This window comes from Paenibacillus sp. VT-400 (genome assembly GCF_001029205.1).
In the GTDB taxonomy this organism is placed as follows: Bacteria; Bacillota; Bacilli; order Paenibacillales; family Paenibacillaceae; genus Paenibacillus; species Paenibacillus amylolyticus.
Genome location: NZ_LELF01000048.1, coordinates 1 through 55,512, shown reverse-complemented (window position 1 = coordinate 55,512; position 55,512 = coordinate 1). Strand labels below are relative to the sequence as shown.

At 45.6% G+C, this 55,512-nt stretch carries 72 protein-coding genes, 1 rRNA gene and 1 other annotated feature (1 of these 74 only partly in view); of the genes, 70 read left to right on the top strand and 3 right to left on the bottom strand.

Annotated features, from left to right (window positions below; genetic code table 11):
* The 3 genes in view from radA to pssA are tightly spaced (at most 45 nt apart) and all read left to right on the top strand, a layout consistent with a single transcriptional unit that may run on beyond the window.
* On the top strand, position 1 holds a 1-nt sliver of the coding sequence (gene radA, locus EL84_RS06340; RefSeq protein WP_036671578.1) for a DNA repair protein RadA. It extends 1,367 nt beyond the left edge of the window; only 1 of the gene's 1,368 nt is visible here; its start codon lies off the left edge, out of view; only part of the stop codon is in view: it crosses the left edge, with 1 base visible at position 1.
* Positions 2–14: 13 nt separating this feature from the next.
* Positions 15–1,091 (top strand): DNA integrity scanning diadenylate cyclase DisA, encoded by a 1,077-nt coding sequence (gene disA / locus EL84_RS06335; protein ID WP_047841130.1) that lies wholly within the window; start codon positions 15–17, stop codon positions 1,089–1,091.
* Positions 1,092–1,136: 45 nt separating this feature from the next.
* Positions 1,137–1,868, top strand: a complete 732-nt coding sequence (gene pssA / locus EL84_RS06330; protein ID WP_017692048.1) for a CDP-diacylglycerol--serine O-phosphatidyltransferase — start codon at positions 1,137–1,139, stop codon at positions 1,866–1,868.
* Positions 1,869–1,994: 126 nt separating this feature from the next.
* Here pssA and EL84_RS06325 read toward each other — a convergent pair whose 3' ends face one another.
* Positions 1,995–2,390, bottom strand: coding sequence for a hypothetical protein (locus EL84_RS06325; RefSeq protein WP_017692049.1), 396 nt, complete (start codon positions 2,388–2,390; stop codon positions 1,995–1,997).
* A gap of 173 nt (positions 2,391–2,563) precedes the next feature.
* Here EL84_RS06325 and EL84_RS06320 point away from each other — a divergent pair, with 173 nt between their 5' ends.
* The 63 genes from EL84_RS06320 to EL84_RS06015 all read left to right on the top strand — a co-directional run bounded on the left by EL84_RS06320 (position 2,564) and on the right by EL84_RS06015 (position 51,143).
* Positions 2,564–3,649, top strand: coding sequence for a PIN/TRAM domain-containing protein (locus tag EL84_RS06320; protein WP_047841132.1), 1,086 nt, complete (start codon positions 2,564–2,566; stop codon positions 3,647–3,649).
* Between the two features lie 82 nt (positions 3,650–3,731).
* Positions 3,732–4,427 carry a 2-C-methyl-D-erythritol 4-phosphate cytidylyltransferase gene (gene ispD / locus EL84_RS06315; protein ID WP_047841129.1) on the top strand — a complete coding sequence of 232 codons (696 nt, stop codon included), beginning with the start codon at positions 3,732–3,734 and terminating at the stop codon, positions 4,425–4,427.
* Positions 4,424–4,900, top strand: a complete 477-nt coding sequence (gene ispF, locus EL84_RS06310; RefSeq protein WP_017692052.1) for a 2-C-methyl-D-erythritol 2,4-cyclodiphosphate synthase — start codon at positions 4,424–4,426, stop codon at positions 4,898–4,900. Before ispD ends, ispF begins: the two co-directional genes overlap by 4 nt.
* Positions 4,901–4,933: 33 nt before the next feature.
* Positions 4,934–6,391 (top strand): glutamate--tRNA ligase, encoded by a 1,458-nt coding sequence (gene gltX / locus EL84_RS06305; RefSeq protein WP_036607153.1) that lies wholly within the window; start codon positions 4,934–4,936, stop codon positions 6,389–6,391.
* A gap of 539 nt (positions 6,392–6,930) precedes the next feature.
* Complete coding sequence (gene cysE / locus EL84_RS06300) at positions 6,931–7,590, top strand: serine O-acetyltransferase (RefSeq protein WP_036607155.1); 660 nt, start codon at positions 6,931–6,933, stop codon at positions 7,588–7,590.
* A gap of 42 nt (positions 7,591–7,632) precedes the next feature.
* Complete coding sequence (gene cysS / locus EL84_RS06295; protein ID WP_047841128.1) at positions 7,633–9,033, top strand: cysteine--tRNA ligase; 1,401 nt, start codon at positions 7,633–7,635, stop codon at positions 9,031–9,033.
* Positions 9,030–9,509, top strand: coding sequence for a Mini-ribonuclease 3 (locus EL84_RS06290; RefSeq protein WP_036607160.1), 480 nt, complete (start codon positions 9,030–9,032; stop codon positions 9,507–9,509). Before cysS ends, EL84_RS06290 begins: the two co-directional genes overlap by 4 nt.
* A 43-nt stretch (positions 9,510–9,552) precedes the next feature.
* Entirely contained in the window at positions 9,553–10,299 is a 747-nt protein-coding gene (gene rlmB, locus EL84_RS06285; RefSeq protein ID WP_017692057.1) for a 23S rRNA (guanosine(2251)-2'-O)-methyltransferase RlmB, read from the top strand.
* Between the two features lie 5 nt (positions 10,300–10,304).
* A complete protein-coding gene (locus tag EL84_RS06280; RefSeq protein WP_036607162.1) occupies positions 10,305–10,826 on the top strand; it encodes an NYN domain-containing protein in 522 nt (173 codons plus the stop codon).
* A gap of 171 nt (positions 10,827–10,997) precedes the next feature.
* The gene (gene sigH / locus EL84_RS06275; protein WP_017692059.1) at positions 10,998–11,642 is read left to right on the top strand and encodes an RNA polymerase sporulation sigma factor SigH; all 645 of its coding nucleotides are present in this window, start codon (positions 10,998–11,000) and stop codon (positions 11,640–11,642) included.
* A 305-nt stretch (positions 11,643–11,947) separates the two neighbouring features.
* Positions 11,948–12,097 (top strand): 50S ribosomal protein L33, encoded by a 150-nt coding sequence (gene rpmG / locus EL84_RS31210; protein ID WP_072735843.1) that lies wholly within the window; start codon positions 11,948–11,950, stop codon positions 12,095–12,097.
* A gap of 17 nt (positions 12,098–12,114) precedes the next feature.
* Positions 12,115–12,306 (top strand): preprotein translocase subunit SecE, encoded by a 192-nt coding sequence (secE, locus tag EL84_RS06270; RefSeq protein WP_017692060.1) that lies wholly within the window; start codon positions 12,115–12,117, stop codon positions 12,304–12,306.
* A 21-nt stretch (positions 12,307–12,327) separates the two neighbouring features.
* Positions 12,328–12,861: a transcription termination/antitermination protein NusG gene (nusG, locus tag EL84_RS06265; RefSeq protein WP_036607165.1), complete on the top strand. Its 534-nt coding sequence runs from the start codon at positions 12,328–12,330 to the stop codon at positions 12,859–12,861.
* A 68-nt stretch (positions 12,862–12,929) separates the two neighbouring features.
* Complete coding sequence (rplK, locus tag EL84_RS06260) at positions 12,930–13,355, top strand: 50S ribosomal protein L11 (protein ID WP_017692062.1); 426 nt, start codon at positions 12,930–12,932, stop codon at positions 13,353–13,355.
* A 94-nt stretch (positions 13,356–13,449) separates the two neighbouring features.
* The gene (rplA, locus tag EL84_RS06255) at positions 13,450–14,142 is read left to right on the top strand and encodes a 50S ribosomal protein L1 (RefSeq protein WP_017692063.1); all 693 of its coding nucleotides are present in this window, start codon (positions 13,450–13,452) and stop codon (positions 14,140–14,142) included.
* A gap of 68 nt (positions 14,143–14,210) precedes the next feature.
* Positions 14,211–14,358 (top strand) — a sequence feature (ribosomal protein L10 leader region).
* A gap of 23 nt (positions 14,359–14,381) precedes the next feature.
* A complete protein-coding gene (rplJ, locus tag EL84_RS06250) occupies positions 14,382–14,885 on the top strand; it encodes a 50S ribosomal protein L10 (protein ID WP_047841127.1) in 504 nt (167 codons plus the stop codon).
* Between the two features lie 72 nt (positions 14,886–14,957).
* Entirely contained in the window at positions 14,958–15,317 is a 360-nt protein-coding gene (rplL, locus tag EL84_RS06245; RefSeq protein ID WP_017692065.1) for a 50S ribosomal protein L7/L12, read from the top strand.
* 96 nt (positions 15,318–15,413) lie between these two features.
* The gene (locus tag EL84_RS06240) at positions 15,414–16,016 is read left to right on the top strand and encodes a class I SAM-dependent methyltransferase (RefSeq protein WP_047841126.1); all 603 of its coding nucleotides are present in this window, start codon (positions 15,414–15,416) and stop codon (positions 16,014–16,016) included.
* 412 nt (positions 16,017–16,428) lie between these two features.
* Entirely contained in the window at positions 16,429–19,974 is a 3,546-nt protein-coding gene (gene rpoB, locus EL84_RS06235) for a DNA-directed RNA polymerase subunit beta (RefSeq protein ID WP_047841125.1), read from the top strand.
* Between the two features lie 113 nt (positions 19,975–20,087).
* On the top strand, positions 20,088–23,702 hold the full coding sequence (gene rpoC / locus EL84_RS06230; RefSeq protein ID WP_047841124.1) for a DNA-directed RNA polymerase subunit beta': 3,615 nt from the start codon (positions 20,088–20,090) through the stop codon (positions 23,700–23,702).
* Between the two features lie 205 nt (positions 23,703–23,907).
* A complete protein-coding gene (locus EL84_RS06225) occupies positions 23,908–24,156 on the top strand; it encodes a ribosomal L7Ae/L30e/S12e/Gadd45 family protein (RefSeq protein WP_047841123.1) in 249 nt (82 codons plus the stop codon).
* 153 nt (positions 24,157–24,309) lie between these two features.
* Positions 24,310–24,732, top strand: a complete 423-nt coding sequence (rpsL, locus tag EL84_RS06220) for a 30S ribosomal protein S12 (RefSeq protein WP_017692070.1) — start codon at positions 24,310–24,312, stop codon at positions 24,730–24,732.
* 87 nt (positions 24,733–24,819) lie between these two features.
* Positions 24,820–25,290 carry a 30S ribosomal protein S7 gene (gene rpsG, locus EL84_RS06215; protein WP_017692071.1) on the top strand — a complete coding sequence of 157 codons (471 nt, stop codon included), beginning with the start codon at positions 24,820–24,822 and terminating at the stop codon, positions 25,288–25,290.
* 49 nt (positions 25,291–25,339) lie between these two features.
* Entirely contained in the window at positions 25,340–27,418 is a 2,079-nt protein-coding gene (fusA, locus tag EL84_RS06210) for an elongation factor G (RefSeq protein WP_047841122.1), read from the top strand.
* Positions 27,419–27,513: 95 nt separating this feature from the next.
* The gene (tuf, locus tag EL84_RS06205) at positions 27,514–28,704 is read left to right on the top strand and encodes an elongation factor Tu (RefSeq protein WP_017692073.1); all 1,191 of its coding nucleotides are present in this window, start codon (positions 27,514–27,516) and stop codon (positions 28,702–28,704) included.
* 436 nt (positions 28,705–29,140) lie between these two features.
* Positions 29,141–29,449: a 30S ribosomal protein S10 gene (rpsJ, locus tag EL84_RS06200; protein ID WP_017692074.1), complete on the top strand. Its 309-nt coding sequence runs from the start codon at positions 29,141–29,143 to the stop codon at positions 29,447–29,449.
* Between the two features lie 46 nt (positions 29,450–29,495).
* Positions 29,496–30,119: a 50S ribosomal protein L3 gene (gene rplC / locus EL84_RS06195; protein ID WP_017692075.1), complete on the top strand. Its 624-nt coding sequence runs from the start codon at positions 29,496–29,498 to the stop codon at positions 30,117–30,119.
* 25 nt (positions 30,120–30,144) lie between these two features.
* Entirely contained in the window at positions 30,145–30,768 is a 624-nt protein-coding gene (gene rplD / locus EL84_RS06190; protein ID WP_017692076.1) for a 50S ribosomal protein L4, read from the top strand.
* Positions 30,768–31,058, top strand: a complete 291-nt coding sequence (rplW, locus tag EL84_RS06185) for a 50S ribosomal protein L23 (RefSeq protein WP_017692077.1) — start codon at positions 30,768–30,770, stop codon at positions 31,056–31,058. Before rplD ends, rplW begins: the two co-directional genes overlap by 1 nt.
* A gap of 30 nt (positions 31,059–31,088) precedes the next feature.
* The gene (rplB, locus tag EL84_RS06180; protein WP_017692078.1) at positions 31,089–31,919 is read left to right on the top strand and encodes a 50S ribosomal protein L2; all 831 of its coding nucleotides are present in this window, start codon (positions 31,089–31,091) and stop codon (positions 31,917–31,919) included.
* Positions 31,920–31,990: 71 nt separating this feature from the next.
* A complete protein-coding gene (gene rpsS, locus EL84_RS06175) occupies positions 31,991–32,269 on the top strand; it encodes a 30S ribosomal protein S19 (protein WP_017692079.1) in 279 nt (92 codons plus the stop codon).
* A gap of 35 nt (positions 32,270–32,304) precedes the next feature.
* Positions 32,305–32,637, top strand: a complete 333-nt coding sequence (rplV, locus tag EL84_RS06170) for a 50S ribosomal protein L22 (protein WP_017692080.1) — start codon at positions 32,305–32,307, stop codon at positions 32,635–32,637.
* A 15-nt stretch (positions 32,638–32,652) separates the two neighbouring features.
* Entirely contained in the window at positions 32,653–33,318 is a 666-nt protein-coding gene (gene rpsC, locus EL84_RS06165; protein WP_036607182.1) for a 30S ribosomal protein S3, read from the top strand.
* A 2-nt stretch (positions 33,319–33,320) separates the two neighbouring features.
* The gene (rplP, locus tag EL84_RS06160; RefSeq protein WP_017692082.1) at positions 33,321–33,755 is read left to right on the top strand and encodes a 50S ribosomal protein L16; all 435 of its coding nucleotides are present in this window, start codon (positions 33,321–33,323) and stop codon (positions 33,753–33,755) included.
* Complete coding sequence (gene rpmC / locus EL84_RS06155; protein WP_017692083.1) at positions 33,745–33,942, top strand: 50S ribosomal protein L29; 198 nt, start codon at positions 33,745–33,747, stop codon at positions 33,940–33,942. Before rplP ends, rpmC begins: the two co-directional genes overlap by 11 nt.
* A 48-nt stretch (positions 33,943–33,990) precedes the next feature.
* Positions 33,991–34,257, top strand: coding sequence for a 30S ribosomal protein S17 (gene rpsQ / locus EL84_RS06150; RefSeq protein ID WP_017692084.1), 267 nt, complete (start codon positions 33,991–33,993; stop codon positions 34,255–34,257).
* 35 nt (positions 34,258–34,292) lie between these two features.
* On the top strand, positions 34,293–34,661 hold the full coding sequence (gene rplN, locus EL84_RS06145; RefSeq protein ID WP_017692085.1) for a 50S ribosomal protein L14: 369 nt from the start codon (positions 34,293–34,295) through the stop codon (positions 34,659–34,661).
* A gap of 39 nt (positions 34,662–34,700) precedes the next feature.
* Entirely contained in the window at positions 34,701–35,054 is a 354-nt protein-coding gene (gene rplX / locus EL84_RS06140) for a 50S ribosomal protein L24 (protein ID WP_017692086.1), read from the top strand.
* 32 nt (positions 35,055–35,086) lie between these two features.
* Positions 35,087–35,629 carry a 50S ribosomal protein L5 gene (gene rplE, locus EL84_RS06135; protein ID WP_047841121.1) on the top strand — a complete coding sequence of 181 codons (543 nt, stop codon included), beginning with the start codon at positions 35,087–35,089 and terminating at the stop codon, positions 35,627–35,629.
* Between the two features lie 73 nt (positions 35,630–35,702).
* Positions 35,703–35,888, top strand: coding sequence for a type Z 30S ribosomal protein S14 (locus tag EL84_RS06130; RefSeq protein ID WP_013312154.1), 186 nt, complete (start codon positions 35,703–35,705; stop codon positions 35,886–35,888).
* A 32-nt stretch (positions 35,889–35,920) separates the two neighbouring features.
* A complete protein-coding gene (gene rpsH, locus EL84_RS06125) occupies positions 35,921–36,319 on the top strand; it encodes a 30S ribosomal protein S8 (RefSeq protein WP_017692088.1) in 399 nt (132 codons plus the stop codon).
* Between the two features lie 30 nt (positions 36,320–36,349).
* Positions 36,350–36,892, top strand: coding sequence for a 50S ribosomal protein L6 (rplF, locus tag EL84_RS06120; RefSeq protein ID WP_017692089.1), 543 nt, complete (start codon positions 36,350–36,352; stop codon positions 36,890–36,892).
* Between the two features lie 117 nt (positions 36,893–37,009).
* On the top strand, positions 37,010–37,378 hold the full coding sequence (gene rplR / locus EL84_RS06115; protein ID WP_017692090.1) for a 50S ribosomal protein L18: 369 nt from the start codon (positions 37,010–37,012) through the stop codon (positions 37,376–37,378).
* 27 nt (positions 37,379–37,405) lie between these two features.
* Positions 37,406–37,903 (top strand): 30S ribosomal protein S5, encoded by a 498-nt coding sequence (gene rpsE / locus EL84_RS06110; protein ID WP_017692091.1) that lies wholly within the window; start codon positions 37,406–37,408, stop codon positions 37,901–37,903.
* Positions 37,904–37,916: 13 nt separating this feature from the next.
* Positions 37,917–38,102: a 50S ribosomal protein L30 gene (gene rpmD, locus EL84_RS06105; protein WP_017692092.1), complete on the top strand. Its 186-nt coding sequence runs from the start codon at positions 37,917–37,919 to the stop codon at positions 38,100–38,102.
* A gap of 43 nt (positions 38,103–38,145) precedes the next feature.
* Entirely contained in the window at positions 38,146–38,586 is a 441-nt protein-coding gene (gene rplO / locus EL84_RS06100; protein ID WP_017692093.1) for a 50S ribosomal protein L15, read from the top strand.
* Positions 38,586–39,884, top strand: a complete 1,299-nt coding sequence (gene secY / locus EL84_RS06095) for a preprotein translocase subunit SecY (protein WP_047841120.1) — start codon at positions 38,586–38,588, stop codon at positions 39,882–39,884. The genes rplO and secY overlap by 1 nt, the downstream gene beginning before the upstream one ends.
* A 90-nt stretch (positions 39,885–39,974) precedes the next feature.
* Complete coding sequence (locus tag EL84_RS06090; protein WP_036607188.1) at positions 39,975–40,619, top strand: adenylate kinase; 645 nt, start codon at positions 39,975–39,977, stop codon at positions 40,617–40,619.
* Positions 40,620–40,622: 3 nt separating this feature from the next.
* Positions 40,623–41,375, top strand: coding sequence for a type I methionyl aminopeptidase (gene map, locus EL84_RS06085; RefSeq protein WP_036607191.1), 753 nt, complete (start codon positions 40,623–40,625; stop codon positions 41,373–41,375).
* A 10-nt stretch (positions 41,376–41,385) separates the two neighbouring features.
* On the top strand, positions 41,386–41,694 hold the full coding sequence (locus EL84_RS06080) for a KOW domain-containing RNA-binding protein (RefSeq protein WP_036607194.1): 309 nt from the start codon (positions 41,386–41,388) through the stop codon (positions 41,692–41,694).
* Positions 41,695–41,697: 3 nt separating this feature from the next.
* Positions 41,698–41,913, top strand: coding sequence for a translation initiation factor IF-1 (gene infA / locus EL84_RS06075; RefSeq protein WP_017692098.1), 216 nt, complete (start codon positions 41,698–41,700; stop codon positions 41,911–41,913).
* A 152-nt stretch (positions 41,914–42,065) separates the two neighbouring features.
* On the top strand, positions 42,066–42,179 hold the full coding sequence (gene rpmJ / locus EL84_RS06070) for a 50S ribosomal protein L36 (RefSeq protein WP_003333770.1): 114 nt from the start codon (positions 42,066–42,068) through the stop codon (positions 42,177–42,179).
* A gap of 20 nt (positions 42,180–42,199) precedes the next feature.
* On the top strand, positions 42,200–42,568 hold the full coding sequence (gene rpsM, locus EL84_RS06065; RefSeq protein WP_036607200.1) for a 30S ribosomal protein S13: 369 nt from the start codon (positions 42,200–42,202) through the stop codon (positions 42,566–42,568).
* 19 nt (positions 42,569–42,587) lie between these two features.
* Positions 42,588–42,983, top strand: coding sequence for a 30S ribosomal protein S11 (rpsK, locus tag EL84_RS06060; RefSeq protein WP_017692100.1), 396 nt, complete (start codon positions 42,588–42,590; stop codon positions 42,981–42,983).
* Between the two features lie 136 nt (positions 42,984–43,119).
* Entirely contained in the window at positions 43,120–44,064 is a 945-nt protein-coding gene (locus EL84_RS06055) for a DNA-directed RNA polymerase subunit alpha (RefSeq protein ID WP_017692101.1), read from the top strand.
* Positions 44,065–44,098: 34 nt separating this feature from the next.
* Positions 44,099–44,464 (top strand): 50S ribosomal protein L17, encoded by a 366-nt coding sequence (gene rplQ, locus EL84_RS06050; RefSeq protein ID WP_017692102.1) that lies wholly within the window; start codon positions 44,099–44,101, stop codon positions 44,462–44,464.
* A 159-nt stretch (positions 44,465–44,623) separates the two neighbouring features.
* Positions 44,624–45,397 (top strand): tRNA pseudouridine(38-40) synthase TruA, encoded by a 774-nt coding sequence (gene truA, locus EL84_RS06045; RefSeq protein ID WP_017692103.1) that lies wholly within the window; start codon positions 44,624–44,626, stop codon positions 45,395–45,397.
* 205 nt (positions 45,398–45,602) lie between these two features.
* Positions 45,603–46,040, top strand: a complete 438-nt coding sequence (gene rplM / locus EL84_RS06040; protein WP_024633564.1) for a 50S ribosomal protein L13 — start codon at positions 45,603–45,605, stop codon at positions 46,038–46,040.
* 19 nt (positions 46,041–46,059) lie between these two features.
* Positions 46,060–46,452 (top strand): 30S ribosomal protein S9, encoded by a 393-nt coding sequence (rpsI, locus tag EL84_RS06035; protein WP_017692105.1) that lies wholly within the window; start codon positions 46,060–46,062, stop codon positions 46,450–46,452.
* An 801-nt stretch (positions 46,453–47,253) separates the two neighbouring features.
* A complete protein-coding gene (locus EL84_RS06030; RefSeq protein WP_047841119.1) occupies positions 47,254–47,946 on the top strand; it encodes a phosphoadenylyl-sulfate reductase in 693 nt (230 codons plus the stop codon).
* A 23-nt stretch (positions 47,947–47,969) separates the two neighbouring features.
* Positions 47,970–49,139: a sulfate adenylyltransferase gene (gene sat / locus EL84_RS06025; RefSeq protein WP_047841118.1), complete on the top strand. Its 1,170-nt coding sequence runs from the start codon at positions 47,970–47,972 to the stop codon at positions 49,137–49,139.
* A gap of 68 nt (positions 49,140–49,207) precedes the next feature.
* Positions 49,208–49,963, top strand: a complete 756-nt coding sequence (cwlD, locus tag EL84_RS06020) for an N-acetylmuramoyl-L-alanine amidase CwlD (RefSeq protein WP_036607212.1) — start codon at positions 49,208–49,210, stop codon at positions 49,961–49,963.
* A gap of 79 nt (positions 49,964–50,042) precedes the next feature.
* Positions 50,043–51,143 (top strand): Mrp/NBP35 family ATP-binding protein, encoded by a 1,101-nt coding sequence (locus EL84_RS06015; protein WP_047841117.1) that lies wholly within the window; start codon positions 50,043–50,045, stop codon positions 51,141–51,143.
* Positions 51,144–51,232: 89 nt separating this feature from the next.
* Here EL84_RS06015 and gerD read toward each other — a convergent pair whose 3' ends face one another.
* Positions 51,233–51,985 (bottom strand): spore germination lipoprotein GerD, encoded by a 753-nt coding sequence (gerD, locus tag EL84_RS06010; RefSeq protein ID WP_047841116.1) that lies wholly within the window; start codon positions 51,983–51,985, stop codon positions 51,233–51,235.
* Positions 51,986–52,110: 125 nt separating this feature from the next.
* Here gerD and EL84_RS06005 point away from each other — a divergent pair, with 125 nt between their 5' ends.
* Positions 52,111–52,743 (top strand): KinB-signaling pathway activation protein, encoded by a 633-nt coding sequence (locus tag EL84_RS06005; RefSeq protein ID WP_047841115.1) that lies wholly within the window; start codon positions 52,111–52,113, stop codon positions 52,741–52,743.
* Positions 52,744–52,841: 98 nt separating this feature from the next.
* Here the strand turns inward: EL84_RS06005 and pdaB are convergent, their stop codons facing one another.
* Positions 52,842–53,618: a polysaccharide deacetylase family sporulation protein PdaB gene (gene pdaB / locus EL84_RS06000; protein WP_036607219.1), complete on the bottom strand. Its 777-nt coding sequence runs from the start codon at positions 53,616–53,618 to the stop codon at positions 52,842–52,844.
* Positions 53,619–53,740: 122 nt separating this feature from the next.
* Between pdaB and EL84_RS05995 the strand changes: the two genes are divergently transcribed.
* The 3 genes from EL84_RS05995 to EL84_RS05985 all read left to right on the top strand — a co-directional run.
* The gene (locus EL84_RS05995; RefSeq protein WP_036607221.1) at positions 53,741–54,358 is read left to right on the top strand and encodes a stage II sporulation protein M; all 618 of its coding nucleotides are present in this window, start codon (positions 53,741–53,743) and stop codon (positions 54,356–54,358) included.
* Between the two features lie 155 nt (positions 54,359–54,513).
* Positions 54,514–54,744, top strand: a complete 231-nt coding sequence (locus EL84_RS05990; protein WP_017692114.1) for a hypothetical protein — start codon at positions 54,514–54,516, stop codon at positions 54,742–54,744.
* A gap of 478 nt (positions 54,745–55,222) precedes the next feature.
* Positions 55,223–55,512 (top strand): 16S ribosomal RNA (locus tag EL84_RS05985); the annotation flags it as partial.

The window sequence follows — 55,512 nt, the reverse complement described above, 5'->3', positions numbered from 1 at the left end:
GGGGGCATAACAAGATGAAAGATATGAGCCAACTGGATAATATGAATGAGTTGTTAAGGCTGATCGCACCAGGTACACCTTTCCGCGAAGGTCTGGAAAATGTGCTGCGCGCCAAGACGGGCGCACTGCTTGTTGTAGGATACAGCCCTGAAGTAATGGAAGTGGTGGATGGGGGATTCTCGATTAACTGTGATTTCTCCCCGAACTATCTGTATGAACTCGCCAAGATGGATGGAGCCATTATTCTTAGCGAGGATTTGAAGCGTATTCTTTACGCCAATACCCAGTTAATCCCGGATTCATCTATCTCTTCATCAGAGACGGGGATTCGTCACCGGACGGCAGAGCGTGTAGCAAAGCAAACGGGTAAATTGGTCGTATCCATATCACAGCGCCGGAATATCATTACCTTGTATCAGGGAACACTTCGTTATTCCCTCAAGGAAATCGGGGTTATTTTGACCAAAGCGAATCAAGCGATTCAAACCCTGGAGAAATACAAAGCGGTATTAACACAGTCCCTTACGAATCTGAGTGCCTCTGAATTTGAGGAACTGGTGACGATTCCTGAAGTGGTTAATGTGATTCAGCGTACCGAAATGGTGATGCGGATCAAAACGGAAATCAAACGGTACATTCATGAACTCGGGAATGAGGGACGACTCATTTCCATGCAAATGGAAGAACTCGTGGGTACAACGGAAGAAGAAGCCTGGTTATTGTATAAAGACTATGCCCGTGACGACAGTGATGACAAAATCCGTGAAATTATCGTGGGACTGAAAAGATTGTCGGACGATGAGTTGCTGGATGCACATCATATTGTCCGTCTGCTCGGCTATCCTTCATCAGCGGCTACTTCAGAGGATTCGGTTGCCCCTCGTGGATTCCGGGTATTAAATAAGATCCCCCGCCTGCCCAATGTTATTATCCATAATCTGGTGGATCAATTCGAACAATTGCCTCATGTTATTATGGCTACAATTGAAGAACTGGACGAAGTGGACGGTATTGGTGAAGTTCGTGCCCGGACCATTAAGGAAGGCCTCAAACGTTTGCAGGAGCAAATGTTTATCGACAGACAGATGTAAGGGTTTGCCTATATAAAGGCTTGAAATGGATGAGGTGAAACAACGATGCTAACCAGATTCATTCCGAATCTCTTTACCCTGGGTAATCTGTTTCTTGGAATGATGGCAATTTTGCTTGCGATTGATGGAAATTACAGTTTGGCTGCCATTATGGTCATTGTAGCGATGCTGCTGGATGGTCTGGATGGCCGAGTGGCACGTGCACTCAATGCCCAAAGTGAATTCGGCAAGGAACTGGATTCCTTGTCTGACATGGTTTCCTTTGGTGCAGCACCAGCCCTGATCATATTTATGGTGTCGTTTCAAGATTCAATGCCGATCCTCGCCTGGATCGCAACAGCGGCTTTTCCGATCTGTGGAGCCATTCGTCTTGCACGGTTTAACGTTCGTCCGGGTATTCCTGGATACTTCACAGGTCTGCCGATACCGGCAGCCGGTGGGGTGCTGGCTACACTGTCCTTGTTCAATAAGGATATTGGCCCGGTTAGTATGATGATTGCTACATTGCTGTTATCGTATCTGATGGTGAGTTCGCTTAAATATCCCAATTTCAAAAAGGTCGGTTTGCCACGAAAGGCAATCTGGATTGCACCATGGGTTGTGTTATTTGCCATAGCCGTAGCCGTTATTTTCCCAGAGCAGTTATCCAAATTGATCTTTATTCCGTTGGTGTTATACGCCCTGTATGGAATGAAGCATAATGTGCGAACAGCGGCCTCACGTAGTCGGGCGAAAAAGCGCAAGGATGAGAAATCTTCCCGTCCTTCCGATCGTTAAGTCGCCTTGGGGACAGACACTATACAAAGAAAGCACGTACTCTCCTGAACTGGAGAATGCGTGCTTTTTGTTTATTCAGATCTATTTACGGTAAAAGAAACCCTTACGGACGACATACATATCTTCTTACGACAGATTAAACATCCCTAACGTTGAACACTTCTGTGATTCGTGATTTACGACCTCTTCCATGTTAATGTCCAGCAGATTGCAGAGAGCCGACATGTAAAACAGGTTCCGCCCTAGTTCAGAGCTGATGACCTCTCTGCAGTTCTCACACAACTCACCTTCCACATGCGTTTCCAGCAGGCCCTTGGTTTGAGCGATATCGCTCTCCGGGGCATATTTCTGCTTGGTGGCGTGCAGCTCGATGCAGCCGCATTCGGTAATGGCTTTGGACACGGCACGGTTAACAGACGCTCCGGCTTGTCCCGTTTTGGACAGTACATCAATCAGGCTGCGATGACGCAACAACAGTTCAGAAACTTGATCCTGGAAAGCCTGTAAACTTAGCGTACTCATTTTGCCACTCACCTCGGGATATGAATTGAATTCATTATATGCCAATAATTTACCTACTTTCAACTGACGATTGCAACATTTCCAAAAAGTTCTTGCGGATGGGATTAGCAATTCAGGAATTGGATCATACTGGATATAAAGATCAAGATACATTGAAGGAGGTGCAGGGACTAATGTGGAAAAAAGGCATTTTAACTTTTACAGGATTGTGCGGTGCATGGTTCGGCTACACGGCATATCATCTGGCAGGAAAATCGGTCCCATGGATGGCTGAGTGGATTCAGTCAGCAGGATTACTGGGAGCTGGTATATCGACGCTGCTGGGAGCTGTAATGTTTATGGCTGTATGTAATATTGGTGGAACATTGATGGCAGACAGGCTGCATAGTGGAATTGATTCATTGGCAAAAGTACCTATGAACGAATTGGCTGCAGGTGCTGCAGGTACAGTTGCAGGATTGCTGGTGGCCTTGTTACTTTACCCTGTTGTGGGATGGATGGGGACGGCAGGAGAAGTGCTGCAAGTAGCGCTGACGGTGATTAGTGCTTATTCCGGTTATACCCTTGCCATGGCGAAGAAAGACGATCTGGGGGCCTTCTGGATGTCTGGACGATGGGGTCATCCCGAGGTGGACGAGGACAGACGGATGGAAGAACATAAAATTCTGGATACCAGTGTTATTATCGATGGGCGTATCGCTGATATATGCAAAACCGGATTTATTGAAGGCACGATCGTAATTCCGGAATTTGTTCTGGAGGAGTTACAGCATATTGCCGATTCATCGGATCTGCTCAAGCGGAACAGAGGACGGCGTGGACTGGACATTTTGAACAAAATTCAGAAGGAACTTGATGTAAAAGTCCTGATCTACGAGGGGGATTTCGAGGAAATCTCCGAGGTGGACAGCAAACTGGTTAAACTGGCTAAAGTGCTTCAGGGTAAAGTGGTCACCAATGACTTTAACCTGAACAAAGTGTGCGAACTCCAGGGTGTATCTGTGTTGAACATTAATGATCTTGCCAATGCGGTTAAGCCGGTTGTTCTGCCAGGTGAGGAGATCATGGTGCAGATCATCAAGGATGGCAAGGAGCATGGTCAAGGTGTAGCCTATCTGGATGATGGCACAATGATCGTTGTGGAAGGCGGACGCGAGTATATCGGCATGATGATGGAAGTGCTCGTGACCAGTGTGTTGCAGACTTCAGCGGGACGAATGATTTTTGCCAAGCCGAAACTGTTGGAAAAAGCCCAATAAAGCGGTATGATGGGTAGTGTATCGTTGAATGATATTGTATATCTTTGGACGATAAACTGACAGACAAGGCAGGGATTGCGGCATGGATAAAGGGTGGGGCGTTGTCATTGTGGCAGCAGGTCGCGGAACCCGGATGGGGACGACCGAGAGCAAACAGTTTCTGTTGCTGCAGGACAAGCCCGTTTTCATACATACGCTTGAGGTATTTGCTGCGCTGGACGAGATCCGCGAGATGGTGCTGGTCACAGGAACCGCAGATGTTGAACGCTGCCAGGATTGGGTAAAAGAATACCAACTGGATTCACGTGTCCGTGTTATCCCCGGAGGGAAAGAGAGACAACATTCTGTCCATAAAGGCCTTGAGGCACTTGGGACGGATTGGGTTCTCGTTCACGACGGGGTACGTCCTTTTGTGAACCATGAGCAGATCAAGGGATGCATGGCGGCCGCCTTATCCGGTGGTGGAGCAGCTGTGCTAGCGGTTCCCGTGAAGGATACGATCAAACAAGTGAATGCGGAAGGAGTCGTTACGGCGACGCCAGACCGCAGCAGTCTGTGGAGCATTCAAACCCCGCAGGCTTTTCGTCTTTCTTCCCTGCTCTCCGCCTACGAATCAGCTGAGCAGGACGGATTTCTGGGAACAGATGATGCCATGCTGGCTGAACGTCAGGGAATGTCGGTCAAGGTTGTGGAAGGCAATTATACCAATATCAAATTAACAACGCCGGAAGATTTGCAATATGCTGCGTTTTTGCTGGGGGGAGAGAAGAAGCGATGATACGTGTAGGACAGGGATTTGATGTACATCAGCTGGTAGAGGGACGCCCGTGTATTATTGGCGGAGTAACGATTCCTTATGAAAAAGGTCTGCTGGGTCACTCGGACGCAGACGTGCTGTTGCACGCGATCAGTGATGCCATTTTGGGTGCACTGGCACTTGGGGATATTGGCAAGCACTTCCCGGATACCGATCCGGAATTCAAAGATGCGGACAGTCTGAAATTGCTGGAGCATGTATGGCAGCTTGTGAAGGATCGCGGGTATAAGCTAGGGAATATCGATTCAACGATTATTGCCCAGAAGCCAAAGATGGCTCCTTATATCCCACAGATGGCTGAGGTTATTGCCAAGGCACTGGAAGCGGATGTAACGCAGGTGAACGTGAAAGCAACAACGACAGAGCAACTGGGATTCCCGGGACGGGGAGAGGGCATTGCCGCTCAATCCGTTGTTTGCCTTGTACGTGTGTGATATCATCAATCAATTAGTGACGGAGGGGATCATATGAGCACGGATATTCGTGTGCGTTACGCGCCGAGCCCAACGGGACACCTGCATATCGGGAATGCCCGTACGGCGTTGTTTAACTATTTATATGCCAAACATAATAACGGTAAATTCATTATTCGTATTGAAGATACGGACGTGAAACGGAATATTGCCGGTGGTGAAGAAAGCCAACTGAAATACCTGAAATGGCTCGGAATTGAGTGGGACGAAAGTATTGACGTGGGCGGAGAATACGGACCATACCGTCAAACGGAACGTCTGGACCTCTATCGTAAATATACGCAGGAATTGCTGGATAAAGGTCTGGCTTACCGTTGCTTCTGCACGGAAGAAGAATTGGAGCAAGAGCGCGAGGAACAGTCAGCACGTGGAGAAACACCGCGTTATTCTGGCAAACACCGTGACCTGACTCCAGAGCAAATTAGTGCGTTTGAAGCGGAAGGCCGCGTAGCGAGTATTCGTTTCCGTGTGCCGGAAGAGCGCACATATACGTTTGATGATATGGTTAAAGGCACAATCTCGTTCAACAGCAAGGAATCCGGTGACTTCGTCATTGTGAAAAAAGACGGCATTCCCACATACAACTATGCCGTTGCTGTGGATGATCACTTGATGAAGATCTCCCACGTCCTGCGTGGGGAAGATCACATCTCGAACACGCCGCGTCAACTGATGATCTATGAAGCGCTTGGCTGGGAGCCACCGCAATTCGGTCATATGACGTTGATCGTGAATGAAAATCACAAGAAGCTGAGTAAACGGGATGAGTCCGTTATCCAGTTTATTGAGCAGTATGATCAGCTCGGCTATTTGCCTGAAGCGATGTTTAACTTCATTTCCTTACTCGGCTGGTCTCCGGAAGGGGAAGAAGAGATCTTCTCGCAAGAGCAACTGATCTCCATTTTTGATACGAAACGTCTGTCCAAGAGCCCGGCGGTATTTGATACCCACAAGCTGGCTCACTTGAACAACCACTATATCAAACATGCTGACCCGGAACGTATTGCCGAAATGGCCATTCCGCATCTGCAAAAGGCTGGACGTATTTCTTCCGAGCTGTCTGCTGAACAAAAAGAATGGGCTTATACTCTGGTACACCTGTACCAAGAGCAGATGAATTCTGCCTCCGATATTGTGGAATTGTCGGAAGTATTCTTCCGTTCCAATCTGGAGCTTGAAAGTGAAGGAGAAGCAGTGCTTGCGGAGGAGCAGGTGCCAACCGTACTGAAGGCATTTGCGGATAAAGTACAGGCGAGCGAAGAGTTTACTCCAAGTAAAATGGCTGCATTGATCAAGGAAGTACAGAAAGAAACCGGCTTTAAGGGCAAACAGCTCTTTATGCCAATTCGTGTAGCCTTGACTGGACAGACGCATGGACGGGATCTGAACCAAACGATCGTACTTCTGGGTCGTGATACGGTGATCGAACGCCTGCTTGCACAAGTAAAATAATCTTAGTCGAGGACATTCCGTTTATTTGGAATCTGAACACAGTCCTACGATGGATGGATTACGTAGGAGGCTGTTGTCAGTCTGAGGCCTTTTCGCTATAATAACAACACAACGAATAATTGATATGATTTATCTAATAGAACAGCAAAGATCGGGAGGAGTAGACTGACCCGGACAGATTCAGAGAGGATGGTCCCGCAGCAAAGAAAGAATTTCTTTGGTTGCGGTGGCTGTGAACCATCCACTGTCCATCAGTCGAAATGCGCCCGTGAGCTGCACAGCCGAATCCGGCCCCGCCTTTGTCGATCATGACAAGGGAAAACGTTAGGATAGGTTGTGACGATTGGTTTCCGTTACCAAACCGCTTGAGGGCTCATTCTATTTAAGAATGGACCGAGCAGAGTGGGACCGCGATAAACGCCTCTGCAGCTAAATGCTGCAGGGGCGTTTTTTTGTTTAGGCGAGTGTGCAGTACACTACCAAGGAACGCGCCGTCCGGTAAGCCGGAGGACGGGAACCTGAACAAGAGGGGAACGAGCATGTTCAAGAAGATCAGATCAGATATCCAGGCGGTGTTTGAAAACGATCCGGCGGCCCGAGGTTGGTTTGAGGTGGTATTCACCTACTCAGGGCTGCATGCGATATGGGCACACCGGATCGCTCATTTTTTATACAAGCGAAGATGGTTCTCGGTTGCCCGGTTCATTTCGCAGGTTAGCCGTTTTATGACAGGAATCGAGATACATCCTGGAGCTACGATCGGAAATCGGTTATTTATTGACCACGGAATGGGCGTCGTTATTGGAGAAACATGTGAGATTGGCGATGATGTCGTTATCTATCAGGGGGTTACCCTGGGCGGAACAGGGAAAGAAAAAGGGAAGAGACATCCCACCATTGGTAATAATGTGGTTATCTCATCCGGAGCCAAGGTGCTCGGTTCATTTAGCGTGGGGGATCAATGTAACATTGGTGCGAACTCCGTTGTGCTTAAGGAGGTCCCTTCCAATAGTACCGTGGTAGGTATACCGGGTAGAATTGTTAAACAGGATGGCCGACGGGTAGATCGCCTCAGTCAGCAATTGCCCGATCCGGTCGTTGACTCCTTGCGCGGTATGCAAAAAGAACTCGAACGATTGCAGGAAGAAGTACGTACACTGCAAAATGCCCGTGAAAATGAGACTGTGCGTGATACGTGATACAATAAATAAAGGCAGTATAGGATGAAAGGATAAGTGACCATGACGCTTCAGATTTATAATACGATGAGTCGTACCAAAGAGAAATTTGTTCCCCAAGAGCCAGGGAAAGTGAAAATGTATGTCTGCGGACCAACGGTATATGACTACATTCATATCGGGAATGCACGCCCGGTTATCTTTTTCGACACGGTTCGTGGATACCTGGAACAGACAGGACATGATGTGAACTATGTGGTGAACTTCACGGATGTGGACGATAAGTTGATTCGCAAAGCAGAACAACTTGGAACAGACGTTCCTCACGTGGCTGAGAAATTTATTGCTGCCTATTATGAAGACATTGAGGGATTGGGTATTCCCAAGGCAAGCAGCAATCCGAGAGTAACGGAAAACATGCCGCTGATCATTGATTTTATCCGTGAGCTGGTTGAAAAAGGATTTGCGTATGAAAATGGCGGTGACGTCTATTATCGCACAGGCAAATTCAGCGAATATGGCAAACTTTCGAAACAAAACCTGCAGGAGCTGCAATTTGGAATCCGTGTGGGTGTGGACGAGCGTAAAGAGCATCCCGAAGATTTTGTGCTCTGGAAGGCTGCCAAACCAGGTGAGATCTATTGGTCCAGTCCTTGGGGCGATGGTCGACCAGGCTGGCATATTGAGTGCTCCGCCATGGCTAGGGAGTACCTTGGGGATACACTGGACATTCACGGGGGTGGACAGGATTTGCAGTTCCCGCACCATGAGTGCGAATGCGCCCAATCCGAGGTATTAACAGGTAAACCACTTGCGAACTACTGGATGCATAATGGATTCATCCGGATTGATAACGAGAAGATGTCGAAATCACTCGGTAATGGTGTTCTGGTTAAAGACTTGCGGAATCAATATAAACGCGAAGCGATTCGTTATTTCATGTTGTCTACCCACTATCGCAATCCATTGAACTTCACGGATGATACGATGGAGCAGGCACAGAACAGTGTGGACCGGATTGCGAATGCGGTAGGTAACCTGAATCATCGTCTGAATGCGGTGACTGTAGATCAGGATATCACAGTAGAGTTTGCGGCAAGACTCGACCAAATTCGTCAGCAGTATCACGAGAAGATGCAGGACGATTTTAATACTCCTGATGCGATCACTGCGATGTTTGAGTGGGCAGGGGAAGCCAACCAACTGTTGCAGCAAGAAGTAGTTAATGCGGCAGACATTCGCGCGCTCCTCCAGTTGTTCAGTGAATTGAATGCTGTGCTGCGCATCTATACTGACGCAGAGCCAGAACTTCTGGATGAGGAAGTAGAACGTCTGATTGAAGAGCGTGTAGAAGCGCGCAAGTCGAAAAACTGGGCAAGAGCGGATGAAATTCGCGATGAATTGTCTGCACGTGGCATTCTGCTTGAAGATACGGCGCAGGGCATGAGATGGCGGCGCAAATGAGCGAGGGACATCCAAATACACCAAAACAACAGGAGCAGGTCACAGAGGGTGGATGGTTCCCATATCCTCCTTCCAGACCTGCGAGGTTGATTCCACCTATTGCACTGGCCTATATTGGTGATGCGGTATATGAGGTAGCTGTTCGTCAATATCTGCTGTCGAAGGCCAACATGCGTCCCAATCATTTGCACCGTAGTGCAACCGGGTTGGTATCAGCGAAAGCACAGAGCCGCATACTTACAACGATTGAGGCTGAACTGACAGAGGAAGAACGGGATATCGTTCGGCAAGGGCGGAATGCCAAGTCGGGTAGTGTGCCCAAAAATGCAGATGTGTTGGAATACAGACATGCCACGGCTTTTGAATGTCTCATTGGTTACCTCTATAGCAGTGGTCATCATGATCGCATGATTGAACTGATCGGGCTTGGCATTGAGCACGCGGAACAACAATCGCCATCGCCGACAAAAAAATAGAAATTTCAACAAAACAACGCATTACAGAGAGGATCGAACAACGATGGAAGAAGAATGGATCGCCGGTAAACACTCCGTGACGGAGGCGCTGCGTTCAGGCCGGACCATTAATAAAATATGGATTGCCGATACAGCACAGAAACATCTGACTCAACCTATTATCTCGGAAGCTAAAAAGCTAGGTATTGTCATTCAACACGTGGACAAGCGTAAGCTGGATCAAACGGTACCAGGCATCCAGCATCAGGGGGTAGTTGCTCAAGCAGCACCTTACGCTTATGTGGAGGTAGAAGACATTCTTGCCGCAGCAAAAGCAAAGAATGAGCATCCTTTCCTGATTCTGCTGGATGAGATTGAAGATCCTCATAACCTGGGGTCAATTTTGCGGACAGCAGATTGCACGGGTGCGCATGGCGTCATTGTACCCAAACGTCGCTCGGCAGCGGTAACCGTGACCGTATCCAAAACATCAGCAGGCGCTGTGGAGTACGTGCCAGTGGCTCGTGTAAGTAATCTTGGTCAGACCATCGATCGCCTCAAAGAGGAAGGTGTATGGGTTGTAGGGACAGATGTCACGGCTCACGAAGGTGTCTTTGGTAATGGAGTCTTTACTGGCCCTGTGGCATTGGTAATCGGAAATGAGAACAAGGGAATGGGACGACTTATTCGTGAGAAATGCGACGTGCTGATCAAACTACCAATGCAAGGTCAGATTAATTCCCTGAATGCTTCCGTGGCAGCCGGGGTTGTCATGTACGAAGTGCTCCGCTCGCGTCAAGCGCAGGAATAGAAGGTATGGCTGATTCCCGTGATGTGCTTCTTGTAGACGGGTACAACATGATTGGCGACTGGCCGGAATTAACCAAACTGGCGGAAAGTGGGCTCGAAGAGGCGCGTAACAGGCTTCTCTTTCGTCTTGCAGACTACCAGGCTTTCTCCGGCCGGCGAGTCATTGTTGTGTTTGACGCCTACCTCGTGCCTGGACTCGGTAAATCCTTTACTCAGAGCAAAGTGCAGATCTATTTTACAAAGGAAAAAGAGACGGCAGACGAATGCATTGAGAGACTCGTTCGGGAACTAAGCATGCGAAGACGCCAAATCTATGTGGCTACGAGCGATATGGTAGAGCAACATGTCATTTTTGGACAGGGAGCGCTACGCGTATCTGCAAGGGAGTTACTAATTGAAGTTGAGCAGAACGAAAAAGAATTAAAAAAACGACTGGAAGAAGATCAGGCGAAGACCACGCGTAACACACTCGGGGGTAAGTTAAGTCCCGATGTATTAAAAGAGTTTGAGCGATGGCGCCGGGAATAACAGCACGTTTTTACAAAATTTAGAATATTGAAACTCTTGACATTTATGTTATTGATGTTCTTTTTTAGGCATAGCGTGGTTGACGGTGTGAGGTACCATCATATATACTGATCCTATATTTCATAGAGTAGAGTAACGGGGTACCTTGCGTTGCAGCCGGAGGGATTGTCTGTGAGTGTCGACCTCAAAGATATCATGTTATCTAAGTATGATTACCAAAGTGACGAAGACATTGTCGAAGCTTTCCGTGAAGGCGAAAGCGAAGCGTTAGAGTTTCTAATTAACAAATATCGTAACTTTGTACGCGCCAAGGCAAGATCTTATTTTCTGATTGGGGCAGACCGGGAAGATATTATTCAAGAAGGAATGATTGGCCTCTACAAATCCATTCGAGATTTCAAAGGGGACAAGCTGGCTTCGTTCAAGGCTTTTGCCGAACTGTGTATTACAAGACAGATCATCACGGCGATTAAGACAGCAACACGTCAGAAGCATATTCCGCTTAATTCTTATGTATCTCTGGACAAGCCTATTTATGACGAAGAGTCTGATCGTACGTTACTCGATGTGATTTGTGGAACCCAGGTCAGTGATCCGGAAGAACTTATCATCAATCAGGAAGAGTTTGTGGGCCTGGAAGATAAAATGTCCGAGATTCTGAGTGATCTGGAACGTAAAGTATTGATGTTGTATCTGGACGGGAGATCTTATCAAGAGATTGCAGTAGATTTGGACAGACATGTGAAGTCCATTGATAATGCACTTCAGCGCGTCAAGCGCAAACTTGAAAAGTACCTAGAAGTTCGAGATAATTAAACACATGTTGTCGTTGACGGAAAAGGCTCGGTGTTTGAGTCTTTTTTTAGTGTCTCAAGTTTATAAAATCTAAGAATGTTTATACTAGTAATCGCTCGGTCCATGCAGGAGAAGAGAAAAAACAGAGATGAGAAACAAATGTACGTTTTACGGAAGTAATACCCAATGAATGAAAGGCTATTCTTTCATTGACATGGTTATACCCTTGTGATAAAGTGTTTTAGGTAGGCCTAAATTTATGGCTTTTTTTCAGGATCAATTTAGAGACTCTGCTTGAATGTGGAAGTCTTCGGGAGGTGTACATCATGCGGGTAATTATTACTTTGGCTTGTACTAACTGCAAACAAAGAAATTACACTACGACAAAAAACAAGCGTAATCACCCCGACCGCATGGAGATGAAGAAATTTTGCAAGTTTTGTAACGAGCAGACTTCTCATCGCGAAACCAGATAGTTTTTGGAGGTGTCGGCGTGAAACGAAGTTTCAAATCTCTGATTTCCTTTTTCTCAGAAAGCTGGGCTGAACTTAAAAAAGTTCGCTGGCCTAATCGTAAAGAGCTGACCAACTACACATTGATCGTACTTGGTACTGTTGTGGTTATGACGCTGTTTTTTTGGGTCATTGACATTGGCATCTCCTTTGTGATCGAAGCGATTATTTAAGAAGGGTTCCGGTGGCTTGATATGGAAAAAAGATGGTACGTCGTTCATACCTATTCAGGGTATGAGAACAAGGTCAAAGCCAATTTGGAAAAACGCGTAGAGTCTATGGGCATGGAAGACAAGATATTCCGCGTTCTTGTTCCTATGGAAGAAGAAGTGGTAAACAAGGACGGTAAGAAAAAAACCGTTATGCGTAAAGTTTACCCCGGTTATGTCTTGGTGGAAATGGTACAGACGGATGATTCTTGGTATGTTGTTCGCAACACACCAGGTGTTACAGGATTTGTCGGTTCGACAGGTTCTGGGTCCAAACCAACTGCATTGTTGCCTGAAGAAGTAGAACAAATTCTGAAGCACATGGGAATGGTTGAACCTAAGCCGAAAATTGAGTTCGATATTAAGGAATCCGTACGTATTAAAGTCGGTCCTTTTGCGAATTTCGTAGGCTCCGTGGAAGAGATTTTGGTAGAGAAAAGCAAGTTGAAAGTGCACGTGAACATGTTTGGACGGGAAACACCGCTTGAGTTGGAATACACACAAGTGGAGAAGATATAGTTTCTTCAAGTTTCTTGTGGGAGGGTTGAAAAACCCGTTAACCACTATTTTGCAAGGAGGTGTCAATCATGGCGAAAAAAGTTATTAAAATGGTAAAACTGCAGATTCCAGCAGGTAAAGCAAACCCAGCACCACCAGTAGGTCCAGCTTTGGGTCAAGCAGGTGTCAACATCATGGCATTCTGTAAAGAATTCAATGCTCGTACAGCTGATCAAGCGGGATTGATTATTCCAGTTGAAATTTCTGTATTCGAGGACCGTTCCTTTACTTTCATCACTAAAACTCCACCAGCAGCAGTTCTGTTGAAAGTGGCAGCTAAAGTTGAAAAAGGATCCGGCGAACCGAACAAGAAAAAAGTTGCTACTGTTAAACGTGATGCGGTACGTCAAATCGCAGAAACAAAAATGCCTGACCTGAATGCAGCAGACGTTGAGTCCGCAATGCGTATGGTCGAAGGTACTGCCCGCAGCATGGGTATCACCATCGAAGACTAATTTTCATAAGAAACATGGCTTCGTAAAACCGGTCGATTCGCGACCGGTTGATGTGGGAGGTATATCCGCTAACACCACAAAGGAGGAATAAAACATGGCTAAACACGGTAAAAAATACCTGGAAGCTGCTAAGCTGATTGACAGCGAAGCAACTTACGAGCCTTCAGAAGCTGTAGAGCTTGTGAAAAAGGCAGCTACTGCAAAATTCGATGAAACAATCGAAGCAGCAGTTCGTTTGGGCGTAGACCCTCGTAAGCAAGACCAGGCTGTACGTGGTGTTGTTGTCTTGCCACACGGCACAGGTAAAACACAACGCGTATTGGTATTTGCAAAAGGTGACAAAGCGAAAGAAGCGGAAGCGGCTGGCGCGGACTATGTTGGTGATGCAGACATGATCAACAAAATCCAACAAGGTTGGTTCGAATTCGACGTCTGCGTAGCGACACCAGATATGATGAGTGAAGTAGGTAAATTGGGCCGACTGCTCGGCGGTAAAGGTCTGATGCCTAACCCTAAAGCCGGAACGGTAACTTTCGATGTAACTAAGGCTGTTCAAGAAATTAAAGCCGGTAAAATCGAATATCGTCTGGATCGTGCAGGTCAAATTCATGCACCGATTGGTAAAGCTTCTTTCTCTTCTGAGCAACTTAATGAGAACTTCAAAGCTCTCATGGAAGCTCTGAATCGTGCTAAACCAGCGGCAGCAAAAGGTGTTTATCTGAAGAATGTTAGTCTTTCTTCCACGATGGGCCCTGGCGCACGCGTGAACGCAGCAGCTTTTAGATAATATCTCTTGACAGGCTTGTCCTGTTTTTGATAAGATATAAAAGTTGTGAGTCCGAGTGACTGACCGTTGACATTTGAATATGCTTGCCGTAGACAGTAGGTGCCATTTGGCTTAATTTCCTGCCGAGGTGTGATTATAGAACTTAGAACGATGCAAATCGATGATGAGTATATATCAAGCCTTCGTGATTCTACGGAGGCTTTTCTTAATGGGATAAATTTGATCAGGAGGTGTACAGATTGGCAAACGCAAAAGTGATTCAAGCAAAACAAGAATCCGTTGATGCAGTAACAGCAAAATTGCGCGAGAGCGTTACAACTGTTGTTGTTGACTATCGCGGATTGAACGTTGCCCAAGTAACTGAGTTGCGTAAGCAACTTCGTGAAGCAGGGATCGAATTCCAAGTGCTGAAAAACTCGTTGCTTCGCCGTGCAGCTGCAGCAGCAGAACTGACAGAACTCGAAAATGTTCTTACAGGTCCTACTGCAATTGCATTCAGCGTAGATGACGTTGTGGCTCCAGCTAAAATTCTGAACGACTTCGCGAAAAAGAACGATGCACTGGAATTGAAAGGTGCAGTCGTAGAAGGTCGCGTAATCGGAGTAGAAGAAGTTAAGGCATTGGCAGAACTGCCATCCCGCGACGGACTCCTCTCCATGCTCCTCAGCGTGCTTCAAGCGCCAGTGCGCAACTTCGCGCTTGCGGTTAAAGCAGTTGCAGAAAAAGAAGAACAAGGCGCGTAAGCAACTTGATCTGAATGCTGCTTAGGCGGCAAATGAATTAAAAAAAATAATATTATATATGGAGGTTCACTCATGAGTAAAGAGCAAATCTTGGAAGCAATCAAAGGCATGACTGTACTGGAATTGAACGATCTTGTTAAAGCAATCGAAGAAGAATTCGGCGTAACTGCTGCAGCTCCAGTAGCTGCTGCAGGTGCAGTAGCTTCTGCTGAAGCTGAGCAATCCGAGTTCGACGTAATCTTGACTAGCGCTGGTGCTTCCAAAATCAACGTTATCAAAGCAGTTCGCGAAATCACAGGTCTTGGCCTGAAAGAAGCAAAAGAATTGGTTGACAACGCTCCAAAAGCATTGAAAGAAAAAGTTGCTAAAGAAGAAGCAGAAGCGGTTAAAGCTAAGCTTGAAGAAGCAGGCGCTTCAGTTGAAGTTAAATAATTTAGCTATTACAAGCTAAATGAACAAAACAACAAACCCCTTGACTTATATCAAGGGGTTTGTTGCTGTAATTGTAAATGGAAAGTGAGTGAGGGCATGTCCAATCATTATTATTCGGACAAACCGCAAGTGGCGCATGATCGCAGAGCAACTGAAGCGGTTCTTCGCGGATTCAGTCTGCGATTCGTGACGGATGCCGGTGTGTTTTCCAAAAACGGAATCGATTATGGCAGCAGAGTATTGATTGATGCGATAGAGTTGCCATCAGGGGCTCATGTTCTCGATGTGGGTTGTGGATACGGGCCAATGGGTCTTACAGCAGCCAAACTTGTACCGGATGGGCATGTCACCATGATCGATATCAACGAGAGAGCCGTTGAACTTTCCAGGGAAAATGCAAAAGCGAACGGAATTAACAATGTTACGGTATTGCAAAGTAATCTACTGGCTGAAGTGAAAAAGCAAGATTTTGACGTTATCCTAACCAACCCGCCTATACGGGCTGGGAAAGAGACGGTTCATACTATTTTCGAACAGGCACATCGCCATCTAAAGGTAGGCGGTTCGTTGTGGATTGTCATTCAGAAGAAACAAGGAGCACCGTCAGCGAAAGCGAAATTGGAATCTTTGTTTGGAAGAGTGGAAGAAGTGACGAAGGATAAAGGCTATCGGATTTTCAAAGCGGTGAAATCGGAATAGGTATCTACTAAAAGCTGAATCCGAGTTTGTAAAGTAAGCAGGGGATCATTTTTTTTGCAATAGGACTATTGACTTGAAATTCAGGTCGTGGTATAGTTGTAAAATGTCAGTATTAAGATGCCCTACTTGGCTTTAGCTAACTAAAAATGTCAACCTTTTTTTACGCCGAACGGGCTTATTATGCCTACGTTTGGCGTATAATATGTACATTTTGGGCAAACTGGGGATAAGAATGATTTGGAAAGACATCCGCCGATCAAAGTTGCTCTTTTTTCGAACGACATTTCGAGTAAGGGCTTTTCTTTATTTGTGGATGCATTGCTTTGCTCTGTATGTGTACCATTATAAGGTTACAAACAGAGGTTCGCAACGAAATTTTTAAAGTGAGTAGACATTGAGGGGTGAGTTTAAGTTGGCAGGACATCTTGTTCAATATGGTCGACGCACTCGGCGCAGTTATGCACGAATTAACGAGATACTCGAAGTTCCGAACCTGATTGAAATCCAACAAAAATCCTATGATTGGTTTTTGGAGGAAGGGTTGCGCGAAATGTTCCAGGATATCTCGCCGATCCAGGATTTTACAGGTAACTTGATTTTGGAATTTATCGATTACAGTCTCGGTGAACCGAAGTATACAGTAGACGACGCGAAAGAGCGTGACGTTACGTATGCAGCACCGCTTCGGGTCAAAGTCCGGCTCATTAATAAGGAAACCGGCGAAGTCAAAGAGCAGGAAGTATTCATGGGAGATTTCCCGCTGATGACCAACACGGGCACATTTATTATTAATGGTGCGGAACGGGTTATTGTCAGCCAGTTGGTTCGCTCTCCTAGCGTTTACTTCAGTACCAAAGTAGATAAAAACGCCAAAAAAACGTATACCGCTACAGTTATTCCTAACCGCGGCGCTTGGTTGGAACTGGAGATGGACGCGAAGGATGTTGTTTACGTCCGGATCGACCGTACACGTAAAATACCGGTTACGGTTCTCCTGCGTTCACTTGGTTTTGGCACAGATGCTGAGATTCTGGATCTGCTCGGTAATGACGAATATATCCGCAACACACTGGACAAAGACAACACGGATTCCACGGAGAAAGCACTCATTGAGATCTATGAGCGTCTTCGTCCGGGCGAGCCGCCAACGCTGGATAATGCGAAAAGCTTGCTCGTAGCACGTTTCTTTGATCCAAAACGTTATGACCTGGCTAATGTAGGTCGTTACAAAATGAATAAAAAACTGCACATCAAAAACCGTTTGTTCAACCAGCGCTTGGCTGAGTCACTTGTTGACGCTGAGACTGGTGAAATCATTGCTGAAGCAGGTCAAATGGTTGATCGTCGTTTGTTGGATGAAATCATGCCGTATCTGGAGAAGAGCGTTGGATTCCGCACGTATCACGTGGGTAACGGCGTTTTGGATGCCAATGATATCCCTATGCAAACGATTGATGTGTTCTCACCAACTGAAGATGGTAAAGTAGTCAAACTGATTGCCAATGGAATCATTGACAAGTCCGTTAAAAACGTGACGCCGGCGGATATCATTTCGTCCATCAGTTATTTCCTTAACCTTCTGCAGGGAATTGGTAGCACGGATGATATTGACCATCTGGGTAACCGTCGTTTGCGTTCGGTGGGTGAACTCCTGCAGAATCAGTTCCGTATCGGTCTTTCCCGTATGGAGCGTGTGGTTCGTGAGAGAATGTCCATTCAGGATGCTAACGTAATTACACCACAGGCATTGATCAACATACGTCCTGTTATTGCATCCATTAAAGAGTTCTTTGGTAGCTCTCAGTTGTCACAGTTTATGGATCAAACGAACCCGCTGGGTGAGTTGACACATAAACGTCGTTTGTCCGCACTCGGACCCGGTGGTTTGACACGTGAGCGCGCAGGTATGGAAGTGCGTGACGTCCATCCATCCCACTATGGCCGTATGTGTCCAATCGAGACGCCAGAGGGACCAAACATCGGTTTGATCAACTCCTTGTCTACGTTCGCCCGTGTGAATGAATATGGCTTTATTGAAGCTCCATATCGTTGGGTTGATCCGAAGACAGGTATTGTTACCGAGCAAATTGATTACCTGACAGCGGACGAAGAGGACAACTATGTTATCGCTCAAGCGAATGCGAAGCTGAATGAAGATAGTACATTTGAAGAAGAAGCGATCATTGTACGTTATAACAAACAGTCGGATAACATCCTTACGATGCCGAGTGAGCGCGTTGACTACATGGACGTATCTCCTAAGCAAGTTGTATCCGTCGCTACAGCGCTTATTCCGTTCCTTGAGAACGATGACTCCAACCGTGCGCTCATGGGATCGAACATGCAGCGACAGGCCGTTCCACTTTTGATTCCTAAAGCACCACTTGTGGGAACAGGTATGGAACACAAAGCCGCGAAAGATTCCGGTGTATGTATTGTCTCCGATTATGACGGAATTATTGAACGATCTACTGCGAACGAGATTTGGGTCCGTCGTGTTGAAGAAGTGGACGGTCAGGAAGTTAAAGGCGATATCGTTAAATATAAATTACACAAATTTATGCGTTCGAACCAAGGAACATGCATTAACCAGCGTCCGATTGTTAAAAGAGGTGCCGCTGTCAAAGCTGGCGATATCCTGGCTGATGGTCCTTCAACGGAAATGGGTGAATTGGCTCTGGGACGTAACGTTGTTGTTGCCTTCATGACTTGGGAAGGTTACAACTACGAGGATGCGATCTTGCTCAGTGAAAAACTCGTTAAGGAAGATGTATACACATCCATCCATATAGAGGAGTATGAGTCAGAAGCACGTGATACCAAACTCGGACCTGAAGAGATCACACGTGACATCCCTAACGTTGGGGAAGAAGCGTTGCGTAACTTGGATGAGCGCGGTATTATCCGAATCGGTGCTGAGATCAGTGCTGGCGACATTTTGGTTGGTAAAGTAACACCTAAGGGTGTAACGGAACTGACAGCAGAAGAACGTCTCTTGCATGCAATCTTTGGTGAGAAAGCACGTGAAGTACGTGATACTTCCTTGCGTGTACCACATGGTACTGACGGTATCGTAGTAGACGTGAAAGTATTTACCCGTGAAAACGGTGATGAGCTGCCTCCAGGTGTTAACCAACTCGTTCGTGTATATATCGCTCAAAAACGGAAAATTTCCGAGGGTGATAAAATGGCCGGACGTCACGGTAACAAAGGGGTCGTGGCCCGCATCTTGCCGGAAGAAGATATGCCTTTCCTGCCAGACGGTACACCGGTTCAGATCGTTCTTAACCCACTGGGCGTACCTTCCCGGATGAATATCGGTCAAGTACTCGAGGTTCACTTGGGTATGGCGGCGATGCAACTGGGTATTCACGTAGCAACTCCTGTATTCGACGGAGCGAAGGAGTATGACGTCTTCGATACGATGGAAGAAGCAGGTATGCAACGTAATGGTAAAACTGTCCTGTATGATGGTCGTACAGGTGAAGAGTTTGAACGTGAAGTTACCGTAGGTGTCATGCACATGATCAAATTGGCACACATGGTTGATGATAAGATCCATGCCCGTTCCACAGGTCCTTACTCACTTGTTACGCAACAACCATTGGGTGGTAAAGCTCAATTCGGTGGACAGCGTTTCGGGGAGATGGAAGTATGGGCGCTTGAGGCATACGGTGCTGCTTATACACTGCAAGAAATCTTGACTGTTAAATCCGATGACGTTGTTGGTCGGGTTAAAACGTATGAATCCATTGTCAAAGGTGAGAATGTTCCGGAACCAGGTGTTCCTGAATCATTCAAAGTATTGATCAAAGAGCTGCAAAGCTTGGGTATGGACGTTAAGATTTTGAGTGAAGATGAGCAAGAGATTGAAATGAGAGAAATGGACGATGAAGATGACGCTGCGAGCGATAAGCTCAGCCTCAACCTTGAGGGTACAGAGGTCGGAGCGGAATAAACCGCTTCGAGCGCATGATGACCGGCGTTTTTCATCAGGCTCACGTCTTGCTCCGGCTTCGGCCGGAGTGGGCGTAACCTAGATTACAGGAATTGGTTAAGGAGGGTTGCTCCTTGTTGGACGTCAACAATTTCGAATACATGAAGATCGGGCTTGCTTCCCCAGAGAAAATTCGTTCTTGGTCCCGCGGAGAAGTGAAAAAACCGGAAACGATCAACTATCGTACGTTGAAACCGGAAAAAGAAGGGCTATTCTGCGAAAAGATTTTTGGCCCTACAAAAGACTGGGAATGTCATTGCGGTAAATACAAACGCGTCCGTTATAAAGGCGTTGTCTGTGATCGTTGTGGCGTTGAAGTAACACGTGCGAAAGTACGCCGCGAACGGATGGGCCATATTGAGCTCGCTGCTCCGGTATCGCATATCTGGTACTTCAAAGGTATTCCGAGCCGTATGGGTCTTGCTCTGGATATGTCTCCAAGATCTCTTGAAGAGATTATTTATTTTGCATCATATGTTGTAACTGATCCAGGAGAAACTCCACTGGAGAAAAAACAGCTGTTGTCCGAGAAAGAATACCGCAGCTACCGTGAAAAATACGGCTATGGTTTCCATGCTGGCATGGGCGCAGAAGCGGTTAAAAAATTGCTTCAAGACCTTGACATAGACAAAGAGCTCGAGTTCCTGAAAGAAGAGCTCCGGACTGCGCAAGGACAACGTCGTAATCGTGCAATCAAACGTCTGGAAGTTATCGAAGCATTCCGCAACTCCGGCAACAAGCCAGAGTGGATGATCATGGATGTACTTCCTGTTATCCCGCCGGAACTTCGTCCAATGGTACAGTTGGATGGTGGACGTTTTGCAACGTCTGACCTGAATGACTTGTACCGCCGTGTAATCAACCGGAACAACCGTCTGAAACGCCTGCTTGATCTGGGCGCGCCAGATATTATCGTGCAAAATGAAAAACGGATGTTGCAGGAAGCTGTTGACGCATTGATCGATAATGGTCGTCGTGGACGCCCGGTAACGGGTCCTGGTAACCGTCCATTGAAATCTCTCAGCCACATGCTGAAAGGTAAACAAGGACGTTTCCGTCAAAACTTGCTCGGTAAACGGGTTGACTATTCTGGTCGTTCCGTTATCGTTGTTGGACCTTACCTGAAAATGTATCAGTGTGGTCTGCCAAAAGATATGGCACTTGAATTGTTCAAGCCTTTTGTTATGAAAGAGCTTGTAAATAAAGGGCTTGCCCACAACATCAAGAGCGCGAAACGTAAAGTTGAGCGTGTAAGTCCTGAAGTATGGGATGTTCTTGAAGAAGTAATCAAGGAGCATCCGGTTCTGTTGAACCGTGCCCCTACGCTTCACAGACTCGGTATTCAAGCATTTGAACCGATTCTCGTTGAAGGTAAAGCAATTCGTCTTCACCCGCTCGTATGTACGGCATACAATGCCGACTTTGACGGTGACCAAATGGCTGTGCACGTTCCGTTGTCCGCTGAGGCTCAAGCGGAAGCACGTATCCTGATGCTTGCATCGGGTAACATTTTGAACCCGAAAGACGGTAAACCAGTTGTTACTCCTTCCCAGGATATGGTGCTTGGTTCTTACTACCTCACTATGGACAACAAGGAAGAAAAGGGCACAGGTATGATCTTGCGTACAGTTAACGAAGCTGTATCGGCATACCAACGTGGTACTGCTGGTCTGCATGCGCGTGTAGCTATTCCGGTTAAGGCGCTTGGTAAAACAAGCTTCACGGAAGAACAGCAAGAAGGAATGTTGCTGACAACTATCGGTAAAATTATCTTCAATGAAATTTTCCCGGCAAGCTTCCCGTATATCAATGATGCGACTCGTGCTAACCTGTACCAAGGTACAGCAGATCACTCATTTGTATATGAAAAAGGTGCTGATCTCAGAGAAGCTATTATGAATGCTCCTCTGGCTGGCGGTGTCGGTAAAGAATACCTCGGCTCCATCATTGCACGTTGTTTTGAAATTTATCACACAACGGAAACAGCCGTTATTTTGGATAAAATCAAACAACTTGGATTCACATACTCTACACGTGCCGGTATTACGGTTGCGGTATCTGATGTTATCGTTCCGCCTGAGAAGTTTGAAATTCTTAGACAATCTGAGGAAAAAGCACAAATCGTTACAAATCAGTACCGTCGTGGTCTGATTACGAATGAAGAGCGCTATGACCGTATCATTGATATCTGGTCAAAATCCAAAGATGATATCACTGAGATTCTGATGAAGTCCATGGATCGTTACAACTCGATCATGATGATGGTAGACTCCAAAGCACGGGGTAACAAATCGCAAATCACCCAATTGGGCGGTATGCGTGGTCTGATGGCCAACCCATCCGGTCGAATTATCGAACTCCCAATCAAATCGAACTTCCGTGAAGGTCTGACGGTACTCGAGTACTTTATCTCCACTCACGGAGCGCGTAAAGGTTTGGCGGATACAGCCTTGCGTACAGCCGATTCAGGTTACCTGACTCGTCGTCTCGTAGACGTAGCCCAAGACGTAATCGTACGTGATGATGATTGTGGTACAGATAAAGGCTTTACGGTAAGTCGTATCCAGGATGGTAAAGAGGTTATCGAAGATCTCTACGACCGTATTGAAGGCAGATACTGCTTCGAGACACTTCGTCATCCGGAAACGAAAGAAATCATTGTAGGTCGCAATGAATTGATTGACTCCGATAAAGCAGAAGCGATCATCAAAGCAGGTATTACTAAATTGCAAATCCGCTCCGTCCTCAGCTGCCGTGCAAGTCATGGTGTCTGCAAGAAGTGTTATGGTCGCAACCTCGCGACTGGTAAACACGTGGAGATTGGTGAAGCAGTTGGTATTATTGCAGCACAATCCATTGGTGAGCCGGGAACACAGCTTACAATGCGTACATTCCACACCGGTGGTGTAGCCGGAGACGATATTACGCAAGGTTTGCCGCGTATCCAGGAGTTGTTTGAAGCTCGTAATCCTAAGGGTCAAGCAACAATCAGTGAGATTGATGGTATAGTTAAAGAGATTCGCGAAGCGAAAGATCGTCGTGAAATCGAAATTCAAGGTGAGGCGGAATCCAAAGTTTACTCTGTTACCTACGGTTCCCGTGTGCGCGTAAGCGAAGGCGCGGAAGTTGAAGCGGGTGACGAGTTGACAGACGGTTCCATTGATCCAAAAGAGATGTTACGGATTAAAGGCATACGTGGTGTACAAAACTACATTCTGCAAGAAGTACAACGCGTATATCGTAACCAAGGCGTAGAAATTAACGATAAGCACGTTGAAGTTATGATCCGTCAAATGCTGCGTAAAATCCGCATCGTAGATGCAGGAGATACAACGCTGTTGCCGGGATCGTTCGTAGATATGCATGAGTACGAAAGAGCTAACAAAATTGCGATTCTTAGTGATAAAGAGCCAGCGGTTGCTAAACCAATCCTGCTCGGTATTACGAAAGCATCCCTGGAAACAGACTCCTTCCTCTCGGCGGCTTCGTTCCAAGAAACTACACGTGTACTGACAGATGCAGCGATCAAAGGTAAAGTCGATCAGTTGCTCGGTCTGAAGGAAAATGTAATCATCGGTAAATTGATCCCTGCTGGTACAGGTATGCACCGTTACCGCAGCATCAAATTTGCTGAGCCAGAAGATGGCCAATCTTCAGTAGAAGAACTTGAGCCAGTTTCGGTTGATTAAATAGATTCCTCCTCATTTAGAGGGGAATGAAAGTTTTGTGCGTCAGGAGGCGGACGCTTGTATAATGCAGGCGGACGAATCCTGATGTACGTAAACTTTTAAAAAATGTTTTAGGATTAGCATTGACAATGCTTGCGCTAGATGCTAATATATCAAAGGTGCGTGGGCAGCTGATTGTACATGGTTCTATTCGGAGGAATACACAATGTCTAATGAAAAAGCCTTGCAAGATGCTCATGTCAAAATAGGTACCAAACAGACCATGCGGATGGTGCAGACAGGTATGGCTTCTGAAGTCTATGTCGCAGAAGATAGTGATCCGCAGCTCACTTCCAAAATCATTGCTTTGTGTGAACAACACAATGTGAAGTACACGAAAGTGGATACAATGAAAAATCTCGGCAAAGCTTGCGGGATTGGAGTGGGAGCAGCTATGGCTGCTGTCGTAAAATGATAGTGTAAGGAACGTTTTTGTCCGAGAACTTTTAAGGATTCTCCAAGGCAAAAACTTTTCATTTGTCTTTTTATGAACCGCCTGGGTCTGTGGACTTAGCGAAAAGAGGTTTATAAAGAAACATGAATATTTGAGGAAGGGGGTGGCAATCACATGCCAACTATTAATCAACTGGTTCGTAAAGGACGTCAAGCAAAAGTTGAGAAGTCAAAATCTCCAGCTTTGCAAAAAGGATTCAACGCTTTGAAACGTGAATCTACTAACATCAGTGCCCCACAAAAACGTGGTGTCTGCACTCGTGTAGGTACAATGACTCCACGTAAACCAAACTCTGCACTTCGTAAGTATGCCCGTGTTCGTTTGACGAACCGTCTCGAGGTTACTGCTTATATCCCGGGAATCGGACATAACCTTCAAGAGCACAGTGTGGTATTGATCCGCGGAGGTAAAGTTAAAGACCTTGCAGGAGTTCGTTATCACATCGTTCGTGGAGCTCTCGATACTGCAGGCGTAAACAACCGTATGCAAGCTCGTTCGAAATACGGTGCAAAACGTCCAAAAGCTAAAAAAGCCTAAACCATTATAAGCAGAGAACCTGAAAGCCTTCTGGCTTAGGTCTGGAAGGTACAGGGTCTGCTGAACAAGAAAGAAAGGGGGATATCCATGCCACGCAAAGGTCCAGTTACGAAAAGAGACGTGTTGCCTGATCCGTTATACAACAGCAAGTTGGTTACTCGTTTAATCAACCGCATCATGATCGGCGGAAAACGCGGTGTTGCTCAAAGCATTCTGTATAATGCGTTCAAGTTGATTCAAGAACGTACGGGTAATGACCCTATGGAAGTATTTGAAGCAGCAATCAAGAACATCATGCCAGTCCTGGAAGTTAAAGCTCGCCGTGTCGGCGGTGCCAACTACCAAGTACCAATCGAGGTGAAACCAGAGAGACGTACTGCTCTGGGATTACGTTGGCTCGTGAACTACTCCCGCAACCGCGGTGAGAAAACAATGGAAGAGCGTTTGGCGGCTGAGATCATCGACGCTTCCAACAACACAGGCGCTTCCGTTAAAAAACGTGAAGATACGCACAAAATGGCTGAAGCGAACAAAGCGTTTGCTCACTACCGTTGGTAGGATTCAGTTCACAATAAAAAAACTTCAATTTTGAAGGGAGACCCATTTCATGGCTAGAGAGTTCTCCTTAAAAAATACACGTAATATCGGGATCATGGCTCATATTGATGCGGGTAAAACCACGACAACTGAGCGGATCCTGTTTTACACAGGACGTACGCACAAAATCGGTGAAGTACACGAAGGCGCTGCGACAATGGACTGGATGGAACAGGAACAGGAGCGCGGAATTACGATTACTTCCGCTGCAACTACCGCTGCTTGGAAAGGCCACCGCGTTAATATTATTGATACCCCGGGACACGTTGACTTCACTGTTGAAGTTGAACGTTCCCTTCGTGTATTGGACGGAGCAGTTGGTGTATTCAGTGCGAAAGAAGGCGTTGAGCCTCAGTCCGAAACCGTATGGAGACAGGCTGACAAGTACGGCGTACCTCGTATCGCATATGTAAACAAAATGGATATCATCGGTGCTGACTTCCTGAACGTTGTATCTGACATGCGTGATCGCCTTCAAGCGAACGCTGTTGCGATTCAACTTCCAATCGGCGCTGAAAATGATTTCAAAGGTATCATTGATATCGTTGCACAAAGAGCTCATATGTACAAAGATGACCTTGGGCAAGATATCGAAGAAACCGACATTCCTGCAGAATTTGCAGATCAAGTTGAAGAACTTCGCAACGAGTTGATTGAGCGCGTTGCTGAACTGGATGAAGAATTGACAATGAAATACCTGGAAGGCGAAGAGATCACAATTGATGAGATCAAAACCGTACTCCGTAAAGGTGTTGTAGATGTTAAGATCTTCCCAGTTATCTGTGGATCCTCATATCGTAACAAAGGTGTTCAACTGATGTTGGATGCTGTTGTCGACTACTTGCCAGCTCCAACAGATGTTGCATCGATCACGGGACATCTTGAAGATGGAACTGAAGCAATTCGTAAGTCATCCGATGAAGAGCCATTCTCCGCATTGGCATTCAAAATTATGACTGACCCTTACGTTGGTAAATTGACATTCTTCCGCGTATACTCTGGTGTTCTTCAATCCGGATCATATGTATTGAATGCCACTAAAAACAAACGTGAGCGTATCGGTCGTATCCTTCAAATGCATGCGAACAGCCGTCAAGAAATCACTGTAGTTTACTCCGGTGATATTGCAGCTGCCGTAGGTTTGAAAGATACAGGTACAGGTGATACACTATGTGATGAGAAAAATCCGGTTATCCTGGAGTCAATGAACTTCCCTGATCCGGTTATCGAAATCGCTGTTGAACCTAAAACCAAAGCTGACCAAGATAAACTGGGTGTTGCTCTCGGTAAGTTGACTGAAGAGGATCCAACTCTTCGTGCCCATACTGACGAAGAAACAGGCCAAACGATCTTGGCAGGTATGGGTGAGCTTCACCTTGATATCATCATCGACCGTATGCGTCGTGAGTTCAAGGTTGAAACTACTGTGGGTAAACCACAAGTAGCTTACCGTGAAACATTCCGTGCTCCAGCGCGCGTTGAAGGTAAATTCGTACGTCAATCCGGTGGTCGTGGTCAATACGGTCACGTATGGGTTGAATTCGAACCTCTCGAGCCGGGTACAGGCAGCCAGTTCGAAAGTAAGGTTGTCGGTGGTTCCGTACCAAGAGAATACATTCAACCTGCACTGTCAGGGATTGAAGAGCAAATGAAAAACGGCGTTATTGCAGGCTTCCCGCTTGTTGACGTTAAGGCTACAATCGTAGACGGATCTTACCATGATGTCGATTCCAATGAGATGGCATTTAAAATTGCCGGATCTATGGCGCTTAAAGCGGCTAAAGACAAGTGTAAACCAGTTCTGCTTGAGCCTATCATGAAAGTAGAAGTAACTGTTCCAGAAGAGTACATGGGTGACGTAATGGGTATGTTGAACTCCCGTCGTGGCCGCATCGAAGGTATGGATTCCCGTAGTGGAGCTCAAATCATCCGTGCTAAGGTACCTTTGTCTGAAATGTTTGGTTACTCTACAACTCTTCGTTCCGGTACTCAAGGACGCGGCGTATTCTCCATGGAACTCTCTCACTATGAAGAAGTTCCTAAGAGCATCGCTGAAGAAATCGTTGCCAAAACAAAAGGCACCGAGTAGTTTTCTCACACTGGATGCAAGTGCATAAGAATTCAATTCGGAGCACTTCATTCAGTGAAAACATAAAATTATAATTTTAAGGAGGCCACGTTCAAATGGCAAAGGCTAAATACGAACGTAATAAACCCCACGTTAACATCGGTACTATTGGTCACGTCGATCACGGTAAAACAACTCTGACTGCTGCAATCACAACTGTATTGTCCAAAACTTACGGTGGTGCTGCAATTGCATTCGACCAAATCGACAAAGCTCCAGAAGAGCGCGAACGCGGTATCACAATCTCCACATCACACGTTGAGTACGAAACTGACACTCGTCACTACGCTCACGTTGACTGCCCAGGTCACGCCGACTATGTTAAAAACATGATCACTGGCGCGGCTCAAATGGATGGAGCTATCTTGGTAGTATCCGCAGCAGACGGCCCAATGCCACAAACTCGTGAGCACATCTTGCTCTCCCGTCAAGTAGGCGTACCTTACATTGTTGTATTCTTGAACAAATGTGACATGGTTGAAGACGAAGAGTTGTTGGAATTGGTTGAGATGGAAGTTCGCGACCTTCTTAACGAATATGAGTTCCCAGGTGACGATACTCCAATCACTCGTGGATCCGCTCGTGAAGCTCTGGCAAACCCAGATGGCGAATGGGCTCAAAAAATCGTTGAGATGTTCAAAGAGATCGACACTTACATCCCACTGCCTGAGCGTCAAACTGACAAACCTTTCTTGATGCCTGTCGAGGACGTATTCTCCATCACTGGTCGTGGTACTGTTGCTACTGGCCGTGTAGAGCGTGGTACTGTTAAAGTCGGCGAAGAGATCGAAATCGTTGGTATCACTGAAGAAACTAAGAAATCTGTTGTAACAGGCGTTGAGATGTTCCGTAAATTGTTGGATTCCGCTCAAGCGGGTGACAACATCGGTGCATTGTTGCGTGGTGTTGACCGTACTCAAATCGAGCGTGGTCAAGTACTTGCAAAACCAGGTTCTGTTAAGCCACACACAGAATTCACAGCTCAAATCTACGTTCTGACTAAAGAAGAGGGCGGACGTCACAAACCATTCTTCACTGGTTACCGTCCACAGTTCTACTTCCGTACAACTGACGTAACAGGCATCATCAACTTGCCTGAAGGTACTGAAATGGTAATGCCTGGTGATAACATCACTGTTACTGTTTCCTTGATCTCCCCAATCGCGATTGAAGAAGGAACTAAATTCTCCATTCGTGAAGGCGGACGTACAGTAGGTGCCGGTTCCGTAGCATCTATCCAAAAATAATTCAGCTTAACGCTGAATAAAGCATATGTAACAGTGTACTGGAACGAGTAACATTGTATTGTAACGAAGCTTCGGAAGAGTTCTTTATCCGACATCGGATAGAGAACTCTTTTATTATGTTCAAAGTTCGGAACCTGCGTCATACGAAATGAACATCATTTACGAGTTTAGAAGGATTGGCAAGGCAGCCTGGATATTGAAGATTAACACTGCAATAAACGAAGTCATTTCATCAGAAAAGATAAGTTTAAATGTTTTTCTTAAATATGCTTGCAATACGCCTATCTTTTCTATATAATAATGAATGTTGTTCTGTGACGTTGCGATGATGTGAGAGGTTACTGGCACACCCGGCCCCTTTGCCATGGGAGAGTGGCTAGAAAATTTTCACGGAGTATGTCCGATAAAAAATTGGGCGATAGAAGGAGGGACTAAAATGGCAAAGCAAAAAATTCGTATTCGTTTGAAAGCTTACGACCACAGAATTCTTGATCAATCCGCGGAGAAAATTGTTGAAACAGCAAAACGTTCGGGTGCTGGTGTATCCGGTCCGATTCCGCTTCCTACTGAAAAACAAATCATTACTATTCTTCGTGCGGTGCACAAGTACAAGGATTCTCGGGAACAATTCGAACAACGTACACATAAACGTTTGATCGACATCGTTAACCCGACTCCACAAACTGTGGATGCCTTGATGCGCTTGGATCTGCCGTCCGGTGTAGATATCGAAATTAAATTGTAATACAAGCTACAACAAAGACCATGTATAAAGGAAAAGAGGTGTCAACATGAAAGCAATCTTAGGAAAAAAACTCGGAATGACTCAAGTATTTACTCCTGAAGGTAACGTCGTTCCAGTAACGGTTATCGAAGCAGGCCCTTGTGTTGTTTTGCAAAAGAAAGACATTGAGAACGATGGCTACGAAGCAATTCAAATCGGTTACTCCGATAAGAAAGAGAAAAATGCTAACAAGCCAGAAGCAGGTCACGCTAAAAAAGCGAACACTGCCCCTAAGCGCTACGTTCGTGAAGTTCGCGGTATCAACATCGCAGAATATGAAGTTGGCCAAGAACTGAAAGCTGACATTTTCGCTGAAGGCGAATTCGTTGACGTAACGGGTATTTCTAAAGGTAAAGGTTTTGCCGGCGTTATCAAACGTTGGGGACAAAGCACTGGACCTATGTCACACGGTTCGCGTTACCACCGTGGCCCTGGTTCAATGGGTTCGATCCAAGCTAACCGCGTTCCTAAAGGCAAACGCCTGCCAGGACACATGGGACATGACACTATTACAATTCAACGTCTTGAAGTAGTTAAAGTAGACGCTGAGCGTAACGTGTTGCTCGTGAAAGGTTCCATTCCTGGACCGAAAAACAGTCTCATCAGAGTTAAAGAAACGGTGAAAAAATAACCACTGAAGAAAGGAGGAACACAAAATGCCAAAAGTATCAGTTTACAATGTAGATGGTAGCCAAGTAGGCGAAGTTGAATTGAACGATGCGGTTTTCGGAATTGAGCCGAACCAACACGTTCTGTACGATGCAGTTCTTATGCAACGCGCTTCCCTTCGTCAAGGTACCCACAAAGTAAAAGGACGTTCTGAAGTTCGTGGCGGTGGACGTAAGCCTTGGAAACAAAAAGGTACAGGTCGCGCTCGTCAAGGTTCAATTCGTTCACCGCAATGGAAAGGCGGCGGTATCGTATTTGGTCCAACACCACGGAGCTATGCGTATAAACTGCCTAAGAAAGTTCGCCGCTTGGCGATCAAATCAGCCCTTTCATCCAAAGTGCTTGACAATGACATTATCGTTTTGGACGCTCTCACGTTGAGCACGCCTAAAACTAAAGAATTTGCAGCCATCTTGAGTAACCTCAAAGTGGGACGTAAAGCTTTGATCGTAGCTCCTAGCTATGATGATAATGTAGCTCTTTCCGCACGGAATATTCCAGGCGTGAAATTCGTAGCTGCTGACGGTATTAATGTTCTTGACGTGCTTTCGCACGACAAATTGATCATTACGAAAGAAGCAGTTCAGAAGGTAGAGGAGGTGCTCGCGTAATGAAGGATCCTCGTGATATTGTAAAACGTCCGATTATTACGGAACGTACTGCTGACATGATGAACGACTTGAAATATGTATTTGAAGTCGATATCCGTGCAAACAAAACCGAGATCAAAAAGGCAGTAGAAGCTATTTTCAATGTAAAAGTGAAAAACGTGAACACGCTTCGTGTTCCAGCTAAGCCGAAACGGTACGGACGTTATTCCGGATATACTAGCGAATGGAAAAAAGCGTTTGTAACGTTGACAAAAGACAGCAAAACGCTTGAGTTCTTTGAAACTGTATAATTGAATTTTTGAAGTAAGGAGGGAAACCCAGTGCCAATCAAAAAGTATAAACCAACATCCCCGGCAAGACGGAACATGTCCGTTTCTACATTTGAGGAAATCACCACAAATCAGCCGGAGAAATCGTTGTTGGCCCCGTTGAGCAAACAAGCAGGCCGCAACAACCAAGGTAAAATTACAGTTCGTCACCATGGTGGTGGACACAAACGTAAATACCGTATCATTGACTTCAAACGTACTAAAGATGGAATACCGGGCCGCGTTGCTACGATTGAGTATGACCCGAACCGTACATCCAACATCGCTCTGATTCACTATGCTGATGGTGAAAAGCGTTATATCATCGCTCCTAAAGGTTTGAAAGTTGGAGATCAAGTATTCTCCGGACCTGAATCAGACATCAAAATCGGTAACGCACTGCCACTCGAAAACATTCCAGTAGGTACCGTTATCCACAACATCGAGTTGAAACCAGGTAAAGGCGGACAATTGGTTCGTGCTGCTGGTACAGAAGCTCAATTGCTTGGTAAAGAAGAAAAATACGTTTCCGTTCGTCTCTCTTCCGGAGAAGTTCGTCGTATTTTGAAAGTTTGCCGCGCGACAATCGGATCTGTAGGTAACCAAGACCACGAGCTCATCAAAATCGGTAAAGCCGGTCGTAGCCGTTGGTTGGGTAAACGTCCTGAGGTTCGTGGTGTAGTAATGAACCCTAACGATCACCCACACGGTGGTGGTGAAGGTCGTGCTCCAATCGGACGTAAATCGCCAATGTCACCATGGGGTAAACCTACACTTGGTTACAAAACGCGTAAGAAAAATAAAGCTTCTGATAAATACATCATTCGCCGCCGCACGAAGTAATACACACTGTGCATAACTTCGTGAGGCATCTGCGGATGCATAATAGCTATGTTTGAAGGGAGGATCTCCACATGGGTCGCAGTTTGAAAAAAGGGCCATTCATTGATGGCTACATGCTTAAAAAGGTAGAAGAGATGGAAGCTTCAGGTAAGAAGAATGTGATCAAAACCTGGTCCCGTCGTTCTACAATTTTCCCGCAATTCATCGGACACACATTTGGCGTTTACGATGGTCGTAAACACGTGCCAGTGTATGTAACTGAGGACATGGTCGGACACAAACTGGGTGAGTTCGCTCCAACCCGTACGTACAAAGGCCATACTGCTGATGATAAGAAAACAAGAAGATAAATGAGTATCTTTAATGTTTGAAAGGAGGTTACACAATGGAAGCAAAAGCACATGCTAAGTTTATCCGGATTGCTCCTCGTAAAGCTCAACTCGTTGTTGACTTGATTCGTGGCAAGCAAGTAGGTGAGGCGGTTGCCATTCTCCGTCACACTCCGAAATCTGCTTCTCCAATCGTTGAGAAGTTGCTTAACTCCGCTATTGCGAATGCGGAACATAACTATTCTTTGGATGTTAACAACTTGGTTATCTCGCAAGCTTACGTGAACCAAGGACCGACAATGAAACGTTTCCGCCCTCGTGCAATGGGACGTGCAAGTCGTATTAACAAACGTACTAGCCACATTACTTTGGTGGTATCTGAGAAGTAGAAGGAGGGGAAATGTGTGGGCCAAAAGGTAAATCCAGTCGGACTCCGTGTCGGAATTATCCGTGACTGGGAATCTAAGTGGTATGCAGGCAAAGACTTCGGTGATCTTTTGATGGAAGACGTGAGAATTCGTGAATTCCTGAAAAATAAATTGAAAGACTCCGCTTTATCTCGTGTAGAAATTGAGAGAGCGGCTAACCGCGTAAACGTAACGATTCACACTGCTAAACCAGGTATGGTTATTGGTAAGGGTGGTTCGGAAGTTGAAAATCTTCGTAACCAAATTACGAAAATTGCTGGCGGTAAAAAAGTACACATCAACATTTCTGAAATTAAGAACCAAGACTTGGACGCTGTTCTTGTAGCTGAAAGCATTGCACAACAATTGGAACGTCGTGTTTCTTTCCGTCGTGCTCTGAAACAAGCAATTCAAAGAACTATGCGCTCCGGTGCTAAAGGTATCAAAACTCAAGTAGGCGGACGTCTTGGCGGTGCTGAGATCGCACGTTCTGAAGGCTACAGCGAAGGAACTGTTCCACTGCACACACTGCGTGCTGACATTGACTATGGTACAGCAGAGGCTCATACTACTTACGGACTTATCGGCGTAAAAGTATGGATCTATCGTGGAGAGGTTCTTCCTACGGCTAAGAAACAAGCTGCTAAGGAAGGAGGCAACTAATCATGTTGGTACCAAAACGCGTAAAACACCGTAAGCAACAACGTGGACATATGAAAGGCCAAGCTAAAGGCGGAACGACTCTGAACTTTGGCGAATACGGTCTGCAAGCTACGGAACCGGCTTGGATTACGAACCGTCAGATCGAAGCGGCTCGTATTGCGATGACTCGTTACATCAAACGTGGTGGTAAAGTTTGGATCAAAATTTTCCCAGACAAACCAATCACTCAAAAGCCTCTCGAGGTTCGGATGGGTAGCGGTAAAGGTAACGTAGAAAAATGGGTTGCAGTAGTGAAACCAGGTAAGATCATGTTTGAACTTGCTGGTGTACCGGAGGAAATTGCACGCGAAGCAATGCGTCTTGCCGCTCACAAACTGCCAATCAAAACGAAGTTCGTGAAACGTGAAGAATTGGGTGGTGAAGCAAATGAAAGCTAGTGAATTTCGCAACCTAACCTCTGCTGAAATCGAGCAAAAGATTGCCGGATTTAAAGAAGAACTCTTTAACCTCCGCTTTCAATTAGCTACCGGTCAGCTGGATAACCCGACTCGCATCCGTGATGTGCGGAAAGAAATAGCTCGTGCTAAAACCATTATCCGTGAGAGAGAATTGGGAATCGGTTAATTAGGGATAGGATGGACAATCCGTCCGTAATCAGGAAGGAGGCCAACAATGAGCGAAGAACGTAACGCACGTAAAGTGCAAACTGGTAAAGTGGTCAGCGATAAAATGGACAAAACGATTGTTGTTGCTGTAGAAACTTACAAAAAACACAACTTGTACCATAAACGCATTAAGGTTACTAAAAAATTCAAAGCGCATGACGAAGAAAACACTGCGAAAATCGGTGACACGGTGAAAATCATGGAGACTCGTCCGCTTTCGAAAGATAAACGCTGGAGACTTACTGAGATCGTAGAAAAAGCGGTTATCATCTAATGCATCAGCAGCATTGCTGAAAGGAGGAATACTAAATGATTCAACCATTTACACGTTTGACTGTGGCCGACAACTCCGGTGCGAAGGAACTGATGTGTATCCGCGTACTCGGCGGTACGGGACGTCGTACAGCTCAAATCGGTGATCTGATCGTTTGTTCTGTTAAACAAGCAACACCAGGCGGCGTTGTCAAAAAAGGTGATGTAGTTAGAGCGGTTGTCGTTCGTACGAAACGTTCTGTACGTCGTAAAGACGGTTCCTACATCGGTTTTGATGAAAATGCAGCGGTTGTTGTAAAAGACGACAGAAGCCCACGTGGAACACGTATTTTCGGACCAGTTGCTCGCGAACTTCGCGATAAAGACTTCATGAAAATCGTTTCCTTGGCTCCAGAAGTTATCTAAAGCTTAATCTCGTGATGTTAGAAACAGGAGGTGTACGAAATGCCAAGAGTGAAAAAAGTTCTGGAATCCCATAACAACAAACTTCACGTTAAAAAGGAAGATACGGTTATGGTGATCAGCGGTAAAGACAAAGGTAAAAAAGGCCGTGTCATCGCTGCTTATCCTCGTGAGAACCGCGTCCTTGTGGAAGGTGTTAACATGGTGAAAAAACACCAGAAGCCTAACCAGCAAAATCCGCAAGGCGGCATTATCGAGAAGGAAGCTCCGATTCACGTTTCCAACGTAATGCACATCGATCCGAAGAGCGGAAAAGTAACCCGTGTAGGTTACAAAGTTTTGGATAACGGTAAGAAAGTGCGCGTTGCTAAACGTTCCGGAGAAATTATCGACTAATTGAACCGAATGAGAAAGGAGGGCTATGATTCATGGCATCAAGAATGAAAGAACGTTACCTGCAAGAAATCGCTCCTGCTTTGATGCAGAAGTTTAACTATACAACGGTAATGCAAGTGCCGAAAATCGAGAAAATCGTTATCAACATGGGTGTGGGCGACGCTGTCCAAAACTCTAAAGTGTTGGATTCTGCAGTAAACGATTTGCAACTGATCGCAGGTCAAAAACCTGTAATCACTCGTGCTAAAAAATCTATCGCAGGTTTCAAACTGCGTGAGAATATGCCTATCGGTGTGAAAGTAACATTACGCGGTGAGCGTATGTACTACTTCCTAGATAAATTGCTCAACGTAACGCTTCCTCGTGTCCGCGACTTCCGCGGTGTATCGAGTAAAGCTTTCGATGGACGTGGTAACTACACACTGGGTCTGAAAGAGCAACTGATCTTCCCAGAGATCGAGTATGATAAAGTTGATAAAGTCCGCGGTATGGATATTGTCATCGTAACAACGGCGAAAACAGACGAAGAGTCCCGCGAATTGCTCACGCAAATGGGAATGCCTTTCGTTAAGTAATGTTGGCATAACGTTTCCGGGTGTCTGGAAAGACTCCCTTTTCTCCGAAATTATTTAGGAGGTGTCAGGCTAAGTGGCAAAAACTTCGATGAAAGTTAAACAACAACGTACACCTAAGTTTAAAGTACGTGCATATACACGCTGTGAGCGTTGCGGACGTCCACATTCGGTCCTGCAAAAGTTCAAAATTTGCAGAATTTGTTTCCGTGAATTAGCTTATAAAGGCCAGATCCCTGGCGTGAAAAAAGCAAGCTGGTAAAAAGTCCTGAACGGGAAGGAGGTTAACTCACAATGACTATGTCTGATCCAATTGCAGATATGCTTACTCGTATTCGTAACGCGAACACTGTTCGTCACGAAACGGTAGAAATGCCTGCTTCGACAATGAAAAAACAAATCGCCGATATCCTGAAGCGTGAAGGTTTCATCCGTGACGCTGAAGTTATCGATGATAACAAACAAGGGATTATCCGTGTTTTCCTGAAATACGGTCAAAATAACGAGCGCGTTATCACTGGTCTGAAAAGAATCAGTAAACCTGGTCTTCGTGTTTACACGAAAAGCAACGAAGTACCTCGTGTACTTGGTGGCCTGGGAATCGCGATCATCTCGACATCTAAAGGTATCATGACGGACAAAGAAGCTCGTCAATCGAAATCCGGCGGAGAAGTCGTTTGCTACGTTTGGTAATATAACGTCACAAGATAGGAGGTGCAACATATGTCTCGTATTGGTCGCAAACCAATCACAGTACCAAGTGGTGTAGACATCACCCTGGACAACACCGTTATTACGGTAAAAGGACCTAAAGGAACTTTGACTCGTGAGCTTCATAAAGACATGAAGGTTACAGTTGAAAATAACGAAATCACAGTTGTGCGTCCTTCCGATAACAAAACTCACCGTTCTTTGCACGGCACAACGCGTAGCGTTGTAAACAATATGGTGAGCGGCGTTACTGAAGGATTCGCGAAATCTCTGGAATTGGTTGGGGTCGGATATCGTGCAAGCAAATCCGGAGATAAAATCGTTCTGAACGTTGGTTACTCTCACCCGGTTGAAATTACACCGGAAGCGGGAATCGAATTCGAAGTACCTTCGAATACAAAAATCATCGTTCGCGGAATCGACAAAGAGCGTGTAGGTGCTTACGCTGCTAAAATCCGTTCCGTACGTGAACCTGAGCCGTACAAAGGTAAAGGTATTAAATATGAAGGCGAGCGTATCATCCGTAAGGAAGGTAAAGCCGGTAAGAAGAAATAAGATTTCTCTTACCGCCTTTGCGCGGCTTTCGGCTTGCTTGCTTCGTGTGTTTCTAATATACCCCGTGGCTTCTGCTTTGAAGCCAGCGAGGTAACCTGAAAGGAGTGAATCTTTGAGATGATTACGAAACCAGATAAAAATAAGGCTCGTCTGAAAAGACACCTTCGTGTTCGTAAGAAAATCCAAGGAACGGCAGCACGTCCGCGTTTGAACGTATTCCGTTCTGGTAAACATATGTATGCTCAAATCATCGATGATGTTGCTGGTGTAACAATCGCTTCCGCGTCTACCGTAGACAAAGAATTGAGCACTGACATCAAAAATGGTGCATCTGTTGAATCAGCTCGTAAAGTTGGCGAACTCGTTGCTAAACGTGCTAAAGACAAAGGTGTTTCCAACATCGTATTTGACCGTAGCGGTTATCTGTACCATGGTCGTATCGCAGCATTGGCTGAAGCGGCTCGTGAAGCAGGACTTGAGTTTTAAGATATTTTTCAAAAGGAGGTTAACGACTTGCGTGTAGATCCGAATACTTTGGAACTGACTGAAAGAGTTGTAAATATTAATCGCGTAGCTAAAGTAGTAAAAGGCGGACGCCGTTTCAGCTTTAGCGCACTGGTTGTAGTCGGCGACGGCAACGGCTGGGTTGGAGCTGGTATCGGTAAAGCGGGCGAAGTACCTGATGCAATTCGCAAAGGTATTGAAGACGCTAAGAAAAACCTTGTACACGTTCCACTCGTAGGAACATCGATTCCTCACTTGGTAACAGGTAAGTTCGGCGCAGGACGCGTGCTGTTGAAACCAGCATCTGAAGGTACTGGTGTTATCGCTGGTGGTCCTGTACGTGCGGTTCTCGAACTTGCTGGTGTAGGTGACATTTTGACAAAATCTCTGGGTTCTTCGAATTCCATGAACATGGTCAATGCGACTTTGGAAGGTTTGTCCCGTTTGAAGCGTGCTGAAGACGTGGCTAAACTGCGCGGAAAATCCGTCGAAGAGCTTCTGGGTTAAGGAGGGAATTCTCATGGCTAAATTAGAAATTACCCTCGTCCGCAGCTTGATCGGACGTCCGGAGACGCAAAGAACAACTGTGAAAACATTGGGTTTGCGCAAAATCAATAGCAAAGTGGTACAAAACGATAATCCTGCCATCCGTGGTATGATTAACAAAGTAAGCCACTTGGTTGCTGTTAAAGAAGTAGAAGCTTAATAACGGGTTAATCCCACAAATCTTTAAGGAGGTGCAACGAACGATGAAGTTACATGAGCTTTCACCATCTCCTGGATCCCGCAAAGAACGTAAACGTCTTGGTCGCGGTCCAAGTAGTGGTACAGGTAAAACATCAGGTCGCGGTCACAAAGGACAAAATTCTCGTTCTGGCGGTGGAGTTCGTCCAGGCTTCGAAGGTGGACAAAATCCATTGTATCGTCGCTTGCCAAAACGTGGTTTTGTAAACCCAACTCGCAAAGAATATGCAGTTGTGAATACTGAAGACCTGAACAGTTTTGCTGCGGGTACTGAAGTAACTCCAGAATTCTTGATGACGAATGGCGTAGTTAAAAACGCTAAATCCGGAATCAAAATCCTGGGTAACGGTGATGTCACTGTGAAGCTGACTGTTAAAGCTAACAAGTTTTCTCAATCTGCTATTGAGAAAATTGAAGCTGCCGGCGGTACAACTGAGGTGATTTAATGTTCAAGACCCTAAAGAATATCTGGCGGGTTGAAGATCTGCGCAAAAGGGTATTATTTACCCTTTTTGTACTGATCATTTACCGCATCGGCTCCTTTGTCCCCGTGCCGGGAGTTAACAAAGATGTGTTCGAAGCGACAAATTCTGCGGGTAAAGAAGTTTTTGGACTTCTCAATACGTTCTCGGGTGGAGCGCTCTTCCAGTTCTCGATATTTGCGCTCGGGATCGTGCCTTACATCACTGCGTCTATCATAGTACAGTTGCTTTCCATGGACGTTATTCCTAAATTAGCGGAATGGGCAAAGCAAGGTGAACAAGGTAAGAAGAAATCTGCACAGTTGACCCGTTATTTAACCATCGGGCTGGCATTGATTCAAGCGTTTGGTACGTCGATCGGATTCAACCGCTTGTACAATACAGAGATGGTGCCTAACGCTACATTTGCAGATTATATCTTGATCGCGATTGTACTTACGGCCGGTACTTCATTCCTGATGTGGCTTGGTGAGCAGATCACCGAGAAGGGCATAGGAAATGGGATTTCGATCTTGATCTTTGCGGGTATCCTATCTACGGTGCCTAACATTATCAAACAAACGATCGAATCTGACTTCATTCAACCTGACCAACTGTTTATGAATATTCTTAAAGGTGTTATCATCGCAATTGTTATTGTGTTGATCATCATAGGAGTCATTTACATTCAGCAGGCGATTCGGAAGATTCCGGTACAGTACGCTAAACGTGTCGTAGGTAACAAAATGTACGGTGGACAGAATACACATATCCCGCTGAAAATTAATGCAGCAGGTGTTATCCCTGTCATCTTTGCTTCATCGCTGTTGATGTTCCCAACGATCATCGCCAACTTCTGGGCAGATCGCCTCTGGGCACAGTGGATCGGACAGAATCTGACTACACACAAACCTCTTGGTATGTTGCTGTATGTCGTGATGATCTTCGGTTTCACATTCTTCTATACTTTCGTACAGATGAATCCACAGCAGATGGCTGACAATATGAAAAAGAACGGCGGTTACATCCCAGGCATTCGCCCGGGTAAAGCAACCGAGAAATATCTGACCCGTGTCATGACTCGTTTGACAATGGCCGGAGCCATCTTCTTGGCAGTCATTTCCGTTCTGCCTGTATTCTTAGGGGCACTTTCTGGTTTGCCTCAATCTGCGCAAATTGGAGGAACATCCCTCCTGATCGTTATCGGTGTTGCGCTGGATACGATGAAGCAAATCGAAAGCCAATTGATCAAACGCCACTACAAAGGTTTTATCAATAAATAGGCAATAGGTACCGGTCGAGTGAAGATTTACTTGCCGGCACCTATTGTGCTGTTTGTTGATGTAGGGTAGTCTTGGAGGGAGTGACATAACGTGAACATCCTATTCATGGGCCCTCCGGGGGCAGGAAAAGGAACGCAAGCAGACGTCATCGTGAAAGAGTTCGGTATTCCCCATATTTCAACAGGCGATGCATTTCGTCTCGCGATCAAACAGGGAACTCCCATTGGCATGAAAGCCAAGGAATATATGGATCAAGGATTGCTTGTACCAGATGATGTAACCATTGGCATCGTTGAAGAACGTTTGCAGCAGCCTGACTGCAGAGAAGGTTTCCTCTTGGACGGATTTCCAAGAACCCTTTCCCAAGCAGAAGCGCTCGATGGCATTCTGGATCGATTGAACTCAGGTCTCGATCATGTAATCAACCTGAAAGTGGATCGCAACAAATTGCTCGCTCGTTTGACGGGTCGTCGAATTTGTAAAAACTGTGGTTCCACTTATCATGTGGTATTCAATCCGCCTAAGCAGGAAGGTATTTGTGATAAATGCGCTGGTGAGTTGTATCAACGCTCTGATGATAATGAAGAGAGTGTAGGTACACGACTGGACGAGTATATCAACAAAACAGCACCACTCCTCACGTTCTATGAGACTAAAGGTCTTCTTCGTCAAATGAACGGAGAACAGGATATCGATCAAGTTTCTCAAGAAATCGTGTCCTTACTGAGAGGTTAATTGATGATCATTGGTAAGTCCGAAACGGAACTGGGCTTGATGAGGGAAGCAGGGAGAATTGTTGCGGAAACGCATCGTCTCTTGGCAGAGCATATCGCTCCCGGTATTACGACTGGAGAACTTGACCATATGGCTGATCAATATATCCGCAGTCAAGGAGCTGTGCCGTCTTTCAAAGGTTATAACGGTTTCCCTGCCAGTGTGTGCGCTTCAGTCAATGAAGAGTTGGTACATGGATTTCCCGGCAAACGCAAGTTGAACGAGGGCGATATCGTTACGTTTGACATTGGCGCGCAGTACCAGGGGTATCATGGAGATTCCGCCTGGACTTATCCGGTCGGCCGTATTTCCGAAGAAGCCCGTCGTCTTCTGGACGTTACCGAGGCTTCGTTATACGCAGGTCTGGCGCTGGTAAAACCGGACGTTCGCTTGTTTACAATATCTCATGCAATTCAGAAATATATTGAAGATGAAGGGTTCTCCGTAGTTCGTGAATATGTCGGTCACGGCATAGGCGCAGATCTGCACGAAGAACCACAGATTCCGAACTATGGTCTTCCCGATCGGGGACCACGGCTTAAAGCGGGCATGGTGCTGGCCATAGAGCCGATGGTTAACGTAGGTAGACGGTATGTGAAAACGTTGGAAGATAACTGGACTGTCGTCACGGTTGATGGTAAGTTATGTGCCCACTTTGAACACACCGTAGCAGTTACACCAGATGGTATGGAAATTTTCACAAAACTGAATGCGTAGGTGATGAGGCATGAACAGTCAGTCTAATCCGCAGCTCGGTCAACTTGTGAAGATCCGTAAAGGCCGCAATGCGGACCAAGCCGCAGTAATTGTTGCTATAGCGGACGGTAAGTTCGTATATATTGCGGATGGAGACAAACGTAAGTTTGATCAACCAAAGAAGAAGAATCTTCTTCATCTTGAACTCCAGCCCATGATTAGCAGCGAGGTTGTGAACAGTTTAAACGAGAGTGGTCGGGTGACAAATGGAAAGCTCCGTTACGCGGTTCATTCATTTCTGGAATCCACCAACATTCAAGCTGAAGAGAAAGGAGACTGACTAATGGCTAAGGAAGATGTCATTGAAGTGGAAGGTACGGTTCTCGAACCGCTACCGAATGCAACATTCAAGGTTGAGCTTGAGAACGGTCATCAAATTCTCGCTCACGTTTCCGGAAAACTGCGGATGCACTTTATCCGTATCCTGACTGGAGACAAAGTAGTTGTTCAGTTGTCGCCTTATGATTTAACAAAAGGTCGCATAACTTACCGTAAATAGTAGTAGACAGTTGCAATGAACTGTGAAGCTTATGTAGCGGGTTTTGCCCGGCAAAACTTGCGAAAGCTTCGAAGCCGGTTTTACAATAGTAGAACAAGGTCAATGCTTACGAAGAGGGTTTTGCTTAGCAAAACTTTGAGGAGGTAATTCACATGAAGGTAAGACCTTCGGTCAAGCCGATTTGCGAAAAGTGCAAAGTCATTCGCCGCAAAGGGAATGTTATGGTTATCTGTGAAAATCCGAAACACAAACAAAAACAAGGTTAAAGAAGGGGGTGTAGCGTAAAATGGCACGTATATCTGGTGTGGATTTGCCACGTGATAAGCGCGTTGAGATCGCCTTGACTTATATTTTCGGAATCGGTAAAACGACTTCCCAGAAAATTCTGAGCACAACAGGCATCAATCCGGACACTCGTGTTCGTGATTTGACGGAAGATGAAGTCAGCAAATTGCGTGAAAGTATCGATAAAGAGGTCAAAGTAGAAGGTGACCTGCGTCGAGAAATCTCTTTGAATATTAAACGTTTGACGGAGATCGGTTGTTACCGTGGAGTTCGTCATCGTCGTGGTCTGCCTGTTCGTGGACAACGTACGAAAACGAATGCTCGTACTCGTAAAGGTCCTCGTCGTACAGTAGCGAACAAGAAGAAATAATAAGGGGGGATAAGAGAAAATGGCTAAACCGAAAAAAGTCGTACGTACTAAACGTCGTGACCGTAAGAATATTGAATCTGGCGTGGCGCATATCCGTTCCACTTTCAATAACACTATCGTTACTATTACGGATCCTCACGGAAACGCAATTTCGTGGGCAAGCTCCGGCGGCCTCGGATTCAGAGGTTCCCGTAAATCGACTCCGTTTGCTGCACAAATGGCTGCTGAGACTGCTGCCAAAGCTGCAATGGAACATGGGATGAAAGCCGTTGAGGTTATGGTTAAAGGACCAGGCGCAGGCCGTGAAGCAGCGATCCGCTCTTTGCAAGCTGCTGGTCTTGAAGTTAACCTGATCAAAGACGTAACTCCAGTCCCGCATAACGGATGCCGTCCTCCAAAACGTCGTCGTGTCTAATGAGATTTGCCCCTGCGTGTGGTATATTTCCGGCACAATCTGCTAATAATGGTTGTTTAGGCATACTACTACATGTTTTCGCAAGAGAAGGTAAATGTTTCATAGAGGACCGACGTTTTGAAGGAGGGGTATTGCAGTGATTGAAATCGAAAAGCCGAAAATTGAGACGGTAGACGTCAACGATGATGGCACCTATGGGAAATTCGTAGTAGAACCGCTTGAGCGCGGATACGGTACGACGCTTGGAAACTCGCTTCGCCGAATCTTGCTCTCGTCACTGCCGGGTGCGGCAGTGTCTTCGGTTCAAATCGATGGCGTTCTGCATGAATTTGCTACAGTTCCTGGCGTAATGGAAGATGTAACGGAGGTTATTCTTAACCTGAAAGCTTTGTCGCTTAAGATTCATTCAGACGAGGAGAAAGTGCTCGAGATTGATGCTGAAGGCGAAGGAGCAATTACGGCTGGAGATATCCGTGCTGACTCCGATGTGGAAATCCTTAACCCGGATTTGCACATTGCTACGCTCGGACCAGGTTCGAGACTTCACATGCGTATTTTTGCCAATCGCGGTCGCGGCTACGTCCAGGCAGATCGGAATAAACGCGATGACCAGCCGATCGGCGTCATCCCAGTCGATTCCATCTTCACCCCGATCAGTCGCGTTAACTACGCTGTGGAAAATACGCGTGTCGGTCAAGTGACCAACTATGACAAGCTCACGTTGGAAGTTTGGACTGATGGAAGTATTCGTCCTGAAGAGGCTGTAAGCCTCGGCGCTAAAATTTTGACTGAGCATTTGATGCTCTTCGTGGGTCTTACAGACGAAGCGAAAGATGCAGAAATCATGGTCGAAAAAGAAGAAGACAAAAAAGAAAAAGTACTCGAAATGACGATCGAAGAGCTGGATCTCTCTGTTCGTTCCTACAACTGCCTCAAACGTGCCGGTATTAATACCGTGCAAGAGCTGACTACGAAAACGGAAGAAGACATGATGAAAGTCCGTAACCTCGGACGCAAGTCTTTGGAAGAAGTTCAAGAGAAGCTTGAGGAACTTGGTTTGGGACTCCGTACAGAAGAATAGACAGCCGAGTGCTTGAAGTGAAGGAGGGAAAACAATGGCATACCAAAAGTTGGGCCGTAATTCCAGCGCACGTAAAGCTTTGTTCCGTGACCTGGTAACCGACCTGTTCTTATACGAACGCATTCAGACAACTGAAGCGAAAGCAAAAGAGGTTCGCTCTATTGCTGAAAAACTGATCACTAAAGCGAAAAAGGGAGATCTTCATGCCCGTCGCCAAGTGGCAGCTTATGTTCGCCGCGAAACTATCGATGGTGAGCAAGATGCAATCCAAAAACTGTTTAGCGAATTGTCCGGTCGTTACGCTGAGCGTCCAGGTGGATACACTCGTATCTTGAAACTGGGACCTCGTCGTGGTGACGCAGCGCCAATGGTTTACTTGGAACTGGTAGACCGCGCGTAAAACAGATGAGATGAGGAAAGGGGACAGAATCAACGATTCTGGATTAACCCTTTTTTTCTCTTCATTTCGGAATTCGTGCTGTAATAGAAGCTCCGTAAGGGGCTTCTTTTGCTGTTCGGGATAGGGATATGTATAGTATGGAACAAAGGTGTGGTAATAATGCGGAACTTATGTATGACGTTAACTTATGATGGCACTGCCTATTTCGGCTTCCAAGTACAGCCGGGTGGGAATACCATTCAGGATCATCTTGAAGATGCGATTCGTGCTTTAACCGGTGAGAAGGTTAAAATTACAGGTTCAGGCCGAACAGATGCAGGTGTTCACGCCCGCAGACAAATCTTCAATTTTCCTACGGAGTCCCAGATCCCGATTGAACGTTGGTGTATTGCACTCAACTCCAGATTACCCTCCGATATTGTCGTTATTGATGCGATTGAAGTTTCGGCTGATTTTCATTCTCGCTATGCAGCGAAAAAGAAAACGTATCGTTATACAGTCAATGCGAATCAATTTCCGGATGTATTCAACAGAAGACTGCAATATCATCATCATGCGAAGCTTGATATTATGGCAATGCAGGAGGGCTTACGACATTTCATAGGGACGTATGATTTTACCTCTTTTGCTTCACGCAAGTCTCAGAAAGAGAATCATGTCCGTTCGGTGTACGAAGCATGGATGGAAGTGGACCGATCAATGTGCAGAGACCATCCGCGCGATCAGGGTGTCATTCACATTTATGTGAGTGGTAACGGCTTTTTGCAGCATATGGTTCGTATCATTGTAGGGACACTGCTGGAGATCGGAGAGGGCAAACGGAAAGCCTCTGATGTACCAAATATGATTGCTGCATGTAATCGATCTGCTGCAGGACCTACTGCAGTTAGCTGCGGTTTAATGCTCTGGGATCTTGAATACAAAAAAGATTAAATTTGGTGAGTGAAAAGCTTAATTAACACTTGCGATTTAATCGCCTATCATGTAATATAAAAGTTGTGTTTTCTTAATGGCTTTCCCACAGCCCCAATTAAGAGGTTCACATCAAATTTACAATCCATCAACACCTAAAGTTATAACTTAACGAACGAAGATAAATGAAAATGATGATTTTGAACATTTTAAGGAGGAACTTTTCATGCGTACTACGTACATGGCGAAGCCTAACGAAGTTGAGCGCCAATGGCACATCATTGATGCTGAAGGCAAAACCCTCGGACGTTTGGCGAGCGAAGCAGCAGCTTTGATTCGCGGCAAACACAAGCCACAATTCACTCCACATGTGGACACTGGCGATTTCGTTGTTATCATCAATGCTGAGAAAATCGTATTGACTGGTAAGAAAATGCAAGGTAAAAAATACTACCGTCACTCAATGCACCCAGGTGGTTTGAAAGTAACTACAGCTGAAGAGATGGTTAAAAACAAACCTGAGCGTATGTTGGAATTGGCTGTTCGCGGTATGCTTCCTAAAACTCGCATGGGCGAGAAAATGAAGTTGAGACTTAAAGCGTACAGAGGCACTGAGCATCCACATGCAGCACAAAAACCAGAAGTTTACGAACTTCGCGGTTAATTAAAAGGAGGACAGTTTCATGGCACAAGTACAATACTATGGGACAGGTCGTCGTAAACATTCGGTAGCACGTGTTCGCCTTGTACCGGGTGAAGGACGCATTGTCATCAATAAACGTGATATTAATGAATACTTCGGTTTGGAAACACTCAAACTGATCGTAAAACAACCACTGAACTTGACAGAAACGCTCAACAACTATGACGTTCTTGTTATTGCTCATGGTGGCGGAATCTCCGGTCAAGCCGGCGCAATCCGTCATGGTATCTCCCGCGCTCTGCTCAAAGCAGATCCGGAATACCGTGCATCCCTGAAAAAAGCAGGATTCCTGACTCGTGACCCACGTATGAAAGAGCGTAAAAAATACGGTCTTAAAGCGGCTCGTCGCGCACCTCAGTTCTCCAAACGTTAATATTAAAAGCCTTTGGCCTCGGTCAAAGGCTTTTTTATATAATCATGACTATTACGCCATATATTATTTTAGTTTATGCGATAGCTCTTATATCTCTGATGTATCTCCCCATGCTTCTGCATTTTTCCTTCATTGCCTTTTCAATGTGCCCTTAATGTCCCTCAATACAGTCCTATAATATGTACGTTAATACATCTACATTTTACTGAACCTCTCTAATCGTTTAGATCATTGAATATGCTCATACCCATCGCTCACCACTCACCACACATTTTATAACAGCTCTTATATAATCATCGATTAGAACTTATGCGTGATTTCTTGAATGCACTCGGCTTACTGTTTTTGCACTTAATTCTTTATTGCAAACCTTATCAGTATTTCTTATGGAAACGATAAAAGTCCCTTACATATCAACAGCTAAAGTTCGCAACGTTGCTCCCCTTAAAACTTTAGCTTTTCTTCCTTCATTTTCAATCACCTAGTGATTTTTGGATGTTGTTCTTGACGACAAGAACTGTCCAAACCCAGTAACAGCAAAGGTTTTCCGGGGTAAGAGATGTATTTTTACTTGCCTAGTGACCTGGGCCAACATCATTGTTTTTATCTCATTAACAGAGAAATGGATAAATTGAACCAAAATATTGTTTGAGAGCGACGATCAAAAATGGACAAAAACTGATTTATTTTACCATATGGCAGGCATTGACATCCCCAATGAAAGATTTATACTAAACATAATTCATATTAGATTAGTCGGCTTTAAGATGTATTGAATTGCAGAATGGGGGAAATTTACAGATGAACTTGTTGGAGAAAGAAGATTTGGCACGGACGAAGGCAGAGGAACTGGAACATGCTAGTCCAGAGGATATTATTCGGTATGCTATTGAAACATTCCCAAATATCACTTTTGCATGTAGCTTTGGTGCAGAAGATGTTGTACTTGTAGATATGTTGCAGAAAATCAGCCCATCCACAGATATTTTTTATTTGGATACAGATTTTCACTTTAAAGAAACATACGAAACACGTGATAAGATGCAGGAGAACTACAACCTTGAATTTGTACGCGTGTCACCTAAGATTACTCCGGAAGAGCAGGCAGCTCAACACGGTGAAGAGTTGTGGAAGTCTGATCCCAATGGGTGCTGTAACATTCGCAAAGTCGAACCGTTAACACGTATTCTTTCTCAGTATGATGCATGGATTACAGGTATCCGTAGAGATCAAGCACCAACTCGTGCAAACTCAAAGAAGGTTGAATATGATTCCAAATTTGGCCTGATGAAATTTAATCCGATTGCGCACTGGACGACTGAGGATGTATGGCAATATATTCGTGACAATAACGTTGTATATAACCCTCTTCATGATCAGAACTACCCAAGTATTGGTTGTGAGCATTGTACACGTCAGGTTATGCCTGGTGAGGACCCTCGTGCTGGACGCTGGTCTGGTAATGATAAAACGGAATGTGGCCTTCATAAATAATAGATATACAAGGAGCTGACAAGATGACATCGATTCTGCCTCATGGAGGTACGCTGGTTCAGCGTATCGTACAAGGAGAAGAACGGGAGCAATTGTTGCAAGACAGTAATAACTTATCCTCTTTGCTTATTAATACCTGGACGATTTCAGATTTGGATCTGATTGGTGTAGGTGCGTTCTCACCACTTCAAGGTTTCTTGAATGAGGAAGATTACCTTTCGGTGGTGTCTCGCATGCGTCTCGCCGATGGAACAGTCTGGAGTATACCGATTACACTTGCTGTTGACGATAAACAAGCCGCATCCCTCCAGATTGGTGAACGTGTGAAACTTGTTGGTGACCAAGATGGAGTCACTTATGGATTGCTCGAAGTCCAAAGTATATACCAGGTGGATCAGGGTGAAGAAGCCCGGCGTGTATTCAAAACAGATGATCCCGAGCACCCGGGCGTTAAAAAACTGTTGGAGCGTCCTGCAACATACGTAGGAGGTCCAATCCAAGTGTTGAACCGTCCAAAACCTTCGAAATTTGAAGAATTCTATTATGATCCTGCAGATACCCGGAAAATTTTTCAGGAGAAGGGTTGGAAGACCGTAGTTGGTTTTCAGACACGTAATCCGGTCCATCGGGCTCATGAATACATTCAGAAGAGCGCTATGGAGATTGTAGACGCACTCTTCCTGAATCCGCTTGTTGGAGAGACAAAGTCGGACGATGTTCCCGCAGATGTTCGGATGAAGAGTTATCTGGTATTACTGGAGAACTATTACCCGGCTGATCGTGCGTTTCTTGGTGTGTTCCCCGCGGCCATGCGGTATGCCGGTCCACGTGAAGCTATTTTCCATGCGATGGTTCGCAAAAATTACGGGTGTACCCACTTTATTGTTGGTCGTGACCATGCGGGTGTTGGCGATTATTATGGAACATATGAAGCACAGGAGATCTTTACTAACTTTACAGCAGAGGAACTGGGGATCACTCCGTTGTTCTTCGAACATAGTTTCTTCTGTACCAAATGTGGAAACATGGCATCCAGCAAAACTTGCCCACATGATAAAGAACATCATATGGCGCTTTCCGGCACCAAAGTACGCGGATTGCTCCGTGACGGCCAGTGCCCTCCACCTGAATTTACACGTCCTGAGGTAGCTGAGGTGCTGATTGAAGGAATGGCGGAGCAAGTCCGGTCCTAGCGGTATATTTGTCCATCTTGTCCCATATAGATGATTAGAGTCATTTATAGGGACGAGGTGGTTTTTTTATGCGTAAAAATATGGGGAAACACTTTGTAGTCTGGATTAGGCTAAAAACAATCAAAAGGGTCATGCTGAGTCTCTGTCTGCTGGCCATGTTAGTGGCGGTAATGTCCTATGAACTGCCTTCCGCTAAGACGTCAGGTTATTGGAGTTTGCCTATGGCGGGTAAAGTCATTGCCATTGATGCAGGGCACGGAGGACCAGATGGAGGAGCGGTAAGTAAACAGGGGGTTATTGAAAAAGATATCAATCTGTCTATTGCCCTGTATGTGAGAGATTATTTGCAACAGGCAGGGGCCTTAGTGGTTATGACACGAGAAATAGACACTGATTTGGCGGAATCGGACACCAAGGGGTACTCCAAACGCAAGACGGAAGATCTGAAACAAAGAGTACGGCGGATAGAGGATAAGCAAGCAGATCTCTTTATCAGCATTCACATGAACAGTGTCCCATCCAACCGATGGAGTGGAGCGCAGGTTTTCTATACAACTAACCATCCGGATAACGAAGGTTTGGCTAATCTGCTTCAACAAGAGATGGTTCGTAATCTGGAGAATACAGATCGAATCGCCAAAACGGTGAATACGGTTTATCTGTTACAGGCTCTGAAGATCCCTTCAGCGCTGGTAGAAGTGGGTTTCCTTTCTCATCCGGAAGAGGCACGTATGCTTGCTGACGAAGCTTATCAACGCAAGGTAGCTGCATCGATCTATAATGGAATTCTCAGATATTCCTCAGGAGAACGGCCTAAAAGTTAGTCAGAACAAGAAAGGTAATGATATAATTGGATCAGCATACCTAATTACATGCCAATAGATAAAGCTGAGGTGCTGTCTGATGTTATCAAAAGAACAGATACTTGAACTATTACAGCCATTACAAGAACCACAATTGGGAGTAAGTCTGACCGAACTGGAATGGTTTCGAGATATTATGGTGAAAGAAAATCATGTGGCTCTGACCATAGTGACACTGGAAAATCGACCTGAGGATACAACAGCTTTGAGTGATGCAGCGCGTAATCTGTTGTCCCAGCACGGACTGAAGGATGTACATATTCGTGTGCGTGCAGCTTCTGAGCATGATCGTGAGAGCCTGAATATGGGACAACCCGATAATGAGCCAGATCGGGACGAAGTGCTCGTAAAAGGTCACGCAGCGGGTCTGGATGGACATGAGCTGTTAAGTCCTGACTCAGGTGTTCGTTTTATTGCTGTGGCCAGTGGTAAAGGTGGCGTTGGTAAATCAACGGTAACCGTTAATCTGGCTGCAGCCTTGGCACGTCAAGGCAAGAAAGTGGGCTTAATTGATGCGGATATCTATGGCTTCAGTGTACCCGACATGATGGGGATTGAAGAATATCCGGTCGTTGAAGATGGTGTTATTCAACCGGTTGAACGTTTTGGCGTCAAAGTCATGTCGATGGGCTTCTTTATTCGGGAGAACAACCCGGTAATCTGGCGTGGACCCATGCTAGGTCGGATGTTGCGTCAGTTCTTTACGGATGTCCAGTGGGGCGAATTGGATTATATATTACTGGATTTGCCACCAGGTACGGGAGATGTTGCTTTGGATGTGCATCAGATGTTGCCACAGAGTAAGGAAATCATCGTTACCACGCCACATGCAACAGCAGCTTTTGTCGCAGCACGAGCGGGTGCGATGGCTATTCAGACCGATCATGAGTTACTTGGTGTGGTTGAGAATATGGCTTACTATGAGTGTGGCAGTTGCGGAGAGAAGGATTATGTCTTTGGTCGTGGAGGCGGGGGAAGACTTGCGGAAAGTCTGCATACAAGCCTGCTTGCCCAGATTCCATTAGGCACGCCGGATAATCATCCTTCCGAGCCTGATTTCTCACCATCTGTATACAAAGCTGAATCCCGTATAGGGGCTATCTACGATGAAGTTGCCCAGTCCATTGAATCCAAATTCTAATGGTATGAGTGTTATAAATACAAATAAAGCCTGCGTCCACCATTCGGATGCAGGCTTTTCAGTTTCTGTAATATACCAACATCTACTGTTTATGAACCTCCACCGCTACCAGAATCTCCACTTCCACCATCTCCGCCATCACTTCCACCTTCGCCCTGACCGTCTTGCTGTCCGCCTTGCTCTTCCCCCTGTTTTCCGCCACTTTCTACTTTGGGTTGCAATTCGTCCTGCACTACCTTCTTGAGCAAAGTGAGTACTTCCATGCGGAACAACGGATTTTGCATCACTTCCTGCATGACAGTCATCGTCTGTTTACGATAATCAGGAGTCTTCGTCATATCCATGAACATCTTGGATACCTCAGGTGACTTCATGATGTCTTCAACAGACTTTTGATATGTGGGATCTTTAATCAATTGCATATGAAGTTGTTTACTTTGTGCATTGATCACTTTGGCAAATTCACCCGCAAACTGCGGATCGGTCATGATCTTTTCGAATTCCTTCTTATATTCGGGAGCTGTGATGGTATCTTTTACTGCAATACGTATTTGTTCCGAAGATTGCACAGGCATTAACATTTTCATACCAATGGATCCTGAAGCACCACCCGAACCGCCACCTTCTTCAGAACCGCTGCTTCCGCTGGATGAGCTTTGACCTGTAAGAGCTTCCTCCACCGCTTTCTTGCCTTCGTCACTTTTTAAAATATCTACAACCATTGTTTTCATCTCTTTATAACTGCCCTGAGGAGGCGAAGAACTCTGATCTGAACCGCAGCCGGCAAGCATGACGGATAGCCCCAGTACGACACAGCATAGCTGCCACAAAGGCCGTTTCATGTGTACAATCCCTCCTTGATTAGATACTGGATGTAGTATGTGATGGGAAAGGGGGAAATATGTTGAGCAATGATGGTTTTTTGCTGAGAAGGTTGGTAAAATAAACACTCGGGGGTGGAAAACATTTGAATTTACGTAGATGGTTTTTCCTGTTTTGGACAGCCTTGCTTATTGGGGCCGCGGGAGCATTGGGTACTGGATTGATTATGATGCTGGTGAACGGGGAGAAAACAAATGGATTGAATGATTTTCTTCTGTATCTTTTGATCTTATTTGGATCAGGGGTTATGATCAGCGTGTATTCACAAATGGGTTTCTTTGCATATCTGATATTGAATTATATGGGTAAAGGTGTATTTCCAAAGCGCGGTTGGCAGATCGTGCAGATTGTACTAACGGTGTTAGCCCTGCTTGACGTGATGTTTTTACGCCTGTTTGTTGGGGGAGACCGAGAGCGCATATCGGATATTGTGTTAGGTATCATTATTTTGGCAGCTGCAATTGTTACCGCTTACGTTAAAGTAAAGCTGACTCATATCTCCGCGCTTGTACCTACACTCTTTTTCATGATTGCCGTCACCATAGTGGAGACGATCGGCGTATTACGTATTGATGTGAATGCTGCAACCATATTTATTGTGGTTCCCTTGCTCTTATGTAATGCATACCAAATGCTGATATTGCACAGGCTGGTGGATGTATCGACGAACCGGAGTGTAAGTGGAAAGGCAGAACAGTTGAAAGAAAGCCGAGCATAGAATTCATTTTGCACAAAAAACATACCAAAAAGAGCTAACCTGGTTAGCTCTTTTCAACTTTTAAGCACCTATTTGAGCTATAGCTCATAATTGAGTAATCATTGACCGCTGGCTTGGTCACGAACTTCCTTACCTTCCACACTGGAATGGTTGAGCAACTCAGACACGGTAACAAATTCATAGCCCTGATTTTTCAACTTGTCGATAATTACAGGGAGTGCTTCATGCGTTTGTTTGGAGGAATCGCTTGCATGCAGCAGTACGATGTCCCCTGGATGTGCCTTGCTTACTACGCGATCAACAATGGTCTGTACACCAGGGTTTTTCCAATCCAAGGAGTCGGTATCCCACTGCACAACCTGATAATTCAGACTATTGGCTACCTGAAGCACTCGCTTGTCAAAGTCCCCGTTGGGCAGACGTAGTAATTTCGGTTCTTTTCCCGTTAAATCGGTTAAAATGCTATGAGCTGTCGAAATTTCTTTGCGAATTTCTTCTTCAGTCAGGCTGCTGTAGTTCTCATGTCTGTGACCATGGCTGCCAATTTCATATCCTGCCTCTTTGATGGCAGTAACAATTTCGGGGTGTGTCTTGCTCCAGGGGGAGGAAAGGAAAAAGGTTGCCTTCTGCACTTTATTCTCCTGAAGAACTTTCAGAATTGGCTCCGTCCGTTTATCCCCCCAGCTAATGTCAAAGGTGAGTGCGATTACCTTCTTCTCGGTTGGAACGCTGTAGACGGCGGATGGTGCTTCCTCCGAGAATACGGAGACATTGCCTCTCTCCAGATAGATAATACCGATCGCAAAGATGGCAGCAACGAGGACAATCAGGTACCGTTTAATCTTTTTGCCGCTAAATACATAGAACGAGTTCATTTCAATAAGCGCCCCTCTCCCATAAGAAATGCTTGTTTACTCTCCAATGTATGCTCGTACTGCCCAGTTATTCGTCACTGATCCTTGTTTGTCCATCATTTTAGATTCTACAGGAGGTTATTATGTTAAAATTCAGTACATTTCTTAAAGATCTTGGTTCCATCCGTAGTGCATTAATCTGGTCCGTAGTTTTGTTTGCTGTTGGTATAGGGGCAGGATGGGTGAGTACAGGGCCACTGGAAGAACTGTTGTTGAACCAAATCGGAGGATTACGTGAAGTCAGTGAACGGCTGGAGCAGGGGGGCAATGTGCAATGGAACTTCTTTCTGTTCATCTTTTTCAATAATGCCATCAAAAGTGTACTTGTCATCTATGCCGGTATATTCTTCGGAATTCTGCCTGTCATCTTCCTGCTGATCAATGGGATGGTCCTTGGATTTGTGGTGCACACCACGATGAATTATGGAGCAAGCTTCTATGACATTGTGGTTAAAGGTTTACTTCCGCATGGCATTATTGAGATTCCGGTCATTATCATTGCTTGCGCCTTCGGACTGAAGTTTGGTGGTCTGGTTATCAAAAGCCTTGCACAACTTGGAAGTGACAAGCGAAATACGATGGGTACCCGGTGGAGAGCATTCATGAATAGGACGCTAACGGCATCCTTTTGGGTTGTCATCTTGCTTCTTGTTGCAGCAATCATCGAAAGCACACTTACGTATACTCTGGTGAGAGGATAAAATTTTGTGATGGTTGGCATTCATAAATTTTCAGAAAGTTGACCATAACAATAAAACGGGTTTCAGCAGCACCCACAAAAGCGAGAATGCACGGGGTGTTGCATGAAACTTGTGTAAGTGTGATAAAGAGGCTATGCACAAAAAGGAGAACTCTAATGCTGGGTATGTTGTTTAACGAGAAGGAATGCAAGGAACTAGACTATGTGCTGCGTAAAGAATTAGATGAGATGCTTTTCGATCTAAGTGATAATCGTCTTGACCAAGAGATCAAATATGCTATCGCGAGCCGATATAAGACTGTGTTCCGCATGTATGCACGCTTTGCCCCGCCAAAAGAGTTGTCCAAGTACGCCAGAGGTGGGAAGCTGAAAAAGTCGAAGCCATAATGCTGAAGCTGGTCATATATTCGATTTACAGTAGTGGAAGGGAGGTGCGGCTCTTCATAGCGGGTGCTGTACCTCTGAACTATGAGAATGTGAAATTGCTGAGGGGTTCATACTTTTTGTCGAAAAAGGGTTGACCTTTCTAATTTCATATGGTAAATTAATTTTCGTTCCTTTTTTAGGAGCGGTTCACGGAAACAAGCATGAAAATAAAGCGATTGAAAATAATCAAAAAATAATGCTTGCAAAGAGAACTTCAACATGATATATTATAAAAGTCGCCGCTGAAACGACGACGACATGAAAAACAGCACTAAATTGAATGTTTGATCTTTGAAAACTGAACAACGAGTGAGTAAACATTCTGCTTGCAGAATGAACGCGAAAGTTTGAAACAAGCCTTGGCTTGAATTGACTGGAGCACAATTGAGATTTTTAATCTCGTCAGATTCAAAATGAGCTTATCGCTCTTTTCAATACTTTATTGGAGAGTTTGATCCTGGCTCAGGACGAACGCTGGCGGCATGCCTAATACATGCAAGTCGAGCGGAGTTGATAGGAAGCTTGCTTCCTTGATACTTAGCGGCGGACGGGTGAGTAACACGTAGGCAACCTGCCCTCAAGTTTGGGACAACTACCGGAAACGGTAGCTAATACCGAATAATTGTTTTCTTCGCCTGAAGGAAACTGGAAAGACGGAGCAATCTGTCACTTGGGGATGGGCCTGCGGCGCATTAGCTAGTTGGTGAGGTAACGGCTCACCAAGGCGAC

Bases quoted from the DNA above. Each gene is read 5' to 3' on its own strand.
- rplF (WP_017692089.1), top strand. From the start codon at position 36,350: ATGTCTCGTATTGGTCGCAAACCAATCACAGTACCAAGTGGTGTAGAC.
- rplC (WP_017692075.1), top strand. From the start codon at position 29,496: ATGAAAGCAATCTTAGGAAAAAAACTCGGAATGACTCAAGTATTTACT.
- rplR (WP_017692090.1), top strand. From the start codon at position 37,010: ATGATTACGAAACCAGATAAAAATAAGGCTCGTCTGAAAAGACACCTT.
- rplO (WP_017692093.1), top strand. From the start codon at position 38,146: ATGAAGTTACATGAGCTTTCACCATCTCCTGGATCCCGCAAAGAACGT.
- EL84_RS06240 (WP_047841126.1), top strand. From the start codon at position 15,414: ATGTCCAATCATTATTATTCGGACAAACCGCAAGTGGCGCATGATCGC.
- rplW (WP_017692077.1), top strand. From the start codon at position 30,768: ATGAAGGATCCTCGTGATATTGTAAAACGTCCGATTATTACGGAACGT.
- rpmC (WP_017692083.1), top strand. From the start codon at position 33,745: ATGAAAGCTAGTGAATTTCGCAACCTAACCTCTGCTGAAATCGAGCAA.
- rpsL (WP_017692070.1), top strand. From the start codon at position 24,310: ATGCCAACTATTAATCAACTGGTTCGTAAAGGACGTCAAGCAAAAGTT.
- rplD (WP_017692076.1), top strand. From the start codon at position 30,145: ATGCCAAAAGTATCAGTTTACAATGTAGATGGTAGCCAAGTAGGCGAA.
- rplE (WP_047841121.1), top strand. From the start codon at position 35,087: ATGGCATCAAGAATGAAAGAACGTTACCTGCAAGAAATCGCTCCTGCT.
- EL84_RS06080 (WP_036607194.1), top strand. From the start codon at position 41,386: ATGAACAGTCAGTCTAATCCGCAGCTCGGTCAACTTGTGAAGATCCGT.
- EL84_RS06225 (WP_047841123.1), top strand. From the start codon at position 23,908: ATGTCTAATGAAAAAGCCTTGCAAGATGCTCATGTCAAAATAGGTACC.
- rpsI (WP_017692105.1), top strand. From the start codon at position 46,060: ATGGCACAAGTACAATACTATGGGACAGGTCGTCGTAAACATTCGGTA.
- rpmD (WP_017692092.1), top strand. From the start codon at position 37,917: ATGGCTAAATTAGAAATTACCCTCGTCCGCAGCTTGATCGGACGTCCG.
- rplQ (WP_017692102.1), top strand. From the start codon at position 44,099: ATGGCATACCAAAAGTTGGGCCGTAATTCCAGCGCACGTAAAGCTTTG.
- ispD (WP_047841129.1), top strand. From the start codon at position 3,732: ATGGATAAAGGGTGGGGCGTTGTCATTGTGGCAGCAGGTCGCGGAACC.
- EL84_RS06325 (WP_017692049.1), bottom strand. From the start codon at position 2,390: ATGAGTACGCTAAGTTTACAGGCTTTCCAGGATCAAGTTTCTGAACTG.
- gerD (WP_047841116.1), bottom strand. From the start codon at position 51,985: ATGAAACGGCCTTTGTGGCAGCTATGCTGTGTCGTACTGGGGCTATCC.
- rpsQ (WP_017692084.1), top strand. From the start codon at position 33,991: ATGAGCGAAGAACGTAACGCACGTAAAGTGCAAACTGGTAAAGTGGTC.
- rpsK (WP_017692100.1), top strand. From the start codon at position 42,588: ATGGCTAAACCGAAAAAAGTCGTACGTACTAAACGTCGTGACCGTAAG.
- pssA (WP_017692048.1), top strand. From the start codon at position 1,137: ATGCTAACCAGATTCATTCCGAATCTCTTTACCCTGGGTAATCTGTTT.
- EL84_RS05995 (WP_036607221.1), top strand. From the start codon at position 53,741: ATGTTAAAATTCAGTACATTTCTTAAAGATCTTGGTTCCATCCGTAGT.
- rplX (WP_017692086.1), top strand. From the start codon at position 34,701: ATGCCAAGAGTGAAAAAAGTTCTGGAATCCCATAACAACAAACTTCAC.
- disA (WP_047841130.1), top strand. From the start codon at position 15: ATGAAAGATATGAGCCAACTGGATAATATGAATGAGTTGTTAAGGCTG.
- nusG (WP_036607165.1), top strand. From the start codon at position 12,328: ATGGAAAAAAGATGGTACGTCGTTCATACCTATTCAGGGTATGAGAAC.
- cwlD (WP_036607212.1), top strand. From the start codon at position 49,208: ATGCGTAAAAATATGGGGAAACACTTTGTAGTCTGGATTAGGCTAAAA.
- rpsJ (WP_017692074.1), top strand. From the start codon at position 29,141: ATGGCAAAGCAAAAAATTCGTATTCGTTTGAAAGCTTACGACCACAGA.
- EL84_RS06015 (WP_047841117.1), top strand. From the start codon at position 50,043: ATGTTATCAAAAGAACAGATACTTGAACTATTACAGCCATTACAAGAA.
- cysS (WP_047841128.1), top strand. From the start codon at position 7,633: ATGACGCTTCAGATTTATAATACGATGAGTCGTACCAAAGAGAAATTT.
- ispF (WP_017692052.1), top strand. From the start codon at position 4,424: ATGATACGTGTAGGACAGGGATTTGATGTACATCAGCTGGTAGAGGGA.
- EL84_RS06280 (WP_036607162.1), top strand. From the start codon at position 10,305: ATGGCTGATTCCCGTGATGTGCTTCTTGTAGACGGGTACAACATGATT.
- pdaB (WP_036607219.1), bottom strand. From the start codon at position 53,618: ATGAACTCGTTCTATGTATTTAGCGGCAAAAAGATTAAACGGTACCTG.
- truA (WP_017692103.1), top strand. From the start codon at position 44,624: ATGCGGAACTTATGTATGACGTTAACTTATGATGGCACTGCCTATTTC.
- EL84_RS05990 (WP_017692114.1), top strand. From the start codon at position 54,514: ATGCTGGGTATGTTGTTTAACGAGAAGGAATGCAAGGAACTAGACTAT.
- rpmJ (WP_003333770.1), top strand. From the start codon at position 42,066: ATGAAGGTAAGACCTTCGGTCAAGCCGATTTGCGAAAAGTGCAAAGTC.
- gltX (WP_036607153.1), top strand. From the start codon at position 4,934: ATGAGCACGGATATTCGTGTGCGTTACGCGCCGAGCCCAACGGGACAC.
- rplK (WP_017692062.1), top strand. From the start codon at position 12,930: ATGGCGAAAAAAGTTATTAAAATGGTAAAACTGCAGATTCCAGCAGGT.
- rpsS (WP_017692079.1), top strand. From the start codon at position 31,991: ATGGGTCGCAGTTTGAAAAAAGGGCCATTCATTGATGGCTACATGCTT.
- rpmG (WP_072735843.1), top strand. From the start codon at position 11,948: ATGCGGGTAATTATTACTTTGGCTTGTACTAACTGCAAACAAAGAAAT.
- rplM (WP_024633564.1), top strand. From the start codon at position 45,603: ATGCGTACTACGTACATGGCGAAGCCTAACGAAGTTGAGCGCCAATGG.
- map (WP_036607191.1), top strand. From the start codon at position 40,623: ATGATCATTGGTAAGTCCGAAACGGAACTGGGCTTGATGAGGGAAGCA.
- rplL (WP_017692065.1), top strand. From the start codon at position 14,958: ATGAGTAAAGAGCAAATCTTGGAAGCAATCAAAGGCATGACTGTACTG.
- rplP (WP_017692082.1), top strand. From the start codon at position 33,321: ATGTTGGTACCAAAACGCGTAAAACACCGTAAGCAACAACGTGGACAT.
- rplN (WP_017692085.1), top strand. From the start codon at position 34,293: ATGATTCAACCATTTACACGTTTGACTGTGGCCGACAACTCCGGTGCG.
- rpsM (WP_036607200.1), top strand. From the start codon at position 42,200: ATGGCACGTATATCTGGTGTGGATTTGCCACGTGATAAGCGCGTTGAG.
- secY (WP_047841120.1), top strand. From the start codon at position 38,586: ATGTTCAAGACCCTAAAGAATATCTGGCGGGTTGAAGATCTGCGCAAA.
- fusA (WP_047841122.1), top strand. From the start codon at position 25,340: ATGGCTAGAGAGTTCTCCTTAAAAAATACACGTAATATCGGGATCATG.
- rlmB (WP_017692057.1), top strand. From the start codon at position 9,553: ATGGAAGAAGAATGGATCGCCGGTAAACACTCCGTGACGGAGGCGCTG.
- rpsG (WP_017692071.1), top strand. From the start codon at position 24,820: ATGCCACGCAAAGGTCCAGTTACGAAAAGAGACGTGTTGCCTGATCCG.
- infA (WP_017692098.1), top strand. From the start codon at position 41,698: ATGGCTAAGGAAGATGTCATTGAAGTGGAAGGTACGGTTCTCGAACCG.
- rplV (WP_017692080.1), top strand. From the start codon at position 32,305: ATGGAAGCAAAAGCACATGCTAAGTTTATCCGGATTGCTCCTCGTAAA.
- tuf (WP_017692073.1), top strand. From the start codon at position 27,514: ATGGCAAAGGCTAAATACGAACGTAATAAACCCCACGTTAACATCGGT.
- EL84_RS06030 (WP_047841119.1), top strand. From the start codon at position 47,254: ATGAACTTGTTGGAGAAAGAAGATTTGGCACGGACGAAGGCAGAGGAA.
- EL84_RS06320 (WP_047841132.1), top strand. From the start codon at position 2,564: ATGTGGAAAAAAGGCATTTTAACTTTTACAGGATTGTGCGGTGCATGG.
- rpsH (WP_017692088.1), top strand. From the start codon at position 35,921: ATGACTATGTCTGATCCAATTGCAGATATGCTTACTCGTATTCGTAAC.
- rplA (WP_017692063.1), top strand. From the start codon at position 13,450: ATGGCTAAACACGGTAAAAAATACCTGGAAGCTGCTAAGCTGATTGAC.
- cysE (WP_036607155.1), top strand. From the start codon at position 6,931: ATGTTCAAGAAGATCAGATCAGATATCCAGGCGGTGTTTGAAAACGAT.
- EL84_RS06290 (WP_036607160.1), top strand. From the start codon at position 9,030: ATGAGCGAGGGACATCCAAATACACCAAAACAACAGGAGCAGGTCACA.
- sat (WP_047841118.1), top strand. From the start codon at position 47,970: ATGACATCGATTCTGCCTCATGGAGGTACGCTGGTTCAGCGTATCGTA.